The sequence below is a fragment of the Verrucomicrobiia bacterium genome (genome assembly GCA_036268055.1).
Taxonomy (GTDB): domain Bacteria; phylum Verrucomicrobiota; class Verrucomicrobiia; order Limisphaerales; family Pedosphaeraceae; genus DATAUW01.
Window position 1 is genome coordinate 1 of the sequence record DATAUW010000002.1, and the last position, 57671, is coordinate 57671.

The window sequence follows — 57671 nt, forward strand, 5'->3', positions numbered from 1 at the left end:
CCCACCGCCCGCGCTCCTTCGCCAACGCACAACCGCCCACCCACCGCACTCCGTCCCTCTCTCTCCGCGACCGCGCGGGGAGAGAGCCGGAGAGAGGGGCCGTCTTATCCGAATCATCATTGCGTCCAAATAACAACGTCCGAAGTCCCGCAGGGACGACCGTCCTTAGCCCAGCAATTTATTGCTGGGTTCCCCTCCGTCGCAATTCAAGTCCCGCACGGGACGAAAGAAATCCTCACATCAATTTTCCCCAGCTACCACACCTGCAAAGACTTCTCATTAACCCCCAACTTCAGTTGGGGGAAATCATCATCAAAACAACTCACCTCTATCTCGAGCGCAGCGAGGCGAGCCCAAGCGAGCATCATCCTATCAGGCGCGCGAGTTCACCCCGCACAAAATTTCCCCCCAGCAATTTGCCGGGATTTCAATTCGAATCCGGTAAAAACATCACCACTCACCAATCTGCGATCTTTCACCACCCACCGCACTCCGCCCCTCTCGTCCCGCGCCCGCGTGCGGAGAGCCGGAAAGAGGGGCATCTTATTGGCCCAGGATGCTGCTCGCCGCTGACGTGATCACACTGCCCTTTGACCTTGCGAAGCGGTGCGCAAAAATTTAAGTTGAGTTCACCGATGTGGGCCTTGCTCAAAGAATTTTTTAAGTTTTCCCGGCAGGAAAAAAAATGGTGGTTGATTCCGCTCGTCCTGCTGCTGCTCGCGCTCGGCGCCATCATCATCTTCACGGCCAATTCCGGCATCGCCTGGATGATGTACCCGTTTATGTGACATGGCTGCGCTGCGTCATGTCCTCGGCCTTTCAGCCTACTACCACGATTCCGCCGCCGCCATTCTTCGCGATGGCGAAATCATCGCCGCCGCGCAGGAAGAACGCTTTACCCGCAAAAAAAACGATTCCGATTTCCCGCGCCATGCCGCTGAATTCTGCCTGCGCCAAGCCGGAATCCGCCGGGAGGATTTGGATGCCGTCGTCTTCTACGACAAACCGATTCTAAAATTCGCGCGCCTCCTCGAAACATATCTCGCGGTCGCGCCCGGCGGCTGGCGCACATTTCCCACCGTCCTTTCAAATTGGCTCGGCGAAAAACTGGATTTGCGCAAAGCCATCCGCGAAGAATTACCCGGTCTCCGTGCGAACTGTGAAATTCTTTTCACCGAGCATCATCAGGCGCACGCCGCCAGCGCATTTTATCCATCGCCCTTTTCCGAGGCGGCGATCCTCACGGTGGACGGCGTCGGCGAATGGGCCACGACCACCATTGGCCGCGGTCGCGGAAGCGAACTGACTTTGCTGAAGGAATTGCGTTTTCCGCATTCGCTGGGGCTGCTCTATTCGGCGTTCACGGACTATTGCGGATTTCGCATCAACTCCGGCGAATACAAATTAATGGGCCTCGCGCCCTATGGTGAACCAAAATACGCGGACATTATTTATCGCGAGTTACTCGACTTGAAAACCGACGGCTCATTTTGGCTAAACCTCGATTACTTCAATTTTTTGCACGGAACCACCATGACGAACGAGCGGTTCTATCGTTTGTTTGGCGGGCCGCCGCGCAAACCTGAAGCACCGCTTGAAAAACGCCACATGGACCTCGCGCGTTCGGTTCAGGTCGTTACCGAAGAAATCATGCTGCGCCTGGCGCGGCACGCGAAGGAATTGACCGGCGAAAAAAACCTGTGCCTGGCGGGTGGTGTCGCGCTGAACTGCGTTGCGAATGGACATATCTTGCGCGAGAAAATTTTTGAGCGCATTTGGATTCAGCCCGCAGCGGGAGATTCCGGCGGCGCGCTCGGCGCCGCGCTCGCGGCGTGGCATTCGTCCAACGGTGCGGCTTCGACAACATCCACTGAATCAAAAAAAGATTCCATGCGCGCCGCTTTGCTCGGCCCCGAATTTTCTGATGCCGAGATTGAAACCGTTTTGAAATCGCACGGCGCGGCATATTCGCGTTTAGAAAAGGAAGCTTTGCTCGATTTCACCGTGGATTTATTGAAATCCGAAAAAGTCATCGGCTGGTTTCAAGGACGAATGGAGTTCGGGCCGCGCGCATTAGGAAACCGCTCGATCCTCGGCGACGCGCGTTCACCACGAATGCAATCAGTGATGAACCTCAAAGTCAAATTTCGCGAATCGTTCCGGCCTTTCGCCCCCATTGTGCGACGCGAGCGCGTGGCGGATTATTTTGAACTGGATGTGGAGTCGCCCTACATGCTGCTCGTCGCACCCGTGAAAACAGAATTGCGCCGTCCTTTGCCGGCAAATATCAACGGCTTCGATTTGCTCAAAGAGATTCGTTCAACGCTGCCCGCGATCACGCACGTGGATTATTCCGCGCGCATCCAAACCGTCGAGCGCGAGGAACATCCGGTGCTGTACGATCTGTTATTGCGATTCGAGCACGCGACCGGCAGTGGCGTGCTCGTGAACACTTCATTCAACGTGCGCGGCGAACCCGTCGTCTGCTCGCCCGACGATGCCTATCGCTGTTTCATCAATACCGAGATGGATTATCTCATCCTGGGAAATTTCGTCATTGATCGCCTCGCACAACCGCAACGCCGTCCCGAACAAAAATTTATTCGCCAACCCGATTGATCAAATTACCGCGCATGAAATTAAAACTTAAAGAAGATCCAAAGGAATGGCGCAAGATAACCCTGCTGAGCGCCGCCGCGCTCGCGGTAATAAGTTCCTTACTGCGCTGGCGGCATCATTTGACCACGACCGTTTGGATTTCGTTGCTAATGATTTTGGCGGTCGTGATGTCACTCGCAGTCGCGCGCCCACGGATCTTTCGCGGGTATTATCGCGTGTCGAGTCGCATCGGTTTTGCAATCAGTCAATTTCTCGGCCGCGTGGTACTGGCGATATTCTTCATTTTGATTTTGACGCCTTTGGCCTTGATTTTCCGAATGCTGGGAAAAGACCCCTTGCGATTGAAGCGCGCGCCAACCGCGACGACTTACTGGCATCAAGCAAAAACTCCCGGTCCACTCGACAAAATGTTTTAATCAACTCCCCTAAGACAACGCGAAGTAGTTTGCTCAGAGCGCCCGCATTATTATATCGCGCAACTCTTCCGGCGTAAGCGAAATGGGATTGGCCTTCATGCTGCTCGCCTTCGCCGCGCGAGTAATTAATTCTTCGGCATCCGACTCAGAAATTCCATAGGTGCGCAATGGCGGAATATTAAGCTCGGAAACCAATTCACGAACCCAGCCGACGCCCTCACGCGCGCTGGCGGCCGGATTTCCCGTGAGCAATCGCGCAACTTCTTCATATCGGCGCAAAGCTCGATTTTGCGGTTCGCGCGATTGCAAAGCCGCCAGATTTTTCTCCATCACCTGTGGCAGCAACGCGGCGCAAACCGCCCCGTGCGGCGCAGAAAACATTCCACCAATCGGGCCAGCCAAACCATGCACCGCGCCAAGCCCCGCATTCGCGAGCGCCATCCCTCCCAACACACTCGCGAGCGACATATCTTCGCGGGCGTCGGCATTGCGCCCATCAGCGAAAGCCACGCGCAATGATCTCGAGGCGCACTTGATCCCTTCCACGCACAACGCGTCAATCATCGGATTGGCGCGCGAGCATACGTAAGGCTCGATGAGTTGCGTCAGCGCATCAAGACCCGTGCTGGCGGTGATGGCCGGCGGAAGCTCATGCGTCAATTCGGGATCAACCAACGCCACGCGCGGCAGCATAAGCGGGCTGCGCAAGCTGACTTTCGCGCGATGCGCGGGCGACGCGAGGACAGCATTGCGCGTGACTTCAGAGCCCGTCCCTGCAGTCGTCGGGATGGCAATGAATGGCAACGGCGCTTTCGTGAGCGGCTGGCCGCGCCCAATGATCTCAAGATAATCGAGCAACTCGCCGCCATTGGTCGCCATCGCGGCAATCGCCTTGCCGGAATCAAGCGCACTGCCGCCACCGATGGCAATGATGACATCGCATTTATTCTCACGCGCAAGAGCTGTCCCGCGCTCAATGATTTCCAAATCCGGTTCGCCGGGAATCGCGAAAGTAATGGCGCTAATTCCGCACGCGCGCAAAAGTTGAAGCAAAGGTTCGGCGCGAGTGCTATCGCGGCCAGTGACAACGAGCGCGCATTGTCCGAATTCGCGGGCGATGTTGCCCGCCTCGCGAATAACTCCGTTGCCGAAGACGATTCGGTTGGCGGTAGCGAATTCAAATTTTTCGGCCATGGTGAAATTATTTGCGGACCTTGGAGCGAATCGCAATTAATCGTTTCATCACACCGTGCAAATTTCCGCGCCAACTTTTTGTTCCGAAGGCATCGTGGATTTCGCGATAAACTTTATAAATCTCGCGGTAAACGGCGTGGTTTTTCGCGTTCGGCTTAAACACCCGAGGCTTGAGACCAGTCATCGCTTTTTGAGCATCCGCAAAATGATCATACCCGCCGAATTTTTTTCCGGCGACGACCGCGCCCGCAATCGCAGAGCCGAGCGCGCAAGTTTGCGCCGAGCGCGAAACTTTCATCGGCCGTCCCGTGACGTCCGCATAAATCTGCATGACGAGCAAATTTTTTTCAGCGATACCGCCGCAGTTGACCACTTCTCGGACCACCACGCCGTATTCCTCGAGCCGATTGATGATCGTGAGCGCACCAAAAGCGGTCGCTTCAATCAACGCGCGATAAATTTCGGCGGGCGTCGTGTAAAGCGTTTGACCCAGCAAAAGCCCCGTAAGCCGCTGGTCAACCAGGACGGTTCGATTCCCATTATTCCAGTCGAGCGCCAGTAGGCCGGATTCGCCCGGCCGCAATTTCGCAGCCGCATCGGTCAAGGCTTCGTGCAAACCCGCCTTGCCGCCGAGCGGCTGAATATAATTGACGAACCAGTTGAAAATATCGCCCACCGCCGATTGCCCGGCTTCGAGGCCGTAATAGCCGGGAAGAATGCTGCCGTTCACGATGCCGCAGAGCCCGGGAATATCCGCGAGTTTTTTTCCCAGTGGCACGATCATCGTATCGCAAGTGCTGGTGCCGATCGCCTTGACGAGCGTGCCCGGCTTGATGCCGCAGCCGACCGCGCCGAGGTGAGCATCAAACGCGCCGATGGCCACGGGCAATCCCACCGGCAAACCGGTGCGTTGCGCCCACGACTCCGTCAACCCGCCCGCCGCCCGATCAATCGTGTGAACGCGCGAACAAAGCTGCGAGCGCAAATTCGCCATGCGCTTGTCAAGACGCCCAAGAAATTTCGCGTCCGGATAACCACCCCACGAAGTGTTATACATCGCCTTGTGCCCGGCAGCGCAAACGCCCACCTGCAAAAGATCTGGCGCTTCCGTGCCCGTGAGCATGGCGGGAATCCAGTCCGCAAGCTCGACCCACGAATGCGCAGCGGCGAAGACCTTGGGATCAGCGCGAAGGCAGTGAAGAATTTTGCTGAAGAACCACTCGCTGCTGTAAGTGCCGCCGCACTTGGCCAGATATTCGGGGCGAATTTTCGCGGCGAGCGCGGTAATCTCTGCGGCTTCGGCGACGCCCGTGTGGTCTTTCCAAAGCCACGCCATCGCCGCAGGATTTTTTTCAAAGCGTTTATTGAGCGCGAGCGGATGGCCTTCGGCATCCACAGGAATCGGCGTGCTGCCGGTGGTATCCACGCCAAGGCCGATGACTTGATCGCCAGAAAAATCGCGGACATTTTCACGCGCGAAAGCGAGCGCTTCCTTGATCGCCACTTCCGTGCCTATGACATAATCGGCGGGATGCTGCCGCGCGAGATTCGGATCAGCGGAAAGAATGACGCCCTGATCGCCATGCGCATAATTCCAAACCGACGTGGCGATTTCGTTGCCATCAGCGACGCCCACGACCAACGCGCGAACAGAATTGGTTCCGTAATCGAGACCGATGGCGTATTTGGTGCCGGAATTTTTCATTCAAAATCGCTGGCTCAGTTTGCGCAAGCTGCCTGAAATGGGACGTGCGACGTTACTTTTGTTCTACATCGTTTGCAATATTACTTCGTGGTGGCTGACGGAATGGAATTGCGCTGGAGATCTTCGGGAGTGTTGAGGTTGATAAGCTGACGCACAAGGGCGGGTGGAGGAAGAAAAGTTTTCGCGCGAATTTTTTTTGCAAGAGACTGGAGGGAAAATTCTTTTGCGGCGATTTGAGCGGAGACGATTGATTCGGCGGCTTCGCAACGCAGCAAAATGGGAAAACCGGCGCGAGCATCTTCCTGGGCGAACAGCGCGGTAGTTTTTCTGTCGAATTGACGCAGCATCGCACGGAGGAGTTGCGGAGAAATGAATGGCATGTCGCAGGCGAGGAGAAAAATGGTTTCGGCGCGGGTGCGTTTGAGCGCGGTGAAGATGCCACCGAGCGGACCGCAGCGGGCGATGGCATCGCGGCGGATGACGCGGACGGGGACACGAAGCTGGCTCGCGGCGTCACGGACATGGCGAAGCATGGAACGCCGCCCGACGCGAACACGCGCCTTGTCGCGCCCCATGCGCGTGCTGAGGCCGCCGGCGAGGATGAAAATTTCGAGTTTGCGGCCGGGCATCATTTTATCGTCCAATTACGCACCCCCTTTTTAGGGGATACTTTGGCGAAGTTTATTCTGTTAGCGTGACTCCATCAACCCGCGTGTGGCCGAAATATCAAAGGTTCGCATCGGGCATATAATAAAATGAAACGATTTTTTTTGACGGTTCTCAGTCTTTCGCTCGCTTTGGTTCCGGCGTTCGCGCAGAGCAAGCACGCTCCCACTTCGCAATTTCCAACCTACGAAGGCCGCGTGATGGCGGGCTACCAGGGATGGTTTCGCGCGGAGGGTGACGGCTCCGGCCAGGGCTGGAGCCATTACAGCGAACGTGGAACGCTCACAGCGGCAAGTTTGCATCCCGATTTTTGGCCGGACGTTTCCGAGTACGAAAAAACTTATCCGACCTCGCTGACCAACAAAGACGGAAGCACCGTTCGCGTTTTCAGTTCGGTGGACCAAAGCACGACCGACCTGCATTTTAAATGGATGCAGCAATATGGAATTGACGGTGTTTTTGTGCAGCGATTCTACAGTGGATTGCGTTCGCCGGAAGGCCGCAAGCGCAGTCGGGTGGTTCTGGAAAATGCCATCCGCTCGTCGCAGAAATATGGCCGGGCGATTTCCGTGATGTACGACTTATCGGGACTGCGGAACCGCGGCGAGGAATGCACCGCTATCATTGATGACTGGAAAGAACTGGTTGACGATCTGAAAGTGACTTCGCAGGCGACGAACAATTATCTCTACCATCGCGGAAAGCCGCTGGTGGTGATCTGGGGCCTGGGATTTCCCGATCGCGGTTATGACATCCAAAAAATCGGCATCGAAAAGGTAATCAATTTTTTGAAGACCGACCCGCAATACGGTGGTTGTTCTGTGATGCTCGGTGTGCCGACTTATTTTCGCGACCTGAATGTGGATACCAATCCCGATCCGTATTTGCATAAATTGATCGAGATGTGCGACGTGGTGATGCCGTGGATGGTGCAGCGTTTCACGCCGCTGATTCACATGTTCGACGCGGGCCGTTATGAAGAGGAAGTAAAGGCGGACCTGGCCTGGTGCAACGAGCGGCATGTGGATTATGCGCCGTGCGTCTGCCCGGGTTTCAGTTGGTCGAACATGCACAATCACGGCCGTGGCGACAATGCGATGATTTTTCCGCTGAACCAAATCCCCCGTCAAAAAGGCCGTTTCTATTGGGAACAAATCAGCGACGCCGTTGACGCGAAAGCAAAGATGATTTATGTGGCAATGTTCGACGAAATGGATGAAGGCACGGCGATTTTGAAATGCGCCAATGAGCTTCCCGTGGGCGTCAAACTGTGCGATTACGAAGGCCTGCCCACCGACCATTATTTGTGGCTGACCGGCGAGGGCGGAAAAATGTTGCGCGGAGAGATTCCATTCTCGCGGCAAATTCCCGAAAGAACTGGCCAGACCGCCGCCGCTTCCGGCGCATCGGCGCGATAATTAATATCGGCCAATTCGGCGAACGAATTTGTTCAAACCAAATTCTTCGCGCCGAAATGCGGAACGCCGCACGAGCACGTAACGCCATTCTCGACAGCGGCGCTTAAGGGCGTCGCGGATTCGTCGGGATCGTAATTTAAATTGGGAGCAAGCCAGCGTTCGGTCGTGCGCAGATCCATGTCCTTGCGCAAGTGATAATCGAGCACCTGGTCGCGGTTGATTTTGCCGACGCCAAAATATTTGGATTCGGGATGCGCAAAATAAAGTCCGCTGACCGAACTGGCGGGCCACATCGCAAAACTTTCCGTGAGCTTGATGCCTGTCTGTTTCTCGGCATCGAGCAGTTGCCAAAGGATGCCTTTCTCCGTGTGGTCGGGACACGCGGGATAACCGGCGGCGGGACGGATGCCGCGGTATTGTTCCTTGATCAATTCTTCCTTCGTGAGATTTTCCGTTTTGCCGTAACCCCAATCTTCGCGGGCGCGTTTGTGCATATATTCCGCGAACGCTTCGGCCAGGCGGTCGGCGAGCGCCTTCGTCATGATCGAATTATAATCGTCATGGTCCTTCTCGAAATGTTTCGCCAGTTCATCCGTCCCGTGGCCGCTGGTGACAGCGAATGCGCCAAGATAATCGGCCAGGCCGGTGGATTTCGGCGCGATAAAATCGGAAAGCGAATGGTTGAACTGGCCGGCGGGCTTGTCCATCTGCTGGCGGAGCATGTGGAACGTCGTGAGCACTTTCGTCCGTGAATCATCGGTATAAAGCTCGATGTCATCGCCGACACTGTTCGCCGGAAAAAAGCCGTACACCGCGCGCGTGGTGAGAAGTTTTTCTTTGACGATGCGCTGCAAAAGTTTTTGCGCGTCGTCAAAAAGTTCCTTCGCCTTCGGATCGTCGAGAATCGAGGGATAACGCCCGCGCAATTCCCACGTATGGAAAAACGGCGACCAATCAATGAACGGTATAATCTCTTCAAGCGAAACATCCGTGAGCGTGCGAACACCGGTGAACGCCGGGCGCGGAATATCCGACGCGCGCCATTCGATGGGAGTGCGCAATTCACGGGCTCGCGCGATGCTCAGCAGCGGTTTGGTATCGCGCTGGGCGGCGTGTTCGATGCGTTGGCGTTCCTGCTCCACGCGATTTTTTTCCACGAACGCGGGCTTGAGCGCAGGATTGATCAAATTGCTGACCACGCCCACGGCGCGCGAGGCGTCGAGAACGTGAACGACGGGTTGATCGTAACCCGGCGCGATTTTCACCGACGTATGCGCGCGGCTGGTCGTCGCGCCGCCGATGAGCAGGGGAATCTCAAAGCCCTGGCGTTTCATTTCCTTGGCAACATGCGCCATCTCATCGAGCGACGGCGTGATGAGTCCGCTGACGCCGATGACATCCACCTTTTGTTCGCGCGCGGTCGCAAGAATTTTTTCGCACGAAACCATCACGCCAAGATCAATGACTTCGTAATTATTGCAGCCGAGCACGACGCCGACGATATTTTTGCCGATGTCATGAACATCGCCCTTGACCGTGGCCATTAAAATCTTGCCCTGCGCCCGGCCGCCGCCCGACCGGCGCTTTTCCTCTTCCATGAACGGCAAAAGATAGGCGACGGCTTTTTTCATCACGCGCGCGCTCTTGACGACCTGCGGCAAAAACATTTTACCCGCGCCAAATAAATCACCGACGACATTCATTCCGGCCATCAATGGCCCTTCGATGACCAGCAGCGGCTTGTCATATTTTTGGCGCGCTTCTTCGGTGTCCACGTCAATGAAATCCACGATGCCCTTCACGAGCGCGTGACTGAGGCGTTCTTCGACCGTGCCGTTGCGCCATTCGTCGGCCACGACTTCAGTCTTGCCCTTTTGTTTGACGGAATCGGCGAACTTGATGAGCCGCTCGGTGGCATCGGCGCGGCGATTGAGCAGAACGTCCTCGACAAGTTCGAGCAAGTCCTTGGGAATTTCCTCGTACACTTCCAGCATGCCCGCATTGACGATGCCCATGTCGAGCCCCGCCTTGATCGCATGATAAAGAAACGCCGAGTGCATCGCCTCGCGCACCACATTGTTGCCGCGAAACGAAAAAGAAATATTGCTGACGCCGCCGCTCACTTTGCAATGCGGCAGCGTCGCCTTGATGCGGCGCGTGGCTTCGATGAAATTGACCGCGTAATTATTATGCTCATCCATGCCCGTCGCGACGGTCAGGATGTTCGGATCAAAAATAATGTCCTGCGGCGGAATGCCCACTTGCTCCGTCAAAATCTTGTACGAACGCGTGCAGATTTCGAGTTTGCGTTCAATGGTGTCGGCCTGGCCCGATTCGTCAAAGGCCATCACCACGACCGCCGCGCCGTAGCGCTTGACGAGTCGCGCCTGGCTAATAAATTTTTCTTCGCCTTCTTTAAGACTGATCGAGTTCACGACCCCTTTGCCCTGAATGCACTTCACGCCAGCCTCGATCACCGACCATTTTGAACTATCCACCATGATCGGCACGCGCGCGATGTCCGGCTCCGAGGCGATGAGATTCAAAAAATGCGTCATCGCTTTTTCGGAATCGAGCATGCCCTCGTCCATGTTGATATCAATGATCTGCGCGCCGTTCTCGACCTGCTGCTTGGCCACGGCGATGGCTTCCTCAAACTGCCCCGCGAGAATGAGCTTTGAAAACTTGGGCGAGCCGGTGACGTTCGTGCGCTCGCCGATGTTGACGAAATTCGCGTCGGGCCGAAGCGTCAACGCTTCAAGGCCGCTAAGGCGCGTATAAGGTTCGACCTTCGGTACTTTGCGGCGGGGAATGCCCTTGACGGCTTCGGCTATTTTTTTGATGTGCGGCGGCGTAGTTCCGCAGCAGCCGCCGACGATATTCAGCCACCCGTTCTCACACCATTCGCGCAACTGCGGAGCGAGCGTTTCCGGCGTCTCGGGAAAGCCGGTGGGCAAAAGTGGATTCGGCAATCCCGCGTTCGGATAACAACTCACGTTGATAGGCGCAATCTTTGAAAGCTCCTCAATCAGCGGACGCATTTCCTCAGGACCGAGCGCGCAATTCATCCCGACACTCAAAAGCGGAACGTGCGAAATCGAATTGAAAAACGCCTCGACAGTTTGGCCAGTGACGCCGCGATTGCTGCCTTTTTGAATGAACGTAACCGAGGCGAGGATCGGGATTAGCGATTTACGATCGGACGGAGAATCGGCTGACTCGTCGGGTTGATAGGGCAGGGGAGCAAGGCCACGATCGTCCAATAACTTTTCAATGGCGAAGAACGCGGCCTTGGCGTTAAGCGTGTCGAAGATGGTTTCGACGAGCAGCAAGTCGGCGCCACCGTCGAGCAAACCTTTGGCATGTTCGTAATAAGCGGAAACCAGTTCGTCGTAAGTCGTGCCGCGCGCGGCGGAATTATTGACGTCAGTGGAAATGGAGGACGTGCGCGTCGTCGGCCCAATGGCGCCCGCGACAAAACAAATACGGCCCGGTTGCGCAGCCATGACTTTATCCGCGGCGCGGCGGGCGCATTGAGCCCCGGCTTTGGAAAGCTCGTACGCGAGCGGTTCCATTTTGTAATCCGCGAGCGAAATGGCTTGCGAATTGAAAGTGTTCGTCTCGATGATGTCTGCGCCCGCTTCGAGATACTGGCGGTGAATCGCCTCGATGATCTCCGGGCGCGTGATATTAAGGACGTCGTTATTGCCCTTGAGGTCTTTGTGCCAATCCTTGAAACGCTCGCCGCGAAACGCCGCTTCATCGAGCTTGTAAGTCTGGATCATCGTGCCCATCGCCCCGTCAATGATGACGATGCGCTCGCGCAAAAGGCGGTCAAGTTGCTCCGCTCGTGAAGATGATTGGCTATTTTGATTCACCAGGGGAGCATAACTTGTTCAGGACGTGTTGCAAGTGAAAAAATCAATATATCCTGATGCGTAGATATGTATTTAACATAGAATTGGAAAAGGTTGAGTGAGAGCTTTAATAAATTTTGCTGTGTATTGAAATAAATAAAAACGCCGCCGGCCTTGGGGGTTGGCCGACGGCGTCGTGGGGTGGGACAAGTTAGTTGTTGTTCTGGCCGGCGGGAGGCGGCGGGCGATGGCCGTCGCCGTCGGGACCGTCGTCAGGACCACCTTGTGGACGCGGTGGGCGAAGTTCGTCCATCGTCAATTTGCCGTCGCCATTCTTATCGAGCTTCAACAACGAAGTTGCGGCATTGGCAATTTCGTCAGCCGAGATGATGCCATCGCCATTCGTATCCAGCGCGGCAACGATGGGCGGAAGCGGGCGTTTGTGGTTATCGTCGCCGGGAGGAGGAACATCGGGGCCGCCGTTTCGATTGGGACGCTGAGGCATGTATTCGTCCTTCGTGAGTTGGCCGTCGCCATTTTTGTCGAGCGTCTTCAAGGCGGCGGGAGCGTTGGCAATTTCATCGGCTGAAATCACGCCGTCGTGATTGACATCAAGCGCCATGATGATCGGCATCGGCGGCGGGCGATGATGGCGTCCACCAGGACCGCCTTGTCCCGGACCGCCAGCCGGTGGAGGATTATCCGGGCCGCCGGAAGGTGGGCCGTCCTGGGCGAGGAGGGTGGATGCGGGCAGGCTCAAAGCCAGCGCGAAGATAATAAGTCGTTTTGCGTTCATGCTTGTTCTTTTGGTTATGTGGTTCCCGCCGTCGCAGTAATTTGTCCCGGTCGTAAACCAACTGTTACGTAATAATAGACGATAGGGATGTTAAGCTTATATGAGCACCGAACGGAAAATTGTAAAGCTAGTGTAAAAGTGGCGGCATATTTCCGAAGATTTGAATAGAGTGTGGGCGTCAGGCAGAATTTCCAGCGCACATATATATATGGCAACGCCAAATCAGGATCGCAATTCAACCGGCAACGCGGCCGACCGCACGCGCGTGCTGATCATTGATGACGATCGCAAATTATGCCGTCTCATCCGCGATTATCTTGAGCCGATGGGCTATGACATCGAGATGGCGCACACTGGGCCGGAAGGTTTGGAGAAAGCGCTGCGCGATTCTTTCAATGCGGTGATTCTTGATCTGATGTTGCCGGGCATGGATGGCTTTGAGGTGTTGAAAAAATTGCGGCACACATCGGACGTGCCCGTGCTCATGCTGACCGGGCGCGGCGAAGAGCCGGATCGCATCGTCGGATTGGAAATCGGCGCGGACGATTATTTGCCGAAAACTTTTTCCACGCGCGAATTGCTCGCACGACTGCGCGCCGTGACGCGTCGCGCCGGCCGGAAGGCTGCGGACAAATCAGACCCGGCACAGGAGATTGTGGTTGGACCGTTGCGAGTGCGCCCGGAGTCGCGCGTGGCTTTGCTGGATAATCAGTCGCTCGTGCTGACGCCCGTGGAATTTGATTTGCTCGCGTGCCTCGCACAAGCGAAAGGCCGCGTGAAAACGCGCGAGCAACTCCTCGATTCCATCAGCGACCGCAACTACGACGTGTTTGATCGCTCGATTGACGTGCATATTTCCGCGTTGCGCAAAAAACTCGGCGACGATCCAAAAAATCCACGCTTCATCCGCACGTTGCGCGTCGCGGGTTATCTGATGATTGACCCGGAAAACGATGTTTAACCGCGCGCTATGAAACTTAGATTTCCATTGTATGCGAAAATCCTCTGCTGGTTTTTCCTGAACGTCGTTTTTCTTTGCGCGGTATTTCTTGCCGTCGGGCGCGGGCAATTTCATTTTGGCCTCGATGCGCTCATCTCCGGCCCGGCGGGCGAGCGTTTTCAAAAAGTGACGCAACTGCTCACGGCGGAATTGCGCGACCGTCCGCAAACAAATTGGACCGGCGTGCTCAAGCAATTCAGCGATACCTACAACGTGCAATTTTATTTGTTCCGCAACGGCGAACAACTCGCGGGCGAAACGGTGAAGTTGCCGGACGAAGTGCGCGAGCGGGTAAATGAGCGCCGGGGGTTTGGGCCGCCCTCTCGGCATCAGCCCGGCCCACCCGACGAAGCTGACCGTCCGCCCAACGAGGATCGGCGGCCACCGGATGAATTCGCGCCGCCACCGCCACACGATCTTTCGCGTGATTCGACACCATCCGGTCCGTTGGAAAATCATCGGTTCATGATACATACAGCATCGCCAAGCCGTTACTGGGTGGTGACGCATTTCGTTATTCCCGACGCGGCGCGGCGGGCGCGACCGGAACCGATGGCGCTCGTGGCGGCATCGGAAAGCATGAGCGGCGGCGGTTTATTTTTCGATCTGACTTCGTGGATCATGGCGGGCGTGGCGGTGGTGGTGATTTCAGTCTTATTCTGGTTTCCGCTCGTGCGCGGAATTACACGTTCAATTTCGCGAATGACCGATGCGACTGAAAAAATCGCCGAGGGACATTTTGAAGTCCGCGCGCAAGTGCAGCGCAATGACGAACTGGGCTTGCTCAGTGACGCGATCAACCGCATGGCGATGCGCCTCTCGGGTTTTGTGGCCGGGCAGAAAAGATTTCTCGGCGATATTGCCCACGAGCTTTGTTCGCCGATTGCGCGCATCCAGGTGGCGCTCGCCATTTTAGAACAGCGCGCGGATGAAAAGCAAAAAAGCCAGCTTCAGGACTTGCGCGAGGAAGTCGAACAGATGTCGAATTTGGTGAATGAATTATTATCGTTCACCAAGGCGTCCATGGGCGGGGCGACTGTGAAGCTGCAAACTGTTTCAGTGAAAACGATTCTTGAAAAAGCCGTCGCCCGCGAATGCGCGCTGGGCGGCGGGACCGAAGTGAAGCTCGAGGTCGCGGAGGATTTGCAGATTAAAGGGGATGCGGATTTATTGCTGCGCGCGTTTGGAAATATTTTACGCAACGCGATTCATTACGCCGGCCAGGCCGGGCCGATCACGATCACAGCGTTGCGGGAAGAGACGCAAGTGCGGGTGAACGTCGAGGATTGCGGGCCGGGAATTCCCGAGGCCGCGATTGCACAGGTGTTCGATCCGTTTTATCGCGTGGATGTTTCACGGGCGCGGGAAACGGGTGGCGTGGGATTGGGATTGGCCATCGTCAAGACCTGCGTGGAATCGTGCGGCGGCACGGTGCGCTGTGAGAATCGCGCGGAAGGCGGACTACGCGTGGTGACGCAGTTCATCGCGGCGGAATAATATAATCAGGGCGATTTGCTCACGCAATTTACGGTTGCCATGAAAACGAATTGCAACGGCAGGCGCAAAAACAGGACAACTGCTATGATCGAAAATGTTTGCGTGCGCAAATTTTGAATGAGCATTTGCGCGTTGGCGGGAAGGACGGCGAGCAATAGTAGCATCAGGCCGATTCCCGAAAAACGCCGGGTGACGGCTGGCAGCAAACCTATGCCTCCAAGAATTTCAAATGCGCCACTGATATAAACCAACGCGAGCGGTTGCGGCAAATAAGGCGGCATGATGGTCAGATAAAATGCGGGCCTGACGAAATGCATCGCACCGGCGAAGACAAAAAGAATCGCGACCGCGACACGCGAAAAAAACTTGAGACGAGGGTAGCGTGGCGCGATTTCGGACATGGCGTCCGACGGTAACATCACCGGCGAGTGTGCGCCAGTTTATCGAAGTTCCGAACGCGTCGCGGATGAGAGCGGCAAAACAAGCGGTTCTTCGCACGCAGCTTCCGATGGGCAATTCGCGGGATGACGTCAAAATCCAGCGTAGTCCAGATTCCGACCTGGATCGTCGTGGATTTCGTTGTGGTTTTCCCGTTCATATTATCGTGACCCGGCGCGAGCCGGATGGTTACGAATCTTTTCGGCCTTCAATCATAAGAGGCGCGGAGAGGGAATATATTCCTGCCGGGTTTGCACTCGCATTTTGCGGACACTTGCGGCACACTGGTGAGTCATGGCTGGCAATGTGACAACAACAAATCTTTTCCACGCATGATTGAGGTGCGTCATGGATAGTTTTGAGGCGCGCGAAATTCTTGCGCTATATCGCCCGGGCGATACCAATCGCCTTGACCCGCGCATGGCCGAGGCGCTCGAACTTGCGCGCCACGATCCGCAGCTCGCGATCTGGTTCGGTCAGCATTGCGCTGCGCATGTGAAGCTTCCCATGGACGCCGCCGCCACGATTCCCTCGGCAACTGCTCCGGCAAAAACGGGACAGCCGTCCGATGCCGACGAGCACATCATTCCGCTCAACAAACCGGCGTTGTTCATGATCGGCGCGGCGATCCTGCTTTTGCTCGCGGCGTTTCTCTGGAAATCCTTTTCCAATCCGCCGCGAGATCCGTTCACGAGTTATCGCGATCGAATGGCCCGCCTTGTTCAACGCTCATTTCCCGTAAAAGTGGCGCTGACTGATCAGTCCCTGATCCGGCAATATTTTCGGAGCAACGGCGGCCCTTATGATTTTGTGATTCCGCGAAGCTTGGAAAAATTTCCCGGCGCCGGCGCCGCCGTGATGACGTGGCATGCGCAACCCGTTTCGATGTTCGGCCTGAATTTCGGCGTCAACACGAATCTCTATTTTTTCGTGATCAATAAATCCACCTTCACCGACCAGCCGTTTCCAATCACCAACCAGTTCAGTCGCGTGGGCCGCTTGATGACCGCGAGTTGGAGCGGCAGCAATTACGTCTATCTGCTCACCGGGCCAAACGACACCACCACCCTGCAAAATCTTCTCGCGCAGCAGCCGTAAACATTTCCACGCTTGAAGGGCTGTGGTGTTTCGGCAATTCTCGGCGGACATGAATTCCAAACCAACGGCCGCATCGGGCGGCCATTATCGCTGGGTCATCTGCGGCCTGCTGCTCTTTTCCACGACGGTTAATTACATGGATCGGCAGGTCATCGGTTACCTCAAGGAATTCTTTTGCCTGCCGGCCAATCAAGGCGGCTTCGGTTGGAGCAATACGGATTATGCCAATATCATCGCGGCGTTCACGGCGTTTTACGCGGGCATCACCGTGATCATGGGCTGGGTGATTGACAAGATCGGCACGAAGCTCGGCCTCGCCCTGTGTCTCATCATCTGGTCGGTGTTTGGAATTGCAAACGCTTTCGTGGGGCGAATGGTCCTGGCGCATGCGCTGGTGAGAAGCGCGTTCGGAATCGGCGAAGCTGGAAATTTCCCGGCATCCATCAAGACGGTGGCCGAATGGTTTCCGAAACGCGAACGCGCCTTGGCGACGGGCGTGTTCAACAGCGGTTCAAACATCGGCGCGATGATCAGTGCGTTGTTCGTTCCGGGATGCCTCGCCTTTTTCGGTTATCAGACTGGCTGGAAAGCGGCTTATATCATCACGGGAACGGTGGGATTCATTTGGCTGATATTCTGGTTCTGGCTTTATGATATTCCATCGCGGCAACGGCGATTGTCCAAGGCGGAATTCGATTACATTCATAGCGACGATGCGATTGAGCCATTGAAAAGCGACACCGGGCCGACGCCGAAAGTTTCGTGGCTGCTGCTGTTCAGCCACCGGCAGACGTGGGCATTTTTCTTCGGCAAATTTTTTACCGACGGCGTATGGTGGTTCTATCTTTTCTGGCTGCCGGATTATTTGCACAAGCAATTTAATATGACTAAAGGGCAGGTGATGTTGCCGACATTCGTTGTATATGGAGTGGCAATCTTTGGGAGCATCTATGGCGGCAGCTTGCCCATGACGCTGATGAAACGGGGCATGGAACTTTACAAGGCGCGCATGACGGCGATGCTGATCATTGCGTTATTCCCGCTGGCGGTGTTATTCACGCAATTTTTCGGAAACGTGGATCGCTTCGGCAACACGCTTGCAGCCCTATTGGCGGTAGGAACGATTTGCATTGCGGCGGCGGCACATCAGGCGTGGTCGGCAAATTTGTTCACGACGGTCTCGGACATGTTTCCAAAAAAGGCGGTCGGCTCCGTCACCGGCATCGGCGCGATGGCGGGCGGATTGGGCGGGGTGCTGGTGCAGAAAATCGCAGGGGCGTTGACGGATGCTTTCAAAGCGACACCGCAAACGGCTTACTTGATTATGTTCATCACGTGTGCGCTGAGCTACTTGCTGGCGTGGGGAATTATGAAAGCGCTTGTGCCAAGGTTTGAGTTGGTGAAATTGGGGCAAAGGTGACCGATTTGAGATTTCGCTACAATTATTGCGGATGACCGCCAGCCCGGCGGCTTATTGATTAAGCAGCGACATCTTATGATTTGTGCTCCATTTTTTGAGGAGGTATAAAGCATTCTACAAGCTCTCGTGGAAAATTACGATCCTGAAGCCAAGTCCCGGTATCTTTCGATGCTTTTTTAAAAAGAGCCTGCATACGCCGCTTTTGAAAAATAAGTGCAGGATGAGAATAGCCCAGTTCATTACCGAAATAGGTCCAGCTAATACAGGCTAAAACCCCATGCTCCTTCCAAGCCACAAATGGGGCAGCTATTCCGCAGGTTCTTTTTCCACCTGCACTTCCGGCGGGTTCTTCCCAAAAAAAATAGTCCCCATTTATAACAGAATCGTGCATAGATTTGTCTAAAGTCTCCAACATTTGGAGGGCGTTCTTGCACATGGCTATAAACTCTGCGCTTCCATAAAAAGAAGTCCGCTCAAGGTGAAGACAATGATATTTCGCAATTTTGCAACGAACCGTCCAGAAGACTCTGTCCAATGGAAACACGACCTGAGCGAATAGCATTTTGAAACTGAACATATACCACTTCCTGATAGCTTGTTGTGTGGCTAAACTATCGTTCGCGCCGCCAATTTATTCAAGTTTTGCGATACGAAGATTATAAAAATTTGACAGGCATGGGTGATGCGCCTTCAAATTTGCAGGAACACGTTATGATGATGACGCGTATACCAGTTATAACGGATGCAGGCCAATGGTACCTTTGAGTTGCGTGAGATATTCGGGAGATTTGACCGAATGATAAGTATCCCACGCGGATTCGAGGCGTGTTTCGATATTCAGACGTTCAGCTTCCTCCGTATAATTCTTCTTCTTCAAGAAATTCTGGAGGTAGGTGGCGTGGTTGTGCCACAGGCGGACATCGGATTGTTGTTTCGCATTCAGGCGTTTCGCGTACCAATCGCTGCCGAGGACATTTTCGCGGGAAAAAAGCGCACGGAAGTCGGGATGATTAATGTCGCGCCCTTCATACTGGCCGTGGACCATGATGTGCAGAAGAGCCTTGAGCGGCGGACACGCCATTTCGATGCTGCCATCATTGAAATAACTTTGTGCCGTGCGTTTGTGCGTGCCAACGATGTTGTCCACGCCATCCGTGAAGGCGGCGAGGTCCTGCTTTTCCGGACGCAACATTTCCTCAGTGAACACGGCGTGCGGATAATTGAAGACGCGCCCAAAAAATGTCCGCACAAAACTCGCCGTCATTCGATAACCGAGGCGGCTGGCGAGAATTTTTTGGCCGTTCACTTCCATGTCTTCGCATTTCTCGAAAAAGCCGTTGTGAATCAAAAACTCGGGATGCCGCTCGTCGGCATCCATGCGGCACCAGACTTCGGGAATCAAAAGGCTGATGTCATGATCCACGCGCACATTCGGACCGACACACGCCGCCGAGGAAATGAAAGCGTCATAACCGGTGAGCGCGTAGGAAACGAGCGCGGCATTCAAATCGAGAATGGGCGGCAGCGCATTAAACGGGCCTTTGGTCATCGCGCCTTCCGAACCGGCGCCGGTCGTGGACGGAGATTTGCCGGTCATGCTGGAAATAAATTCCATGAACAACTCGGGCAGCGGTAAATAATGGATGGGATTGAAGACTGCGAGCGAACGGATTTGTGCGGCGGCGTCGGGCGGATTATTGCGCCGGCCAGGCATGACGGCATTGACCGGCGTGTACACCGGTGAATCAAGCGAAATGCGGCGCTGCAAGCGCGTGGCCATTTGCGCGAGATAAGCATCGCGCGGATTCACGAGGTCGGGACGCCGCTGGAGATAGCGTGGATTTTTTGAAGGAGAACCATCCACCAAACGCGGATGCGCCGACGAGACGAAATAATCCGGCCCGGCGGCTTTCAGCATCCCGAGAATCAGCGTCTGCATCGGCTCGGTAAATCTCACGAAGCCAATGGAGTCCTCAACCAATGAACGCGCGCCTTCGGCATTGAGCGGCTCGAAGTTGGAAAGAAAATTTCCCGGCTGCGCGAGGTCGTGCTCGGTCTGTTTGTCATAGCCGCGAACGATGGCGTCGTCGGGCCGCTGGAATAGCCGTTGTTCGCAATTCTTCACGAATTTGACCGAAGGATTGTGGTAATCGATGTTCAGATTTTTTAATGCTTCAGCCGGAACCACCACCGACGCGGTGATGTCGTCCTCCATCTGCAATTTCGTGGCTGGATGAAAATCCTTGCGCAACCCAAACACGCGCCACGCGCCGTCCGAGTCGTAGCCGACGCGCAGAAAATTGGAAATGAGCTTGCGACCGTCGCATTTCAATTCGTTGCCGGGCGTGCCGTTGATGATGTCCACGCTGAAATGCTCGCGCCACTTTTCGCCCCACGCGGGTTTGTAAAAGCGCTTCACCACAAAGATCAGTTCGAGAATGTATTGCGAAATCGAACTGAGAAAGTCGTTGAACTCGTCGGAATAATCTTTGAGGGACGGCGTGAATAATTTGATGACCGAACCGAGCGAGCGTTCCGGGCTGAGCAGTTCGCGGCGGTCAGCGCCATTCTTCGCGGGATCGCGAAAGCGATCGGAATAATCGCGGCGCAATAATTTCGCGACCGCGTTGAAATCCTTTTTGAAATCCGCGACAAAGACCGGGCCCTGGATGATAGCATCGCTGATGGGCTTGGAGATTTCCGATTTGCCACCGCCGGAGACGGTGCACGGTTTGTGGCACAGTGTGGGTTCGGCCTGAGTGCCGACGAGACGCCAGGCGCGTCCCGGAGGCTTTTCCATTTGGACTTTGTAACCGGACGGGCGCATGTAAATTTTATCCGCCAGCAATTTGATCGAATGCTCGCCGTTTGGCCCGGGCCAGGTGACTTTTTGTTTTTGAAGATCAAAGCGCACGCCGCGCGGAACATAAATGATCTCGGGAAATTTTTTATCAATCGCGTAACCCTCCGGCTGCAAATCCATCGCCTCGCCGGATAGGGCGATCACTTCCTCGAAGGAATGGCCGCGATAATGAACATGCTTGTCGGAATCAAATTCCTCGCCGAGATCGTAACTCGCATACACCAGCGCACCGCCCGCGTGTTCCTCTTCGCAAAGGCCAAAAAGATTCGCGGCGTAACCGATCTGCGTCTTCACTTCTTTTTTGCAATAGCCGTAATAATTGTCGGCAATGACCGTGACAATGACGCCGCGTTCGTCGCGCGCCGTGAGCTTGAAAGCCGAACCGCGATTATACAGTTCATTTTCATCCTTCCAGCACATGCCGTCGCGACGCTGGCGTTCAGTGGCGTTTTCCCATGTGGGCAAACCGAGAAACTTTTTGGTGACCTTCGTGAGGTGCGGCGCGAGGACGATGCAACCCGTATGGCCGGTCCAATGCTGGACATCAAGGCCCGCGTCGTTCTCGGGCAGAAACGGATCGCCCGCGTTGCCGAAAATACTTTCGACGAAATCGAGATTGCTGACGAGATTGCCGGGCGCAAAGAAACGAATTTCCATCGTCTTCTCCTCGGTGAAACCTTCGACCGCCGGACAGACAATAGGCCGCAGCAAAAGCGAAACGAAACATTCCGCTTGTTCACGTTGGGTCGAAGTGAAAGGCAGCCGCAACAATTCACGCGGTGGCTGGAAAGCGATTTGCAACAACTTCGCGAAAGCGGTTTTCGGCACGGCGAGCTTGTCGTCGGGAATCGGCAGGCCGCCTTCAGCTACATGGAAAACTCCCTGGGTCGTGCGGCGGTCCTTGGCGGGATTGTGCAGCACGCCCTGGCGCAAACGATAGGAACTGGTGATGTCCGAAACGAATTCATCGCAATCAGGTGGCAGCGAGAGTTCGCGCGCGAGGCCGGGGCTATCGAGAACAAACGTGCGCGCCGGCCATTTGAGTTCGAGGCCGGTGTCGTAGAGATAATCGCGCAAAAAATGGTCAATGCGCCAATCCGCCGGGCAGAGATAATCCGCCAGCAGGCGCATGGTTTCTTTTTGGCGCGAGAACATCGGTCCGGCGAGACCGGGCAAACCGGAGGCGCTGCTGCCGCCAAAAGTCGGGCAGCCGGTCATCGCGAGACGGAGATTGATGCCTTCGATCAAGGCGGCGTCGGGACGGCCGACGCGATGTGAGAGAGCGGGAGAATTTTCGTTGCTATTGGTCTTCATAAGGGAAGCCGGGGTTCATTCAATGGGATGACATCCACTGCCACTTTGAGCGTGTGTTCTCCGCTGCCGAGAAGCACGCCGCGAATCGGACTGACGTCGCTGAAGTCACGGCCCCAGGCGATCGTCACGTGGCGGTTGGAAGGCAAAAGGTTGTTGGTCGGGTCCACATCTACCCAGCCCGTGCCGGGACAGAAAAATGAGATCCACGCATGCGAGGCATCAGCTCCGGCAAGGCGCGGTTTGCCGGGCGGCGGATCGGTTTCCAGATAACCGCTGACATAGCGCGCGGGAATTCCCATCGAGCGCAAACAGGCAATTTCCAAATGCGCAAAATCCTGGCAAACGCCACGGCGATTTTTTAAAACTTCATCCAGCGGCGTCGCGATGGTCGTGGCCTTGGAATCGAATTTGAATTCGCGATGAATGCGCGCCGTAAGATCCAGCACGGCTTCGAGAATGGGACATTCCTCAGTAAATGACGGTTCGGCATACGCCGCGAATTCAGGCTGGCGTTTGATGTGCGGCGAAGGATAGGTGAACTCCGCTGATTGGACCGCATCCACGCCGTTGAGGTCGCGAACTTTTTCCCAGGCTGGCGTCAGATCAGGTTCGGGCGGCGCAACCGTCGTGACATTGACGCGGCTGCGCGAAGTGATGACGAGATGGCGATGAGAACCTTCGACCGTGACGAACGCCATTTGATTGCCGAAATAATCGGCGTGGGTTTTGATCGCGGCGGGTTGCGGCTGAATAACCAGTTCGGTGGAGAGGCATTGCTGGCGCGGCAATTCGCGCGGCTGAAGGCGCAGCGTGTGGTGCGAAAGCGAAACCGAATTATTATATTCGTAAGTTGTAGTATGGGCGAGATCGTAAATCATATCGTCAACTCACACTCGCAATGGTGTGACTGAAATAATGGTGGGTGAGTTGAGAGGAGACGACGCCAAGTTCGACCTGGAAATCGGCGAGGAGCGTGTCGAGCTTTTCGGTCGCGCCGGGTTTGGCGGATTGCGCGAGGCCGGTGATGTCGGCGTCGCGCAAGAGCGCAGAAAGATTGGCGATGCGTTTTTGCTCGTTGGTTTCGTGGACGGCATTGGCCTCGCGCGGAAGCTGGGCGGCGTGTTCGCGCAGAGCCTTTAATTGAAACGCGAGCGAGCGCGGATTGCCTTCGTCCAGCAGGAGAAGTTCGAGCACCGAACTGAGTTGCACGCCAGAAAAATAGCGGCGGCGGTAGGTCATAAGGCTGTCGGAGATTTCCAAAATGGGTTCGAGCACGGCGGCGGGTTTCGCTTCGCTACCGAGCGCGGCGCGAAAAAGCTGGACGATATGCGTGGCGCGTTCGAGACGCCGGCCGAAATCGAGGAAGCGCCAGCCAAGACCGCGCGTCATATTTTCCATCTCCATGCCGCTGAAAGCGGACAGATCAACGATGATGGTGTTGAGGAGGCCGTGGGCATCCGCAAGCGGGATGCGGCGCGGGCGGGCGCGGGCATCAATGTTCAACTTGTTCAGGATGGACCAGGTATCCGAAGAAAACCGGTCGCGCACCACGGACGCAAGACTGCGAACCCGGCTGAGCGTTTGCCGCGCGCTGCCGATGCGATCCTGTTTGTAAATGAGTAACAGAATTTCGTGCTCCAGTTCCTTGAGTGCGATGCGTTCGATGAAACGGCGCGGGAGCAAATCGAGCCGCACGAGAACTTGCGCGAGTGCGTTGAGTTCGAGCGAGCCCTCGGTGCCGGATTCGTCCACCATGCGAACGAGGACGCTGCGCAACAGGCGAAGCGTGTCTTCCAGGCGTTCGGTGTAACGGCCAAGCCAATATAAATTGTCGGCCACGCGGCTGGGCAATTCAGCCGACGACGGTCCGGAGCGCACGAGTTGCCCGGAACGCGTGAGCAGTGAAACCATGTTGACGGGCCCATCGGAAATGACCCAGGTGTCTTTGCTGCCGCCGCCGCTTTGCATGCTGACGATGGGATCTTCAGCCGCGGTCGAAACACGGCTGAGTCCGCCCGGCATGACGGCGAACGAATCAGCCGTGGCCGTGACGTAAGCGCGAAGCACCAGCGGGCGCGGTTCGAGTTTGTCCTGCAACCAAACCGGCGCGGTGGAAAGCACCGCGTGTTCCTGCCCGACGAATTCGGTCGGGCGCGCGCGAATCGCGGCGATAAGTTCATCGCGTTCTTTGGAAGCCAGCTTGCCACCGAAATACGGTTCGCGCGCGAGCGAGCCGAACGCGGGTTTCACGACGATTTGATCGAGATGCTCGATGACATAATCAAGTTCCTTTTTCTGGCCGCACCACCACGTGGCGAGCGAAGGCATCAATAATTTCTCGCCGAGCAAAAGTTCGCAAAGGCCGGGCAGAAATGCCATGAACGCCGGGCTCTCGATCAGGCCGGAGCCAAGGGCGTTGGCAATGGCGACGTTGCCCGCGCGCGCCGCTTCGACGAGTCCAGCGACGCCGAGAAATGAATCGCCGCGCAGTTCGAGCGGGTCGCAAAAGGAATCGTCCACGCGGCGGAGGATGACATCCACCGGGCGCAAGCCTTCGAGCGTCTTGATGAAGACCTTGCGCTCGCGCACGGTGAGGTCGCCGCCTTCGATAAGCGTGAAGCCGAGATAACGCGCCAGGTAATCGTGCTCGAAATAAGTTTCGTTGTACGGGCCGGGTGTGAGCAGGACGACGCTGGGATTATCGCGATTGTTAGGGGCGAGGCTGCGCAAGGTATCGCGGTGGATGCGGAAAAACGAGGCGAGCCGCTGGACCTGGCAATCGCGAAATTCATCCGGCAGACTGCGCGAAAGCACGATGCGATTTTCTAGGGCGTAACCCGCGCCTGAGGGCGCTTGCGTGCGGTCGGAGATGACCCACCATTGGCCGTCGGGCGAGCGCGTCAAATCCGTGGCGTGAAGATGCAGATAACTTTGGCGCGGAATCGGTAAGCCGTGGCAGGGGCGGAGAAAATTTGGATTCGCGTAAACGAGCGCGGGCGGCAAATGGCCTTCGTGCAAAAGGCGCTGCGGGCCGTAAAGGTCGGCGAGGATGAGATTAAAAAGTTGCGAGCGCTGGATCAGGCCGGCTTCGATCTTGCTCCATTCGGCGGGCGGAATGAGCAGGGGAACCATGTCGAGTTCCCACGGGCGATCCATGCCCTGCGGATCGCCATAAACATTATAGGTGACGCCGTGCTCGCGGATGATCCGACGGGCGCTTTCCCAGCGGGCGTCGAGTTCAGCGCGGCCCAGCCGGTCGAGGGACGCGGCGAAGGTTTTCCAATGCGGGCGCAACTCGCCATTGCCGAGCGACATCTCGTCGTAAATGCCCGGCAACGCGGGATAACCCGCGAACATGCTCGGTGGCCGCTCGAGTTTTTCGCTCGGCGGCGTCTGCGACTGAGATTGAGATTGCGTTTGGGCACTCATTCGATGCGCGACTAAACGGCGCTATTGTTTGCGAGCGGGCGATGAGGTGCAACGTAAATCCAATGTGAAAGGGAACTCCGCGTTGGGCGTGGCGGCGGGAATTTTCAATTTCCCCGGCGTATGGCCGAACTTCAAAAAGCGCGCAAGCCGGCGGCTTTCAGCTTCGTAGGAATTCACCGGCAGCTTGCTATGACTGAGACCGCCGGAATGGCTGACGTGATACGTGCAACCACCGATGGAGCGTTCGTTCCAATTATCCACCAGATCAAAGGTCACTGGGGCATGGACGCCAATGGTCGGGTGGAGGCATTCGGGTGGCTGCCACGCGCGAAAGCGGACACCGGCGACATACTCGCCTTCGGTTCCCGTCGGATGCAGCGGAACGGGACGGCCATTGCAGGCCAGGCGATGGCGCGAATCAATCATGCCCTCAACCTTCACTTGCAGGCGTTCGAGCGAGGAATCCACGTAACGAACCGCGCCGCCCGCTGCGCCTTCTTCGCCAAGAACGTGCCACGGTTCGAGTGCCTGGCGGACTTCGAGATTGACGCCCTGTTGCGTGATGTCGCCATAGACGGGAAAACGAAATTCAAGATGCGGCGCGAACCATTCGGGCTTGATCGGATAGCCATTGCCTTGCAGGTCTTCAACCACGTCGCGAAAATCCTGCTCGATGAAGTGCGGCAACATAAAACGATCATGAAGTTCCGTGCCCCAGCGAACAAGGTCTTGCTCATAAGGCTTGCTCCAAAAACGCGAGATGAGAGCGCGCAATAAAAGTTGCTGCGTGAGGCTCATGCGTTCGTGCGGCGGCATTTCAAACGCGCGCAATTCGACCAGGCCCAGGCGGCCGGTGCTGGAATCGGGCGAATAAAGTTTATCTATGCAGAACTCGGCGCGATGAGTGTTGCCAGTCGGATCAACCAGCAGATGGCGGAACAGCCGGTCCACCAGCCACGGCGGACAATTCGCGGCGGCCTTGGGCAGTTGCTTGAACGCAAGTTCGAGTTCGTAAAGCGAATCGTTGCGGGCCTCGTCAATGCGCGGATGCTGACTGGTCGGGCCGATGAACAGGCCGCTAAAGAGAAACGAGAGCGACGGATGATTCTGCCAAAAACGCACGAGGCTAGCCAGGACATCGGGACGGCGCAGAATCGGACTGTCGGGCGCAGTCGGTCCGCCGATGACAATATGATTGCCGCCGCCGGTGCCGACGTGGCGGCCATCAATGAGAAATTTTTCCGTGCCGAGCCGCGACAGACGCGCTTCGTCGTAAAGCGTGGTGGTGTTGGTGACAAGTTCATCCCAGCTTGCGGCGGGATGAAGATTGACTTCGATAACGCCGGGGTCGGGCGTGACCTTGATGTTATTCAGGCGATGATCGTGCGGTGGCGCGCTGCCTTCGATGATGATGGGCAGTTTGAGTTCAGTCGCGGTTTCTTCCAGAGCGCTGATGAGGTCGAGATAATCTTCCGTGGTGCGCACCGGCGGCATGAAGATGTGCAGGCGGCCTTCGCGCGGCTCGACGCAAAGCGCGGTGCGCACGACGCCGGCGGCGGATTCCTGCGGGGTAGGCGGGCGTTCGGAGTGACTACTGGCGTCGGATATTTGGCCTCGCGTGGACGCTCGCTCTCCCACACTGGTAATGAACTGCTGAGTTACCGCCGCGCGCGTGGTTTCGCCGCGACGAGTCTGGCCGGGCACGGGTAATGGCGGAAGCTTATCGAGCGGGTCGGGCGGATGGATGTAGGGATAATCCGAGCGCGAAACCCACGGCATGGAATCGAGCGGGAGCCGCAGACCGATGGGCGAATCGCCGGGGAGCAAAAAGAGATGCTCGGGGCGCAGGAATAACGTGCCACTTTTCCAACGTGGGCGGTCGGTGAATTCGCGCGCGAGCGGGAGAATGTAGCCGGCGACTTTGTTCAGGCCTTGATTAAAAACTTTTGCGAGCCGGGCGCGTTCTTCCTTGTCGTCGAGACGTGACTTCAGCGGGTCCACGTTCGTGGGCAAACGGCGTTCGCGCCACATATAATACCAGGCATCTTCGTAGGCGGGGATGGCGTGGCGCGGCTTGATTTCGAGGACGCGCGCGAGCTGGTGGATAAAGCGCTGGGCGTCGGCCTCGGTGTGGCCGTATTTTTCGGTTTCGTTGGCGAAGAGTGAATCGTCGTGCCAGATTTTTTGGCCGTCCTTGCGCCAGTAACAACCCAGCGCCCAGCGCGGAAGCGATTCGCCGGGATACCATTTGCCCTGGCCGTAGTGTAGTAAACCGCCGGGAGCAAATTTGGTTTTGAGCCGCCGGATGAGTTCGCCGGAAAGACGGCGTTTGTTCGGGCCGACGGCGGTGAAGTTCCATTCCTCGCCGTCCATGTCATCAATGGAAATGAACGTCGGCTCGCCGCCCATCGTCAAGCGCACATCATTCTTTTTCAGGTCGGCGTCAATCTTGTGCCCAAGCGATTCGATCTCAATCCATTGTTCCTCGGTATAAGGCTTCGTGACGCGCGGCGATTCGTAGATGCGCCGCACGGACATCTCGTGGGAAAATTTGGTTTTGCATTTGTCTATCGCGCCGCTCACGGGCGCCGCGCCAGTGGGCTTGGGCGAACAGGCGAGGGGAATGTGCCCTTCCCCGGCGAAGAGTCCCGACGTGGGATCAAGACCGATCCAGCCGGCGCCAGGAAGATAAACTTCCGTCCACGCGTGCAGGTCAGTGAAATCAATTTCCGAACCGGATGGGCCGTCGAGCGATTTGACGTCGGGCTTGAGTTGAATCAGGTAGCCGGAAACGAAACGCGCAGCGAGGCCGAGTTGGCGAAGGATGTGGACGAATAGCCACGCGGAATCGCGGCAGGAACCCGAGCGGAGTTGCAAAGTCGTCTCGGGCTTTTGCACGCCCGATTCCATGCGGATGAGATACTTGATGTCGCGCCAGAGCTTTTGGTTGATCTTGACCAGGAAATCAATCGTGCGCGCTTCCGACACATCCACGGTCTGAAGATATTCCGCGAGAAAGGGCCCGGGCGTCCGCTTTTTGATGAACGGGCCGAGTTCCTTTTTTAGGGCGGGCTCATATTGAAACGGATATTTTTCAGCAGACGGTTCGAGGAAAAAATCGAACGGATTGTAAACCGCCATCTCGGCGATGAGATCAATTTCAACGAGGAATTCCGTGGCTTTATCAGGAATGGTGAGGCGCGCGAGGTAATTGCTGAAGGGGTCCTGCTGCCAGTTGAGAAAATGTTTCTCGGGAAGAATTTTTTGCGAGTAACTGAGAATGGGCGTGCGGCAATGCGGCGCGGGTCGTAGGCGGATGACGTGCGGCGAATGCGCGACCGGGCGGTCGTACAAATAATGGGTGCGATGATTAAGCGCGACGTGTATGGGCATGAGTCGGTGGCGAGATGGTTTTTGTGCGCCGTGGTATGGGACGTTGATTTTGACGCAGAGGCGCAGAGGCGCAGAGGCGCAGAGGAGGAAAGAATGGCGAGATAATGAAAGAAATGAGTTTTTCTTCATCCCATTTCTGTCCTCGCTTAATTACGAAATGAGATTTCACGAGCGCCAACAGCTTGTGATTTATACGTCTAAGCCACCTGCTGGAGTCTTCTCCCTCTCCGCCGCTTGCGGGGGAGAGGGTTGGGGAGAGGTGGTCCCGTTCACCCCATTTATGGATAAGGAGAAGATTGAGGGTTCGATTGTTTTGGGAGATTCGTGTGCATTGAGAGTTAGCAAGGTCTTCGCGCTCGGGGGCAGGGATGCTCGCGCGATTTGAGTTCATTGCACACGCTCTTTGACGGGAGTTTTGGCTTCGGGCATGCGCTTGGCGAGGAAGCGCTCGTAGATGCCGGTACTCGCGAGGTTCATGTTGGTTTGCAGCGCGTCGAGATATTCGTGGAGACCGCTGTTCATGATTTCGTCCATGTTCGCGTAGGCAAGGTCGGAGCAAATCTGGCCAAGCAATTTTTCAGCAGGCTTGCGGTACGTGCCGATGGGTGTGCCGGAAATGGCGTGGAGCGAATCGCGGGCGGTGCTGAGGCAAAAGCGAATCGCGCGCGGGAACTCGGGGTTGAGCAAAAGAAATTCGGCAATCGCCTGCGGCGAGATGCGACCGTGGCATTTGCGATACATCTCAAACGCGCTGGCCGAACGCAACACGGCGATCCATTGCACCTCGTCCAGCGGCGTGCCGACGTCCTGCACGGAGCGAAGCAGAATAAAATATTTTACGTCGAGAATGCGGGAAGTTTTATCGGCGCGCTCAAGCAGTCGCCCAAGCCGGCCAAAGTGCCAGCCTTCGCCGTGAGTCATGGTGGCATCGGTGATGCCGCTGAAAAGATGGCTCGCGAGTTTGACCTCGGAAAAAAATTCGTTGGGCGAATAAAACCCCTTGCCGCTGGTGGCGGCGGAATTAACCATCAAAAAAAATGTGTTCAGTTGCAGCCACATTTCCGACGAGATGATTTCTCGGACGGAATGCGCATTTTCCCGCGCAGCGCGAAGGCAGGAAATGATCGAATTGGGATTATCACGATCGAAAGTCAAAAACTGGATGACGTTTTCCTGCGTGGCCGCGCCTTTGTAACGCTCACCGAAAGATTCATGATCGCCGGTGATATTGACGAGCGGTTCCCATTGCTGATCCGCATTGCCGGAGTCCAGCATGAGATTCAAATTGACGTCCACAAAGCGCGCGACATTTTCCGCGCGCTCGACATAGCGGCTCATCCAGTAAATTGAATCGGCGACGCGGCTGAGCATCAGGCATTCGCTCCTGCCACCTGGGATTGGCTTTGGGTTTGAGGCTGGGGCTGAGTGTCTTTATGAGTATCGGTCTCGTGGGATATGGGACTGTCGGCCAGCACCCAGGTATCTTTGCTGCCGCCGCCCTGGGAGGAATTCACAACCAGCGAACCTTTCTTGAGCGCGACGCGAGTAAGGCCGCCCGGCAGTACGAAAATATCTTTGCCATATAATATATATGGCCGGAGATCCACATGACGGCCAGCGAGGCTGCCGTCCACCAGCGTGGGGACGCGCGAAAGCGCCAGCGTCGGCTGGGCGATGTAGTTGCGCGGATTGGCCACAATTCGCTTGGCGAATTCCGCGTGATCTTCCTTCGTTGCGTGCGGACCGATGAGCATGCCGTAACCGCCGGATTCGTTGGCGGCTTTAACGACCAGTTCGGGCAGATGTTCGAGCACGTATTTCAAATCTTTTTCCTCGGCGCAAATATAGGTGGGCACATTGGGAAGAATAATATCTTCGCCCAGATAATATTTGATGATGCGCGGGACGTAAGCGTAAACGACTTTGTCATCGGCGACGCCGGTGCCGGGGGCATTGGCGAGAGCGACGTTGCCGGATTTGTAAACACTCATCAGGCCCGGCACGCCAAGCATGGAATCCGCGCGGAACGCCTCAGGGTCAAGAAAGTCATCATCCACTCGGCGGTAGATGACATCCACGCGCTCGAAGCCGTTCGTCGTGCGCATCCAGACGTAACCTTCCGACACGACGAGGTCGCTGCCTTCGACGAGTTCCACGCCCATTTGTTGCGCGAGAAACGAATGCTCAAAGTAAGCGGAATTGAAAACGCCCGGCGTCAGCACAACCACGCGCGGAGAACTCGAGGCGTCAGGCGCGAGATATTCGAGCATGTCCCGCAGTCGAATGGGATAATTCGAGACGGGCCGAATGTGCGACGCGGCGAAGACTTGCGGAAAAAGACTTTTCATCAACCGCCGATTTTCCAATACGTAGGAAACGCCGGATGGACAGCGAAGATTGTCTTCGAGAACGTAAATATTGCCGTCGCTGTGACGAACAAGGTCCGTGCCGGTGATGTGACACCAGATGTCGCGCGGCGGATTAATGCCGACGCATTGTTCGCGAAAACCTTTGGACGACGAGATGATGTCCATGGGAACCGCGCCGTCCTTGATGATCTTGCGGTCGTGATAAAGATCGTCAATGAACAGGTTCAGCGCGCGGATGCGCTGGGTGAGGCCGCGTTCAATACGCTGCCATTCGGTGGCATCCACGATTCGCGGGACCAGGTCGAAGGGCAAAGTCTTTTCCACGCCGGCGCTTTCGCCGTAAACATTAAAAGTGATGCCGGCCTGAATCAACGCACGGTCGGCGGCAAGCTGGCGGTTGAGCAATTCGCCGGGAGGAAGTGATTCGATGTTGCGAGCAAGAGGCTTTGCGGCGGCGCGTGGTTGGCCATTCTTGCAGAACATTTCATCAAAAAAACCGCCGCAATCGTATTCGTGAAAATAATTCATCGGTGGAGGCGGGTCGCCAGAGTTTGGACACGACTCGCCCGCATCGAAGGAGAAGCGGCAAGGCGCTCAAAAAAACGCCGACACGATGTGGATTCAGCCAGGTTTAACGCTTCCGTCATAAGAGTTTCGCGAGCCAGGAACTCAAGGCCATTGAGCATTTCAAGTGCCACGGCCCGACTGACGCGATGAACATTGCCGCAAACCATCCCAGGCATGCAGTGGCGGGCATTTTCCATACCCGGGAGCATAGTCATTTCTGAAAGCGACAGCAAATAAATTGCCGGAAAGATGGTCATAAATTTGCGCCATGTTCAAAAGAAAACAGGGACAGTGCGGAATGCGGAGTGTGGAGTGCGGAATTGTCGCACTAAAATCCAGTTTGATCGTTTGGGTGCACGAAGGAGGACAGAAAATCGCGATTTTGTGCGCGATTTGCGAACCGAAAGGCAAATTGCTTTATGGAATTTTGCGAGCCGTTTTGTTTAAGCAGAGGCGTAATGGTTTAAAGATTTTGGAAATGAGGGGGTTAAAATTTTGAGTCCGCGCGACAATCTGTCGCCATCAAAATGTTTTTTGCGGGCATGGGCGTTGCTAAATAAAGCTGGCCCATTAACAAAAACCAAAAAAATATGACGACCCCAAATCAAACCGATACATCCACGGATACGGCGTCGCGTTTTCAAAACGCAACGGCGTCCACCAACAATAAAAGCAAAATCACCAGCGCGAAGTCTGCGACCGGGTCGAAAGCGGCGTCCAGCAAAGCGAAAAATTCTTCGAGCCAAACGAAGCACACGGGTTCCAAGGCAAGTGCGAAAGGTTCGAGCGCAAAATTTTCCAAAGGAGCATCCCGTTCGGGCGCTTCCAGGGGAAAGAAAAACCAGAAAGCACAAACAGAAAGATCAAATATGTCGAATCAACAGCAGCGAGGCCGAAATGGAAATCGCGGAAGCGATTACAATGACCGCTTTGAAAATCAAGACAACCGCCGGCGCGAAAGCCAATCCTCGAACTGGGGACAAAGTTCGGATGATTGGTCTGAACGCTACGGCAACGGCGGGCGTCTCTCGAATCAGGAGCGTGATGAACGCAGCCGTTATGAAGAGACGGGCAGTCGGCAGGGCAACAACCGCCGGCAAGGGCGCGCGGGCAACGGGGGTTCGCAATCCTCTTCGCAATATCGCGGACAGGATTATTATGACCGGCAGGATCGCGAGAACTCCGGCACTTCTTCCTATGGATCGCAAAATGAAAATTGGGATGACCAGCGCAATTACGGCCAGAGCAGCCAGCGCGGAGGAAGTTACGGACGCGGAAGTAATTTCAATCGTGAAGGCCGCGGACATTCGCAGAATTCCCAGGGCTCGCAGAATTGGCGGAACACCGGTCAAAACGACGAGTATGATTCGGGAAATTCGCGTTCACAAAACCGTGAGCGCAATCAGGGCTCACAGAGTCGCGGATATAACGAGGAATCGGATTGGGGCCCAGGCTTCAACCAGGGTTCTCAAAGTTCCAACCGGAATCAACAATCTGGTCAAAATTCGCAACCGCGCAATCGTCGCTCGGAATCGCAGAACCGCGATTGGGATGACGCCGCCGGACGCTACGATCAACCAAACGATTATCAATCCTCATCGCGTTCGGGCAGCGGGCGCGATTGGAATGAAACTCATGCAGATCAGCAAGGCAGTCGCCGTCGCTCGCGCAATCAGACTCAGGAACAATACGACCAGGATCGCTTCCAGAATTCCGATTACGCGCGCGCTTACTCCGGTTCGAGCGACTGGGATGATTCCCAGGAATATGACCGTCCCGGCAACGTGAGTTCTTCCGGACGACCCGACCGCGAACGCGAAGAGTGGGATCGTTTTGAAAACGAAAGCACCGAGCAGCCCGGCCGTGAATATCAAAGCTACGATCAGCGTCAACGCGGATCGTCGCGCGGAAATTCGCGTCGGCAATCACGCGATTATTCTCGCTCGAATTAATCGGCTAATTCAGTCCGTAGTGTGAACACGCGGGCAGGACGTTCGTTCTGCCCGCGATTTTTTTGACCACAGATTGAACACGAATAAACCCGAAATCGAACGTAAAACAGACTTTGACGCGTATTGCTAAAAGCTAATGCAAAGTTTTCGAGCCAATCGTTTCAAGCATTCGATTCAGCCTAACGCCTTTTTCCTTTTGAACTGAAAACTGAAAACTTGAAACTGAAAACTCTCTGCCGCGTTTACTCTGTGGCTGAAAAAAGAGCATTGAGTAACACTTGCCAGTCTGGGCGGAGACGCATTAGGGTGGGGAGAATTTGATTTTGGAAATTTTATATTCAATATGAAAGTACGGGTAAGATTTGCTCCGAGTCCGACGGGTTTTTTGCACATCGGCGGCGCGCGAACGGCGTTGTTCAACTGGCTGTATGCGCGGCATACGGGCGGGACATTTGTATTGCGCGTCGAAGACACTGACGCGGCGCGCAACTCACAGGAGGCGGTGGATGTCATCCTGAACGGCTTGCGCTGGCTGGGACTCGATTGGGACGAAGGCCCGATCAGCGGCGACGTGACCGGGCCGAGCAAGGGGGATCGCGGGCCGTATTTTCAGAGCCAGCGAAGCGAGAATTATAAATTGCGTGTGGAGGCATTGTTGTCGCACGGACTCGCGTACGAGCACGAAGGCGCGGTGAAATTCAGGATGCAGCGCGAACCGGTCGTCATCCCGGATTTGGTCGTGGGAAATGTGACGCGTGAATTGACCGACCGTGAAAAACTCGACCCGGATTTTGTGATCGTGCGCTCGGATGGTCAGCCGGTGTTTCATCTCGTGAACGTCATTGATGATTTGGAAATGGGCATCACGCACGTAATCCGCGGCGAAGATCATTTGAGCAACACCGCGAAGCACATTGCGTTGTTCCGTGCGTTCGGCATCGAGCCGCCGAAGTATGCGCACATTCCGCTTATTTTGAATATTGACGGGTCGAAGATGAGCAAGCGCGATAAGGGCGCTTCACTGATGACGTATCTGGACGAAGGTTACGCGCCCGAAGCGGTGGTGAATTATTTGTCGCTGCTGGGGTGGTCACCCAAGGGCAATCGCGAGAAAGTGCCGATCAAGGAAGTCGTCGAGCTTTTTGATCTACCACAAATTTTGCGTCACAATTCCCGATTCGATCTGAATAAATTGCACTGGCTCAACGGCGAATACATTCGTGAGATGACGCTGGACCGGTTTCACGAATTGGCGGTGCACGCGCTGGGGCGCCTCGGAATTGATACGAACAAGTATCCGCTGGATTATGTGAAGGCAGCGCTCGATACGTGCAAGGCGAAGGTGAAATTATTTTCCGAAGTGCCCACGTTTGCGGATTTTTATTTCAAGGACGTGATTGAATTGGACGCGGAAATGTTGAAAAAAGATTTCCCCGCCGAATTGAAACCGAAGCTGAAACATTTGCGCGATGCGCTCTCCATGTTGCTGAAGTTTGACTCGGACACATTGAACCGGACGACGAAGGAAGTGGCGGGCCAACTCGGAGTGGGCATCGGCGTGCTGGTGCATCCAACGCGACTGGCATGCACCGGGCGAACGGTCGGACCGAGCTTGTATCACTTGATGGAGGTACTGGGAAAAGAGCGGGTGGTGGCGCGGTTTGATTGGGTATTGGGGATGATGGGGTAAGTCCATGCGAGACTGCGGTGGTGGAGCGGCAGCATCGCGCCACCACGTCACAGTTGAAATAGCCCACCGACTCAATGCGCGGCTTGAAAACATTTGCCTTTCTTCCGACGTTGCTTCTGAATCTACACCGACAATCAAAAAGTCATGGCCGTGGTTCCCGAACTCTATCACATTTTCAAATTAGGCCCGCCCAAGGCCGATGCCCACGAGTGTATGGTATTCCGGGTCGGATGATGCGCGCCGCAGAAAATTTGTGAACTGATCTCTATGGCCAAGCGCTCCCACTCGAAGCCGCAAAAAGAGCCCAAGGCTGTCCCGTCTCAAAAGCGCGAACCGGCCCAAACGGATCCCGCAAATAACTTGGGACCGCTCGTCGCGGCTTTTCTGCTGACGTTCCTGATCACCAGAATCCCCCGCGAAGTGGTAAATGCCGGCCTGGATGCCGCCTGGGGTTACGTGCTGAATTTTGCGCATCAAAAGAACCTGCAGTTCGGAACGGACATCGTCTATACCTACGGTCCGCTGGGTTTTCTCGAGCAGGAATGGTTCGCGGGACCGGGTGAGGGACTGCGAATATTTTTCGCCTTCCTGCGCGGTTTCGGAATCGCCTACGGCGTTTGTCTCGTTGCCTGGCGAATGAGACTTGCGTGGAGATGTATTTTCCTCGGAGTCTTCATTCTGCTGCCCGCAACCGTTCACGCCAACCGAATCGAGCCTTTATTGGAAGTGGGCTTATTTTGCTGGGCCATGCTGAACCTGGTTGAACCAGACCAAAACAAAGGCGTATTTGCCATCGGTCTCATCGCCATCGCAACCATTGGCTCGCTGGGAAAGTTCACGTTCTTCTTGCTCGCGACTATGACCGTCGCGGTCGTCGCTTGGCATCTTGCGTTGCGCGGACGGCGAAAGTGGGGAATTGGCATCGTGGTTGGTTACGTTTTGTCCTCGTTCCTTGGATGGATTTTGTTGCGTCAAAGCCCGCTGATATTGGGCGCTTATTTCAAAAACTCGCTGGCACTCTCGTTTGGTTATGAGGAAACCATGGGATGGAAAACGCCTTCCGAAATCTGGACCCCCGGCATTATCATGATGACGCTCGCGCTGGCGACTGCGCTCATCTATTCCATCGCCGCTTATGACAAAACCGTTCGCCGGCCCGGATTACGCCCGACGCTGCTTTTCGGCTGGGTGGCTTGTTTCACGTTTCTGTTTTGGAAACACGGTTTCATCCGTCACAAAATGGATCTGTTCGCAACGTCCGTGCCAGTGACCGTGCTCGCATTGGACATCCTCCCAAGCCCATTCAAGGCAGCCCGGCTTTGGGCACGCGGTTGCGCCCTGGTTTGTTGCCTCGCCGCCGGTATTTTAATGACCACGCTGACGCCAGGATATTTTGGAGATTTCGTTTCCACCGATTTTCATCTTCTCTCCGACAACATCAAGACACTGTTGAATCCCTCCGCCTACCTCGCCCGCATGAACCAGTCGCTCGACGCAGAACGCAATGGCGCGCAGTTGCCGCGCATCCGCCAAATCGTCGGTCAGGCTACGGTGGATGTGTTCGGCGAATATCAATCCTACGCGCTCTTCAATGGCCTAAATTACCGCCCGCGCCCCGATTTCCAAAGCTACTCGACTTATAATTCATCCCTGATGAAGGTGAACGAAAATCTATACAATTCCCCGGCGGCGCCGGAATTTGTATTATTTAATCTTGAAGCGATTGATGCCCGTTTTCCTCCGTTGGAAGACGCGTATGTCCTGCGCGATTTGCTCATCAACTACGCGCCGATCGAATGCGAAGGCCGCTTCCTGCTGCTCAAGCGCAGCCAATCCAACACTCCTGAAATGTCGTTGCTCAAGGAAGGCACCGGCCACATCGGCGAAGCCATTAGTCTGAGCGAGTACAGCAACACCGATCTCTGGATGGAGATCTCGATGCAGCCAACCTTGCGCGGCCGTCTGCGGAAACTCTTCTTTAAACCGTCGGAAATTTATTTGAGCGTCTGGGGAAGTCAGCCCGCGTCGCAACCAGCCACATTTCGCGCGCCCGCGCCCATGCTTGCCGCCGGCTTCCTCGCAAGTCCATTTTTGCTCCGCGATTCCGACGTGGTGGATTTATACACGGGTGAAAACATTCACCGTCCCGGAGCCTTCGCGATCGAGGTGGAAAGGCGCGCCGAAAATTTCTGGCGCGAAGATTTCGATTATAAAATTTATCAAATCAAATCCAAACTCGGGCGCAGCGTTCCGGCAGAAATGGCCCGGTTGAAATTGCCGGGCTTTCAAATGATGCCGCAAATTGTATCTCCCGCCGGTCCGCCTGGCATCGCCGCCGTCGGCGGCAGCCCTGCGCTTTTGCTGCGCCCCGGTGGCTACATGGTTTTTAAGGTTCCCCAGGACGCACGAACTATTACGGGAAATTTCGGATTTGCCGAGCCTGCCTACGTGCAAGGCTCGACCGAGGGTGCCGAGTTTCGGGTTGAAGAAGTTACTAGGGATGGCGCCTCCCATCTACTCTATAGTCAATTCCTTTCACCACGAATCCGCGCGGAAGACCGCGGCCTGAAACATTTCTCTGTTCCTCTCCCGGCTCAGAACGATGAAACAATTGTGTTCCGTTCCATTTCTGCTACCAATTCCAATCCCCAATGGGACCTGACCTGCTGGTCAGAAATCAGATTCGAAACGAACCAGCCTCCGACCGGAACCCAACCATGACCTTTCGCCCTTCACTCAGGCCGCACCGCGCCAAACTAAACGATAATGTTTCATACGGTTCTTAGCGCGTAGTGAAGCGGAACTTGGATTGGGGGCGAAGTGATCCGAGAATATGAGCGCTCGCGGAACGCTCATCTTCCCAATGAGAAGTTCATTTTAAATTTTTGTTTTTGGCGCGGGATTCACGGGCCATGCGGGATTTGAATTTTAAGATGGCGGATTGAAGTTTGAGGTCGGAGGTGGCGAGTATTTTCACCGCGAGAAGACCGGCGTTGCGGCCGTTGCCGATGGCAACGGTGGCGACGGGAACTCCGGCAGGCATTTGCACAATGGAGAGAAGTGAGTCGAGACCTTTTAATGCCTTGCTTTCGATGGGCACGCCGATGACGGGCAGGGGGGTGTGACTCGCGACCATTCCTGGCAGATGCGCTGCACCACCGGCTCCGGCGATGATGACCCGCAGGCCGCGCTTGTGCGCGGTGCGGGCATAGCGGGCCATGTCGTCGGGCGTGCGATGGGCGGAGACGACGCGGGTTTCGTGGGGCACGCCGAATTCGGCGCAGGCATCGGCGGCGGCCTTGAGCGTGGGCCAATCGGAATCGCTGCCCATGATGATGCCGACGAGTGGTGCGGATTTTTTCAAGAATTGTCTCCGAAGCGGATGAAACCCGCGGCGCGTTGAGCGGTGGCGAGGGCTTCATCCATGGTTTGGCCGAGCGCGGTTAAATGCCCCATCTTGCGGCCGGGTGCGCTAAGCGATTTGCCGTAAATGTGCGGATGCGCGCCAGGCACGGCGAGCGCGTCAGCCAAGCCGTGCGGCGCACCAGAGCCTTTCGATGCGCCAAGAAGATTGACCATCACGGCAGCGGGCGCGCGCATGGCGGTCGAGCCCAGCGGCCAGCCGAGCACGGCGCGAATGTGATTTTCAAACTGCGAACAAACGCACGCCTCAATGGTGTAATGGCCGGAGTTATGAACGCGCGGCGCGAGTTCGTTGATCAAAATTTCGCCGGACATCTTGAAAAACATTTCGACGCCCATCGTTCCCACTGTGCCGACGGCTTCGACCGCGCGGCGCGCGAGGTTACCGGCGCGCGTGACGAGTTCAGCGGGAATTTGCGCAGGGGCTTTGACGACGTGGCAGATATGATTGCGCTGGATGGTCTCGACCACCGGGTAGCAGGCGATTTCTCCGTTGCGGCCGCGCGTTATCATCTGGGCAAGCTCGCGCTCAAACGGACAAAACTGTTCGACGAAAAGGGCGTTCTTATCTCCGCCGAGTTGTGACCAGGCGGAATCAAGATCGGCGGGCGAATGCAGCGTGAAATTTCCTTTGCCATCGTAACCGTTGCGGCGTTTTTTCAGAAGCAACGGCCAGCCTAATTTTTGCGCGGCAGCGAGCACGGCGGCTTTGTCATCGGCGGGGAGAAATGCGGGGACCGGCAAACCGGCATCGGCGAGGGCTTGTTTTTGCAGGAGCTTGTCCTGCACGAGCCGGATGGTGCGCGACGTGGGATAAAGCGGATGACCAAACTGTTCGAGGGCCGCTAGGCTATCAGCATCCACGAATTCATTTTCGAGCGTGACGACATCCACGAGCGAGCCAAGGACGAGCAGAGAATCGGGATTGTCCCAATCGCCGATGACCGTCTCGGCAGCGAGATTTGCGGCGGGGCTATGATCGTTGCGTTCGAGGATGACGATGTCGCAGCCGAATTGCGTGGCGGATTGCGCCAGCATCTTCGCGAGTTGGCCGCCGCCGATGATGCCAAGCGTGGACGCGGCTTTGGGTCGCCGCGCCGGGAGGCGGTCAAGGACAGGTTGAGGCATTGCAATCTCGCGCATGTGATTCAGCAAAAATATTCCGCGTCAGGCGGACGAAGATTTGCGGGAAAAGGCGGAAGTTTCAAGGTTTGAGTTCGTCGGGAGAAAACTTTCAGCCACGGATTGAACACGGAAAAAACACCGATTGGAAATTAAACAGGATCGCTCCAATAGTTTTGCGGGTGAGGAGAAGATTTGACAATCGGCGCGACGGGTCAAGACTAGCTGAGACATGACGACGGCGAATAAAGTCACGATCGTGCGGATTCTGCTGGTGCCCGTGTTTATCGTGCAGGTGCTCTATTATTTTAAAAATGGCGATGAGGTGCATCGCTTTGCCGGGCTATTGTGCTTTGCGATTGCGGCGGTCCTTGACGGGGTGGATGGCTATATCGCGCGGCGCTACAATCAACGAAGTGAGTTGGGCGCGATCCTCGATCCGCTGGGCGACAAATTGCTTTTGGTATCGGGGGTGGTGTTGCTGAGTTTGCGGAGTTGCACCCTGACGCGGGTTCCGCTTTGGGTCACGGGAACGATCATCAGCCGCGATGTGGTGCTGGTGGCGGGAATGGTGTTGATCCAGATGATTTGCGGGAAGGTGATTGTGCGCCCGCGAATGGTGGGCAAGATCGCGACGGTCTTGCAAATGGTGATGGTGTTATGGCGGCTGTTGAAATGGAATGATCGCTGGTCGGAATATTTGGCGGCCGCGGCGGCGATTCTGACGGGCGTATCGGGATTATTATATGTGTGGGACGGAATGCGGCAGTTGAGCGCGAGTCCGAGAAGTCTGCCATCGCCGGAGCAGGGCAAGAAATAATTTTCAGCCACGGATGAAACACGGATTAAACACGAATGGGAAAAGATTGATGTTAAGGAGTTGATGGAACAAAATAATTTATATGGCAAATGAACCGGTTTTGAAATTGAAAGAAGGGGACAAAGCTCCGGCGTTTTCGGCGGCGACGAATGGCGGCGGAAAAATTTCGCTGGCGGATTTTAAAGGGCAGAACGTCATTTTATACTTCTACCCCAAGGACGATACGCCCGGTTGCACAAAGGAAGCCTGCGCGTTTCGAGATAACTGGGATGATTTCAAGAAGAAGGGCGCGGTGGTTTTCGGCGTGAGCACGGACCCGGTGAAGTCGCACGATAAATTTGTGAAGAAGTTTGAATTGCCCTTCACGCTGGTATCCGACGAGGACAAGAAAATCGTGGATGCCTATGGCGTGTGGGGGCCGAAGACTTTCATGGGCAGGAAATATAACGGGACGTATCGTGTCACATTTTTGATCGGGCCGGATGGAAAAATAAAAAAAATTTGGCCCGCGGTGAAACCGACGGAGCATGTGGCGGAAGTGTTGGCGGAGCTTTGATCAAAGAATTTCAAGTTTGGAGTTTGAAAATGCGGCGTGTGAACGCGGTTGGTGAAGCGATTTCCGCTACTCGCGGTTTGACACTCCTTTGCCTGGCAATTATAACTGCGGCTCGAAGTGGTCAAGTTAACCAAATAACAAAATAATATTATGGCATTATCTGTGGGGACAAAGGCTCCCGATTTTTCTTTGAAATCCAAGACAGCGACCGGGCTGGTGGATGTGAAACTCTCGAACAATTTTGGCACCAAAAACACGGTGTTGCTGTTTTTCCCGGCGGCGTTCACGGGTGTTTGCACGACAGAGTTGTGCGACATCACCGCGGGTCTGAGTCAATACACGGGGCTGAACGCAAACGTCATCGGCATCAGTGTGGATACTCCGTTTGCGCAGGAAGCGTGGGCGCAGAAGGAAAAAATCGGCATCACCCTGGTGAGCGATCTAAACAAATCCGTGACGAAAGAATATGATGTGCTGTTCCCGATGCTCGCGGGCGTGGGTGATACAGCAGCGCGCGCGGCGTTCGTGATTGATAAAAACGGCGTCATCCAATACAGCGAAAAAACCGCGACGCCAAAAGATTTGCCAAATTTCAATGCGGTGAAGGAAACATTGGCGAAGTTGAATTAACGCGGTTAGGTTTTTCAGAAGCGGACGGAGGGCGACTTCCGTCCGCTTTTTCGTAATCAGGGAAGGTTTTGTACGCGCGGGCGCATCGCCTTGCTTGACAGGGGGGCGGGCAAACCGCATTTTTCTTGGCGACAATTCGCAGGCCCTGACATGGACCGGATAATTATATGACTAAATTGCATAATTTGTTTAATTCGTTGCAACAATTTGATTTGGGCAATGGGCAGCAGGGATTTTTTTACTCGCTCCCGGCGCTGGAAAAAGCGGGCGTGGGCGCGATTTCCAAATTGCCGGTGTCCATCCGCATCGTGCTCGAAGCGGTGTTGCGAAATTGCGATGGCAAAAAAGTCGCCGAGAAAAATATTAAGGAACTGGCGCAATGGCAGGCCAAAGGCGCGCGCACTGAGGAAATTCCGTTCATCGTGGCGCGAATTGTTTTGCAGGACTTTACGGGCGTGCCGCTCTTGGTGGATCTCGCGGCGATGCGTTCGGCGGTGGAGCGCATGGGCAAAAATCCAAAAATCATCGAGCCGCTGGTGCCCGTGGATTTGGTCGTGGATCATTCGGTGCAGGTGGATTTCGCGGGCACGGCGGATTCCTTGCAACGGAATTTGGACATCGAGTTTCAACGCAACCGCGAGCGTTATCAATTTTTGAAATGGGGCATGCAGGCGTTTGAGACGTTCAAGGTGGTGCCGCCGGGAATCGGCATTGTGCATCAAGTGAACCTCGAATATCTCGCGCAGGGAGTATTGTCGTCGAAGGATCGCGTTTATTATCCCGACACGCTCGTCGGCACGGATTCGCACACGACGATGATCAATGGCATCGGCATCGTTGGTTGGGGCGTGGGCGGCATCGAAGCGGAAGCGGGCATGCTGGGGCAGCCGGTTTATTTTCTGACGCCGGATGTGGTGGGCGTGCATCTGACCGGGGCGTTGCGTGATGGCGTGACGGCGACCGACCTCGCGCTGACGGTGACGCAACTTTTGCGCAAGGCAAAAGTCGTCGGAAAATTTGTGGAATTTTATGGTCCCGGCGCGGCAGCATTGCCAGTAGTGGATCGCGCGACGATTGCGAACATGGCGCCGGAGTATGGCGCGACGATGGGCTTTTTCCCGATTGACGGCGAGTGCGTGAATTATTTGCGCGCGACCGGCCGCACGGAACTCCAGTGCAAGATGTACGAAAATTATTATCGCGCGCAGGGATTGTTCGGCATCCCGAAAAAGGGCGACATCGAATATTCGACGGACGTGGAACTTGATCTTTCGGCCGTCGTGCCAAGCGTCGCGGGGCCGAAGCGTCCGCAAGACCGCATCGAATTGCCGAAGATGAAGCAGGAATTTCTCGGCGCGTTTTCCAAGCCGGTCGCGGAAAATGGATTTGGAAAAAAGCCGGATGATTTGAAGTTGCGCGTGACGGTGGATACCGGCGCACCCATCGGCGAGAAAATTGATCACACCTACGGATTGGATACGGCGCAACTTTCCAAGAGCGAATCGGAGATGCGCGACCAGCATCCCGCGCCGGACCCGGCGGAGAGCTTGCCGGCATCGGCCTTTCCGAAAGTGGAGGCGCATATCGGGCACGGCAGCGTATTGATCGCGGCGATCACGAGTTGCACAAATACGTCGAATCCAAGCGTGATGCTCGCAGCGGGTTTGCTCGCGAAGAAGGCGGTCGAGCGCGGGTTGCAACCGAACCCGGCGGTGAAGTCCTCGCTCGCGCCGGGCTCGCGCGTGGTGACGGATTATTTGAACAAGACCGGCTTGCAACCGTATCTCGACCAGCTCGGATTTAATCTGGTTGGTTATGGCTGCACGACGTGTATTGGAAATTCCGGACCCCTGGCTGCGCCGATTGAAGAAGCAATTATCAAAAATGATTTGGTGGCGGCTTCCGTGCTTTCCGGCAATCGCAATTTTGAGGCGCGCGTGCATCAAAACATCAAGGCAAACTTTTTGATGTCGCCGCCGCTGGTGGTGGCGTTCGCCTTGGCGGGCCGTGTGGACATTGACTTGAATAGCGAGCCGATTGGCAAAGGCAAAGATGGAAAGGAAGTTTTTCTCAAGGACATCTGGCCGTCGCTGAAGGAAATTCGCGATGAAATGCAGGCGGCGTTGAAGCCGGAAGTATTCCAGAAATTGTATCGCGATTTCGCGGGACAAAATCCCAAGTGGAACGAGATTCCGTCAAGCACGGGAAATGTTTACGAGTGGGACACCAAGAGCACTTACATCCAGGAGCCGCCGTTTTTCACGAACTTCAGTTTGCAGCCCGGCGAGATTCACGAGATCAAGGGCGCTAAGGCATTGGGAATTTTTGGCGACAGCGTGACGACGGATCACATTTCGCCAGCCGGCAGCATCAAAAAAACTTCGCCCGCTGGAAAGTATTTGCTGGAGAACGGCGTGGATTACGCGGACTTCAACAGCTACGGATCGCGCCGCGGCAATGACCGCGTCATGACTCGCGGGACGTTCGCGAATGTGCGAATTAAAAACCTCATGGTGCCGGGCGTGGAAGGCGGCGTGACCAAGGCGCCGGCGACGGGCGAGGTCATCAGCATTTTTGACGCGGCGATGAAATACGCGGCGAACCATGTGCCGTTGATCGTGCTGGCCGGGCAGGAATACGGCACAGGCAGTTCGCGCGATTGGGCGGCGAAGGGGACGAATCTGCTCGGCGTGAAAGTGGTCATCGCGCAGAGCTTCGAGCGCATCCATCGGTCGAACCTCGTGGGCATGGGGGTATTGCCATTGCAATTCAAGGAAGGCACGACCGCGCAGACATTGAAGCTGGACGGCACGGAAACTTACGACGTGCTCGGGCTCGACGCGCATTTGAAGCCGCAACAGGACCTCACTGTGCGCATCACGCGCGCGGATGGTAAAGTGGAAAATATCGTGGCGCGCTGCCGGATTGATACGCCGATTGAGATTGATTACTACCAGCACGGTGGAATTTTGCCCTATGTGCTGAGGCAGTTGGTGGCCTAGTAATTTTCGATTTTCGATTTCGACTCGCGCGCAGTTTTGATGCGCGGGATGACTTGAAAATATATGAGCCAAGCCATCCAAATTGCGGAGCGGGTCATTGCGAAGTCGAATCGAGAGCGTCCGGCGGATGGAGTGTTGCGCACGGAGTTAAAAAGCGCGCGAGGGATTTCGCGAAATGACGGTGCAGCGGCGAGTGAGGCGGTGTTTGCGTATTATCGCTGGCTTGGCTGGCTCAATCCGAACGCCAAGGTGTCGGAACAAATTGTGGAGGCGGTCGAACGCGACCGCGATTTTCAAAAAAAGTCTGATGAGATTTCCGCGCCCGAATTGCAACGCGCGATTCCCGGTTGGGTGAAGGCCGAGGTAAAATATTCCCCGGAATGGCTGCGCGCTTTGCAGTTGCATCCGAAACTTTGGCTGCGCGCGAAATTAGGAACCGGCCGCGCGCTCGCAGAAAAATTGGGCGAATGCTGGATCGGCGGCGAGAGATTTCCAACCGACGCGATCAGTTACGAGGGCAGGGAGGACTTGTTTCGCACGGCGGAATTTTATGCAGGCGAATTCGAATTGCAGGACATCAGTTCGCAAGCCGTCGGGCTTGTGTGCAATCCGCAGCCAAACGAAACATGGTGGGACGCCTGCGCGGGCGAGGGCGGCAAAGCGCTGCATCTTTGTGATTTAATGCGGGGCAAGGGACTGCTTTGGGCAAGCGATCGCGCGGACTGGCGCTTGAAGAAATTGAAACGCCGCGCGGCGCGGGCGAAGGCTTTTAATTATCGAGCGGCGTTGTGGGACGGCGGCGCAAAACTGCCGACGAAAACGAAATTCGACGGAATTTTGGTGGACGCACCGTGCAGCGGACTGGGAACGTGGCAGCGAAATCCACAAGCGCGCTGGACGACGACACTCAAGGACGTGCACGAGTTGAGTGCATTGCAGGAACAGTTGGTGGCTAACGCGATCGCAGCGTTGAAGCCAGGCGGACGTTTGATTTATTCCGTCTGCACGCTGACGGAATCGGAGACTACGCGCGTGGCAGATGCGATCATGAAACGCTTTGCGGAATTGAAACCGTTAAATTTTTTAAATCCACTCACGCCTGACGAACCAGCGGCGGAGCGTTTATGGCTTTGGCCGCAGACCATCCAGGGCAACGGCATGTTTATTTGCGGCTGGGAAAAGACGCGTGTCTAATTTGAACGATAGTAATCGTCTGGATTTAGGACAGTGCTGTCGTCGAAGCGTTTGTTCGGGCCGGCGGACCGGACGAGGATGCCTTCACCGGCAAAATAGATGCGCAACGGCGTGCCCCACGGGTCAACGAACTGGCCCTTGGAATCGAGATCCTGCTTGCGGCCAACGAGGATGATCAGGTTTTTGGAGTTGTTGCCCATGAGCGCCTTGGCGACCTCGGCGTTGTTGCCGACGGGATAGGAACCGACGCGTTCCTTGTATTGTTGCAAGGCGAAAAAGAGGTTGTCCACGTCTTCGTTAAACTGCGCGGTCCGGGCGTTCACGCGCCAGGTGCTCCAGGACTGAAAGGCCCAGCCGCCCCCGGCTAAAATGCAAAGAATGGCGACTACTGCGATTGCTTTTTTCATACGGAAACAAAATCAGCATGCGTGATGCCAAGAATCACTGGCTCCGCTGTGCGCCGTTTACGTAAGTCGTCCAGGCATTCGTTTCAACGTATAGCTCGAAAAAAGTTTGCGGCCGTAATTCAAAAAGGCCGGCCATGATATGCGTTTTTTTCTGGTCGAGATTGGCTTGAAAAGCCGTGGAGACGATCATGGCATCGGAATAGGGATCAGCGGGAACGCGCGGCCAGAAACCGACTTGCTTGAATTGCCGCAAATACCAGGGGAGGGGCCAGTATTCGCTGTCGGGCGCCATGACTTTGATCACAAAGGAATTTTTTTGCGCATCGGTCGGTGCCAGTTTATCAAGCCGCTCGACAAGGTTGAGAATGTCGTCCGAAGTTTGCGCGTAGATATAAGGATTATGGATGTTCGACGCGTAGGGCACGCTCACTTGCCACGCTTGATACGCGAGTTGCACGGTCAACGCGAGCAGGACGCAACTCACGGGAATTTTCCAAATGAATTGTGAGCCGAGATTGATCAGCGCCATCGCGCCAACGCCCGCGAGCAGAATCATCCCCTGCCAAAAACTGAGCAGACACCACGGCGTCTTGTAGCTGATGGCACTGTAAATCGCCGTGAGGATAATAGTGTAAAGCGCGATGAAGCGAATGAACTTGCGATTGCCTTCGAGACGGCTTTTGGGATTGAAAGCCGCGATGATGCCGACGATGGCCAAAATCAAAACGAGCGCTTCACTCCAAACCGGACCTCTGCCCGAATGAAAATAAATGAGCCGCGACAAATAATAATCCCACGGATGAAGATGCGGCGACGCGCCTTCGACGCGATGCAGCCAGGGAAAATAAGTGAGCACGGCATCAAGCGGGCCACGAGCGTTGGTGAAGAAAGAAGTAAATAGAACAATCACCGTGATGAACCACGCGGCAATGGCGGCGATAAGGTGCTGGCGATTGAGTGAAAACACATTTGCAGTTTCGTTGGGGTCGCGATTGCAAAGTTTATTTAGAAAAATGGCGGCGACCGCGGCGGCGATTGAGAGCACAAAAGTTTCCTTGGTCGCTTGCATTAAGCCGATTGACACACCGGCAAGCACGGCCCAACCGGGTTTTCGATTGCGCGTATAACGCCATCCCGCCGCGATGGTGAGAAATGTAAAAGCCACCAGCAACATTTCGTGGATAAAATAGCGGCTGTAGAAAACCATCGCGGGCGATACCGCAATCAATATTGCCGCGCAGACGATCGCGCCGCGGCCTAGCGCATCGGATATAAGAGGCAGAAACAAGATTAATCCCACGCCGAAAATAACTGTGATAAGGCGCAGTTGAATCTCGTCGAAGTGAGCGAATTGCACGGGCCCGATGAGTTTCATCCACGCGAACGTAAGATAGATCAGCGTGGGGCCGTGATATTCCTGCGGGTCGTATTTATAAGAGCCTTGTTCCCAGAGCGTGCGAAGTTTGATGGCATTGACCGCCTCGTCGTTGTGCATCGGGCGGATGTCGAGCTGGGGACATCGCAACGCAAGCGCAGCCGCGAGGGCGAGCAGCAGGCCAAAAATCAGCGCCCGGCTCATTTCATCGGCCGCCCGTAAATTTCCACTTCGGTGTATTCGTTGAAGGAGCCGTCCGTGCTGCCCTTGGTATAGAGGCGGACATAACGCGCATTCTCACCTTTTGCGTTAATGGTTTTGCCTTCAAACGATTCAAAATATTCGTGGTCCGTGCCCGCGCCGCGACCATCGGCGTTGGCCGCGTCATTGTTGAATATCGTGCGGACATTTTTGGTGAAGCCGGCATCGTCCGCGAGTTGCACCACCACGCCGTGATAAACTTTCGGTGTGTCATACGCGTGCCAGATGACCAGCGCGAAAATCTGTTGCGGGCTGCCAAAATCAAATTGGATATATTGCACTCCTTTGCGCAACAGGACGAGATTGGCGTCGTCGGCTTCCTTGATGCCATCGGTGATTTTGCGCAACGCATCCGGTTTGGCGTTGGCATCGCTCGTCGTGATTTGCGCGGACGGCGCAATGTTTACAGCGTCTTTCGGAATCCTCAGCGGCGGCTTGGATTTATCCACCGAGGGTTCAATGATCGAACCAGGGGGTATATCCTTGGGGGTGCCGACGAAGGCCGCGGCGGGCAATTTGGGCTTGAGCGGCACGAGTTCATTCGAATCATCGGCCAATAAATTCACTGCTCCAAGCAAACTAGCAACGAACAAAATGGCAGCCGTAAATGCGGCGCGGCCTCTGCTTCGATGGCAAATTTCAGAGAAACTTTTGGTCATTGATTAATCATTAACGCAACCTCGCGCGGTGACAAGCCGTCTTTGCTACCGCGAAAATGATTGTTTGTTGGAATCAAAACCACCCGTTATGTAATGGGCATGGAACTGCCGCCCTTGATGCCCGGAACGCTTTACCTGGTCGCGACGCCGATTGGGAATCTCGAAGACATGACGTTGCGCGCGCTGCGGACGTTGAAGGAGTGCGATGTCATCGCGGCGGAGGACACGCGCCGCACCGGGCAACTGCTCAAACACTTCGGCATCACCAAGCCGATGATCAGTTATTTTCAATTCAACGAAGCGCGGCGCAGCGAGGAAATTTTGGAGCGATTGCAGCGGGGCGAAAAAGTTGCGTTGGTGACCGATGCCGGCAGCCCAGGCATCAGCGATCCCGGCGAACGCGTCGTGCGCGCGGCGCGGGCGGCGGGCTTGCGCGTGGAATCGGTGCCGGGACCCTGCGCGCTGGTGGCGGCGTTGACTGCGAGCGGATTGGCGACCGACGAATTTCATTTCATCGGTTTTCTGCCGCACAAGTCCGGCCAGCGGCGAAAGCAGCTTGAGGCGTTGAAGGCGTTCGCCGGCACGTTGATCTTGTATGAGTCGCCTTATCGGATTGAAAAATTGCTCGGCGAGTTACTCGAAGTCCTGCCGGAGCGGCGGGTTGTGCTGGCCCGGGAGCTTACAAAAAAATTCGAGGAGTATCTCAGCGGCACACCCACGGAACTGGCCGAGGTGCTCAAAAAACGGTCTTTAAAGGGCGAGTTTGTAGTATTAATCAGTGGCGAAACGGATTACGCCGATAAGCCAAATACTGATGTCACCTAAAACCATCGCATTTTTTACTTGTGTCCAGCGAAAAAATGTCATTACTTTAGTGGCCGTCCGAGAGCAGTGGCTTAGTGATCCGGAAATTGTCAGATGAAAGCTTAGCGCTATGACGATTTGAGACCTAACAACGGGAACGTTCACCAATGCACGACTTCGCGGATAAACAACGAAAGTATCAAGCTAATGGCGACCAAATTATTCGTCGGGAACCTTCCCTTCAGTGTCACCGAAAATGATCTGCAAGATTATTTTGCGACGGCCGGCACAGTTATCGCAGTAAACATCATGCAAGATCGCGCCACCGGACGTTCGCGCGGCTTTGCCTTTGTCGAGATGGGGTCTCAAGCGGAAGCCGATTCGGCTATCCAGCAGTTTCATCAAAAGGAATTTCAAGGTCGTCCCTTGACCGTCAACGAGGCGCGTCCTCGTGAAGAACGTCCTCCCGGCGGCGGTGGCGGCGGATACGGTGGCGGCCGTGGCGGTGGCGGCGGCGGTGGAGATCGCCGTGGCGGCGGTGGTGGCGGTGGCGGCTATCGCGATCGTCGCTAAGTTCACCTGAACTTTTCAAAAAACCATCGTTCGAAGGAACGGTGGTTTTTTTATTTTTAGAGTCTGCCGAAAAAAAGGCTCTACTCGACGAATTTGCCAGGATTCAAAATTCCGTGCGGGTCGAGCGCGCGCTTGACGTCGCGATGAAGTTTCCGCACTTCGGGCGAGACAGCCAGCGACCACCACGGTTTTTTCGCGAGGCCGATTCCGTGTTCGCCGGTGATGACGCCGTTCCACGCGAGCACCTGTTTAAAGAGATCGTCCAACGCCGCTTGCGAACGCTCGAAGGCATTCGGCTGCGTCATGTCCACCATCACGTTCGTATGGATATTGCCATCGCCGGCATGCCCGAAACAGGCGAGCCGCAAACCGTGTTTCTTTTGCAGGCGAATCGCGAAACGAAACAAATCTTCGAGACGGCTGCGCGGGACGACGATATCCTGGTTTAATTTCGTGAGGCCAGTATCGCGCAGGGCATAGGAAAATTCACGGCGCAATTTCCAGATCGCCTCGCATTCGACCTCGCCAAAACCCGTCTCGATGAAAAGAGGATTTTGCGCGCGCACGATTTTTTGGACGGATTTAAGTTCATTGCGCACGGAAAATTCCTGGCCGTCGAGTTCAACGATAAGATGGGCATTGCAACCGCTGAGGCGTTTGCTTTTGGTGCGCTCGCGGGCGGCGGCGAGAGTGAAGGCGTCCGCAACTTCCAGCGCGCAGGGCAAAAATCCGGCGGCAAGAATCGCGCGCAACGTGCCGATGGCTTCCTTCATCGCGGCGAATCCGACGGCGAGACACGCGCGATAAGGCGGCAGAGGCAAAAGCTTCAAGGTCGCTTCGGTCACGACGCCGAGCATGCCTTCGGAGCCGACGAACATTCTGGTGAGGTCGAAACCCGTTTTGTTTTTGTGCGTGCGCCCACCGACTTTGGCAATCGCGCCGTCGGCAGTAACCACTTCCAGGCCGAGAACATAATCGCGCGTGACTCCGTATTTCAAACAGCGCGGTCCGCCGGCATTGGTGGCGATGTTTCCGCCAATGGAACAATCCGCGCGGCTCGCGGGATCGGGTGGATAAAATAATCCCTGCCGTTCGACGCTCTCCTGAAGTTGCTGCGTGATTACGCCGGGTTGCACCACGGCGACGAAATCATGCGCGTTGATTTCCTTGATGCGATTCATGCGCATCAGCGAAAGCGAGATGCCGCCCTCGACCGGGACGCAGCCACCGACGTAACCAAAACCCGCGCCGCGCGGAGTCACGGGGATGCGATGCTCATTGGCGAAGCGCAATATTCTGGCAACCGATTCAGTGTTGCGTGGCAGCGCGACGGCATCCGGCACATTCGCGGCGAACCATTTGTCACCGGCGGATTTTTCGCGGGCGGATTTTTCCAAACTGACTTCGCCGGGGAGAAGCCGTTTTAGTTTGGCGAGAGCTTTCAGGCTGCGCGCGTTCATTCTGATGGCGCGGGGCCGGGATCGGCAAGAAATTCGCGGGCAGCCTTGGCCTCGTCTTCGGGCACTTGCACCAAAATGCCGCCCACGCTGACGGAATAACCCATGGTGCTGAGCGCGCTTAATCCATTGGTGATGACGGGATGAAATTCAGCCGCGTCGAGCCGTGAATTAACCAGATCGGCATCTATCGGACTAAAAGCAGTAAAGACCGTAACCAGTTGCATGGCTCAACATCGCCTGACTAGCCAAGGACTTCAAGCCGTAACCGGTGGCGTCGCCGGTTTGGCTTCCGCAAATACAATCACGCCCGCGCCGGTTTGCAAAAGGCTTTGCACCTGCACGTGGACTTCCTGGCCGATCAGACTCTGGCCCTGGTTGACCACCACCATCGTTCCGTCGTTCAAGTAACCGACGCCCTGGCCTTTGTCTTTGCCTTCGCGCACCAGTTTGATGTGCAACATTTCGCCGGGGATGAGAACTGTTTTGAAAGACTTGGCGACTTCGTGGATGTTGACGTGCTTGACGGATTGCAACTCGGCGATCTTGCCGAGGTTGTAATCGTTGGTGAATAATTTCGCGTTCAGATTGCGCGCGAGTCGGACCAGCTTGGCGTCCACTTCCTTTTCCTCGGGAAAATCGCCGTCGTGAATTTTCACTTCCGCGACGGTATTGCGTTGAAGACGATTGAGCATGTCGAGACCGCGGCGGCCGCGGGCGCGGCGGATGGGATCGCTCGAATCGCCAATCTGTTGAAGCTCCTTCAACACAAAACGCGGCACGACTACGAGCCCTTCGATCAATTTCGCCTCGATGAGATCGGCGATGCGACCGTCAATGATCACGCTGGTGTCCAGCAATAGGAGATTGTCGGGCTTATTTTGCGGCGCGAAGCGGACGTAAGGAATGATGAGCGAAAAATCCTCCTTGTTGCTGCGCATGGCGAGCACGATGCCAATGTAGCCAAAACCGAGAAACAACGAAAGGCGGATCAGCCAGCGGGTTTTGTCATCCACGTTTTCGAAGAGCGCGGAATGGTCTATGAGAAATGCGACGATGCTGCCCAGAAACAAACCGAAACTCGTCGCGGAAAATGCGCGCAGGGAAAATCCCTTGAGCATTTCGTCAATCGCGATCAACAGGCCGCCGAAACCGAATCCAAAAAGAAAACCAAAAAATTCTCCACCATGCCCGATGGTTTCGGGGCGGACCTGGCTGATGGCCATGCCGCCAAAGGAACAAAGGGTAAGGAAAAAAATCCGAATGTACCACAGCGACATAGTTTATTTATGGTTGCCGCGGCGGTGCCGGAGCAAACTTCAGTTGCTTGTCCTCATCGGCGGCCTTCGGATGATACCAGATGAAGTGCCATAATCCAAGACGATTCAGGTTGCCGGTGGTGACCGCGAGATTGCTGACGATAGACGACACATTATCCGCGACCTCCTGATTTTTTAATACCGTGCCGGCCAGCCCCTGGCCAGCCTGGACGCTGCCCAGAATGTTGGTCAACATATCCGTGGAAGTATTGATATTGCTCAGGGCCTGCGAGATTTGCGCCCGGTTCGTGTCCACGATACCGTGGATTTGGAGTGCCACATCGTTCAGGTGGTGGGAAAAAAGCACCAGATTGCTTACGGCCAGGTTGACCGGCTGGCCGTTGGTGCGGATGAGCTGGTTGATGTTGTCCACAGTGGTGAGGGCATCCACCGAAACCTGTTTCAATGTGCCGACAGTGAAGGAAAGGTTGGTCAGCGTGGTTTCATTGAGCACGAGACGGCGCACGTCGCTGATGGCGCCGTCCAATTTTTTCGCGGTTTCGTCCATGCGTTTGATGAAACCATTCGCGGACTTGGCGGCTTCCTGGAGGTTGAACGGCGCTTCGACGTAAACGGTGGAACCATTGGTCAGCGGTTTGCCCTGGCTCAACTCGGGATACACTGCGACATATTGATCGCCCAAAAATCCGGCCGACTCGACGGCGAAACGGGCGTCGTCGCGAATGATATATTGGCCGTAAATCTTTACGTGAATGAGCACGTTCGTGCCCTGCGGCGAAAGCTCAGTCTTCATCACCGTGCCGACTTTCACGCCGGACATCAACACGGCGGCATCGGCGCGCAAGCCCGCGACATTTTCGGCGTCGAGCGTGATTTGGTAGGTCTTGCGGAAAAGGGTGTTGCCCTTGCTGAATTGCAGCAGCAAAGCCGCCAGCAAAACAAGGCACATCACGACGAAGGCCCCGACTTTTAACTCCAGACGCGATTGGCTCATAAATGATGCTCCTGAGGTTTGGAAATGCCGTTGACGAAATTATAAATGACCGGATCGGTCGAGCTGAATACTTGTTCTGGCGTTCCGCTGAAATAAATTTTTTTGTTGTAGAGCATGATGATTCTTTGGCCGACGCGCCGCGCGCTACGCATGTCGTGGGTTACGACCAGGCTGGTGATTTTCAATTGGTCGCGCACGCGCATGATCAAGTGATCAATGCTGTCGGACACGACCGGGTCAAGGCCCGTGGTCGGTTCGTCGTACAGAACGATTTGCGGTTCGTAAACGATCGCGCGGGCGAGGCCGACGCGCTTGCGCATGCCGCCGGACAATTCGGAAGGATTTTTGGTTTCCGTGCCGGAAAGTTCAACCATGTCGAGCGCCTCAGCGACTTTATTATTGATTTCGGCTTCGGTAAATTTTCGCTGGCGGCGCAACGCGAAGGCGACATTCTCCGCCACGGTCATCGAATCGAACAATGCCGCGCCTTGGAACAACATGCCGAATTTTTGGCGCACCCGGATGAGTTCGCGCTCGTTCATGCCGCGCATGTTTTCGTTGTCAATGAGCACATCGCCTTCGTCCGGCAGCAACAAGCCGACGATGTGTTTGAGCAAAACGCTTTTGCCGCCGCCGCTGCGTCCGATAATGACGACGGATTCGCCGCGCTCGACGCGCAAGCTGACGTCATCGAGAATCAGGTTTTTCCCGAAGCTTTTCCGCAGATGACGGACCTCAATCATAGAGATGGAACAACTGGTTCAGGGTCAGCGTCAGGAAAAAATTGGAGATGAGAATGGTGATGGACGCGTAAACGACGGCTTCGGTCGTGGCGCGACCTACGCCCTCGGCGCCTTCGCCACAGGACATGCCTTTGTAACAACCGATGATCGAGAGGATGCCACCGAAGATGAATGCCTTGATCACGCCGACGAGCACGTCAATCGCGCCGGTATATTTTACCATGTTGTTAAACAGAAATGCGGGGTCAATGCCGAGCAACACGACGCCCACGATGTAGCCGGACAGAATTCCCATCGCAATGGATTCCACGGTGAGCAGGGGCAGGGTGCTCAGCGAGGCGAGCAGGCGCGGCACGACGAGATAATCCACCGGATGCGTGGCGAGCGTGCGGAGGGCGTCAATTTGCTCGGTGACTTTCATCGTGCCAAGTTCGGCGGCCATCGAAGCGCCGACGCGCCCGGCGACCATCAACGCCGTCAGCACCGGACCGAGTTCGCTGCACATGGACACACTGACCACCGCGAGCGTGGCATTGTCCATCTTGACCTTGTGAAATTGGAAATAGGTTTGCGCGCAGAGAACCATGCCGGTGAACGCGCCGGTGACCAGCACGACCGATTGCGATTTCACGCCGATGAAGTAAAGTTGGTAGATGTAATCGCGCCACGACAGCTTGAACGTGAAGAGCGATTGCAATGATTCCTTGGCCAGCAGCGTGATCTTTCCCAGACCCTGCACCCATTCTGTCAGGACGGACTTGGCTAAAAAATTCATCACTGATGATTTAACAAATGGACATTCGAGTTGCTAGTACAATGAATATGTTGCGCTGCCTACAATACCCGGGCTTTTTCCGCGACGGCAGCGCGTCCCGGGAAATATCATGTCACCAAAACTTTGCGTCCGCAAATGTTGTCTTTATGTAAAAAAATATCGTCTTGCGACCTATTGAAATACTGCCTTTGAGGTTTTAGTTTGCATTGTGAATGCAAATTATCTTCTGCGGATTCGCGTTGCCTTGACGATATTTATTTTCGGGTTGCTGCTCAGCGGCGCAACGGCGTTTCCATTGGAAACGGAAGTGACCTGGCTGGCAAAACAAACGGCGGCTTATCCAGACTCCGCGCTCAACCATTGGTTCGTCACGGTGCGGGACGCGCTCGTGACTACAAACGGACATTACTCGTTTCTTGCGTATGGAACCGATTGGCTGGGATTCGCGCACATCGTTTTAGCGATTGCGTTCCTTGGGCCGTGGCGTGATCCAATTAAAAATATTTGGATGATCGAATTTGGAATGGTGGCGTGTGTGTTGGTGCTGCCGTTTGCGTTCATCGCAGGAGGCGTTCGCGGGATTCCGCTCGGTTGGCGGTTGGTGGATTGTTCGTTTGGGATTTTGGGGATTATTCCGCTGCTTTATTGCTGGTCGCAGATTAAGCGGATGAAACAATAAATAGACTTGCGGGAACGCTCGCCCTTCTTGAGCGGAAATGAAAAACGCCAACCGCGTTTGCGATTGGCGTTTAGCAACCTTCAACCAATATGGTTTAGCTCGAGAGCGCGCCGTGCGCGGACGTGTTCTGGATGAACACAAGTTTGTCGTTTTCCAAGGTGACCTGGATGGGATCGTTTTCGTGGAGATTGCCCTTGAGCAATTCCTCCGCCAGCGGATCTTCGAGGAAACGCTCGACCGCGCGGCGCATCGGACGCGCGCCATAATTCGGGTCGTAGCCCTTCTGCACGAGGAAGTCCATCGCCTTTTCATCCAGCGTGAGATGAATATTCTTGTGCTTCAGGCGCGTCGTGACCTTGCTGATCTCGAGGTCGAGAATCTGGATCAAGTCCGGTTTCGTAAGCGAGCGGAAGACAATAACATCATCCAAACGATTCAGGAATTCCGGCTTAAACGTGCGCTTGGCTTCATCCATGATTTTCTCGCGCATGCCTTCGTAGGTATGCTGATCGGAGATCGGCGAAAAGCCCATCGTGGATTGTTTCTTGATGGTTTCTGAACCGACGTTCGAAGTCATCAATATGATCGTGTTGCGGAAATTCACCACGCGGCCCACGCTGTCGGTCAACTTGCCTTCCTCCAAAATTTGGAGAAGCATGTTCCAGACGTCCGGATGCGCTTTTTCAATTTCGTCGAATAGCACAACCGAATAAGGCTTGCGGCGCACTTGTTCCGTCAACTGGCCGCCTTCTTCATAACCCACATATCCGGGCGGCGAACCGACGAGGCGCGACACATTGAATTTTTCCATGTATTCGCTCATGTCGAGTTGAATGAGCGATTTGGTATCGCCGAACATCTGTTCCGCGAGAGTTTTCGCGAGCAAGGTTTTGCCAACGCCGGTCGGCCCAAGCAACGCGAACGTGCCGATCGGGCGCTTCGGATCTTTCAAGTCCGCGCGAGCGCGGCGCAAGGCCTTGCACATCGCCACCACGGCTTCGTGCTGGCCGACGACGACCTTGGACATTTCCTGCTCGACCGCGAGCAACCGCTGGGCTTCGCCTTGTTCCATGCGCTTGAGCGGAATGCCGGTCCACTTGGCGACCACATGCAGAATATCTTCCTCGTCCACGCGAACACGTTTTTCTTCGCGGTTCGTGCGCCATGCGGTGAGGATGGCGTCGAGTTTTTCCTTCGCCTGCTTTTCTTTATCGCG

The 57671-nt window shown here is 55.5% G+C and carries 46 protein-coding genes (1 of these 46 running past the window's edge); 19 read left to right on the top strand and 27 right to left on the bottom strand.

Annotation, left to right across the window (positions count from 1 at the left end):
• The first annotated feature begins 623 nt into the window (after nt 1–623).
• Genes VH413_00945 through VH413_00955 form a run of 3 tightly spaced genes read left to right on the top strand, consistent with a single transcriptional unit; the run spans nt 624 to nt 3035 of the window.
• On the top strand, nt 624–788 hold the full coding sequence (locus VH413_00945) for a DUF5989 family protein (GenBank protein ID HEX3797237.1): 165 nt from the start codon (nt 624–626) through the stop codon (nt 786–788).
• A gap of 10 nt (nt 789–798) precedes the next feature.
• Complete coding sequence (locus VH413_00950; protein ID HEX3797238.1) at nt 799–2619, top strand: carbamoyltransferase; 1821 nt, start codon at nt 799–801, stop codon at nt 2617–2619.
• A 14-nt stretch (nt 2620–2633) separates the two neighbouring features.
• Complete coding sequence (locus VH413_00955; protein HEX3797239.1) at nt 2634–3035, top strand: SxtJ family membrane protein; 402 nt, start codon at nt 2634–2636, stop codon at nt 3033–3035.
• A 33-nt stretch (nt 3036–3068) separates the two neighbouring features.
• On the opposite strand, the gene VH413_00960 is transcribed toward VH413_00955, so the two are convergent.
• The 3 genes from VH413_00960 to VH413_00970 form a co-directional block, all read right to left on the bottom strand.
• Nucleotides 3069–4229: an iron-containing alcohol dehydrogenase gene (locus VH413_00960; GenBank protein HEX3797240.1), complete on the bottom strand. Its 1161-nt coding sequence runs from the start codon at nt 4227–4229 to the stop codon at nt 3069–3071.
• Between the two features lie 7 nt (nt 4230–4236).
• Nucleotides 4237–5934 (bottom strand): ribulokinase, encoded by a 1698-nt coding sequence (locus tag VH413_00965; protein ID HEX3797241.1) that lies wholly within the window; start codon nt 5932–5934, stop codon nt 4237–4239.
• A gap of 80 nt (nt 5935–6014) precedes the next feature.
• Nucleotides 6015–6566 carry a molybdenum cofactor guanylyltransferase gene (locus VH413_00970; protein HEX3797242.1) on the bottom strand — a complete coding sequence of 184 codons (552 nt, stop codon included), beginning with the start codon at nt 6564–6566 and terminating at the stop codon, nt 6015–6017.
• A 123-nt stretch (nt 6567–6689) separates the two neighbouring features.
• Here VH413_00970 and VH413_00975 point away from each other — a divergent pair, with 123 nt between their 5' ends.
• The gene (locus tag VH413_00975; protein HEX3797243.1) at nt 6690–8018 is read left to right on the top strand and encodes a glycoside hydrolase family 71/99-like protein; all 1329 of its coding nucleotides are present in this window, start codon (nt 6690–6692) and stop codon (nt 8016–8018) included.
• Nucleotides 8019–8050: 32 nt separating this feature from the next.
• Here VH413_00975 and metH read toward each other — a convergent pair whose 3' ends face one another.
• Both metH and VH413_00985 read right to left on the bottom strand, forming a co-directional pair.
• Nucleotides 8051–11896: a methionine synthase gene (metH, locus tag VH413_00980; GenBank protein HEX3797244.1), complete on the bottom strand. Its 3846-nt coding sequence runs from the start codon at nt 11894–11896 to the stop codon at nt 8051–8053.
• Nucleotides 11897–12086: 190 nt separating this feature from the next.
• Complete coding sequence (locus VH413_00985; GenBank protein ID HEX3797245.1) at nt 12087–12671, bottom strand: EF-hand domain-containing protein; 585 nt, start codon at nt 12669–12671, stop codon at nt 12087–12089.
• A gap of 208 nt (nt 12672–12879) precedes the next feature.
• Between VH413_00985 and VH413_00990 the strand changes: the two genes are divergently transcribed.
• A complete protein-coding gene (locus VH413_00990; protein HEX3797246.1) occupies nt 12880–13632 on the top strand; it encodes a response regulator transcription factor in 753 nt (250 codons plus the stop codon).
• A 9-nt stretch (nt 13633–13641) separates the two neighbouring features.
• The gene (locus tag VH413_00995; GenBank protein ID HEX3797247.1) at nt 13642–15168 is read left to right on the top strand and encodes a HAMP domain-containing sensor histidine kinase; all 1527 of its coding nucleotides are present in this window, start codon (nt 13642–13644) and stop codon (nt 15166–15168) included.
• Nucleotides 15169–15173: 5 nt separating this feature from the next.
• Here the strand turns inward: VH413_00995 and VH413_01000 are convergent, their stop codons facing one another.
• Nucleotides 15174–15569, bottom strand: a complete 396-nt coding sequence (locus tag VH413_01000) for a DoxX family membrane protein (protein HEX3797248.1) — start codon at nt 15567–15569, stop codon at nt 15174–15176.
• A gap of 385 nt (nt 15570–15954) precedes the next feature.
• On the opposite strand from VH413_01000, the gene VH413_01005 reads away from it, so the two are divergent.
• Together VH413_01005 and VH413_01010 are read left to right on the top strand one after the other, a co-directional pair.
• Nucleotides 15955–16704, top strand: a complete 750-nt coding sequence (locus tag VH413_01005; GenBank protein ID HEX3797249.1) for a hypothetical protein — start codon at nt 15955–15957, stop codon at nt 16702–16704.
• Nucleotides 16705–16753: 49 nt separating this feature from the next.
• The gene (locus VH413_01010) at nt 16754–18124 is read left to right on the top strand and encodes an MFS transporter (protein ID HEX3797250.1); all 1371 of its coding nucleotides are present in this window, start codon (nt 16754–16756) and stop codon (nt 18122–18124) included.
• Nucleotides 18125–18197: 73 nt separating this feature from the next.
• On the opposite strand, the gene VH413_01015 is transcribed toward VH413_01010, so the two are convergent.
• The 9 genes from VH413_01015 to VH413_01055 form a co-directional block, all read right to left on the bottom strand.
• On the bottom strand, nt 18198–18515 hold the full coding sequence (locus VH413_01015; protein ID HEX3797251.1) for a hypothetical protein: 318 nt from the start codon (nt 18513–18515) through the stop codon (nt 18198–18200).
• Nucleotides 18516–18857: 342 nt separating this feature from the next.
• Complete coding sequence (locus VH413_01020) at nt 18858–22301, bottom strand: hypothetical protein (GenBank protein HEX3797252.1); 3444 nt, start codon at nt 22299–22301, stop codon at nt 18858–18860.
• Nucleotides 22298–23179 carry a transglutaminase family protein gene (locus tag VH413_01025; protein HEX3797253.1) on the bottom strand — a complete coding sequence of 294 codons (882 nt, stop codon included), beginning with the start codon at nt 23177–23179 and terminating at the stop codon, nt 22298–22300. The genes VH413_01020 and VH413_01025 overlap by 4 nt, the downstream gene beginning before the upstream one ends.
• A 4-nt stretch (nt 23180–23183) precedes the next feature.
• On the bottom strand, nt 23184–25730 hold the full coding sequence (locus tag VH413_01030) for a circularly permuted type 2 ATP-grasp protein (GenBank protein ID HEX3797254.1): 2547 nt from the start codon (nt 25728–25730) through the stop codon (nt 23184–23186).
• 21 nt (nt 25731–25751) lie between these two features.
• Complete coding sequence (locus VH413_01035; protein HEX3797255.1) at nt 25752–29123, bottom strand: transglutaminase family protein; 3372 nt, start codon at nt 29121–29123, stop codon at nt 25752–25754.
• A 387-nt stretch (nt 29124–29510) separates the two neighbouring features.
• A complete protein-coding gene (locus VH413_01040) occupies nt 29511–30494 on the bottom strand; it encodes an alpha-E domain-containing protein (GenBank protein ID HEX3797256.1) in 984 nt (327 codons plus the stop codon).
• The gene (locus tag VH413_01045) at nt 30494–31975 is read right to left on the bottom strand and encodes a circularly permuted type 2 ATP-grasp protein (GenBank protein ID HEX3797257.1); all 1482 of its coding nucleotides are present in this window, start codon (nt 31973–31975) and stop codon (nt 30494–30496) included. The genes VH413_01040 and VH413_01045 overlap by 1 nt, the downstream gene beginning before the upstream one ends.
• A gap of 41 nt (nt 31976–32016) precedes the next feature.
• Nucleotides 32017–32316, bottom strand: a complete 300-nt coding sequence (locus VH413_01050) for a hypothetical protein (GenBank protein ID HEX3797258.1) — start codon at nt 32314–32316, stop codon at nt 32017–32019.
• A 383-nt stretch (nt 32317–32699) separates the two neighbouring features.
• Entirely contained in the window at nt 32700–32861 is a 162-nt protein-coding gene (locus VH413_01055) for a hypothetical protein (protein HEX3797259.1), read from the bottom strand.
• A 67-nt stretch (nt 32862–32928) separates the two neighbouring features.
• Here VH413_01055 and VH413_01060 point away from each other — a divergent pair, with 67 nt between their 5' ends.
• The 3 genes from VH413_01060 to VH413_01070 all read left to right on the top strand — a co-directional run bounded on the left by VH413_01060 (nt 32929) and on the right by VH413_01070 (nt 38422).
• Nucleotides 32929–34011, top strand: a complete 1083-nt coding sequence (locus tag VH413_01060; protein ID HEX3797260.1) for a hypothetical protein — start codon at nt 32929–32931, stop codon at nt 34009–34011.
• A 343-nt stretch (nt 34012–34354) separates the two neighbouring features.
• A complete protein-coding gene (locus tag VH413_01065; protein HEX3797261.1) occupies nt 34355–35701 on the top strand; it encodes a glutamate--tRNA ligase family protein in 1347 nt (448 codons plus the stop codon).
• Nucleotides 35702–35968: 267 nt separating this feature from the next.
• A complete protein-coding gene (locus tag VH413_01070; protein HEX3797262.1) occupies nt 35969–38422 on the top strand; it encodes a hypothetical protein in 2454 nt (817 codons plus the stop codon).
• Nucleotides 38423–38573: 151 nt separating this feature from the next.
• Here the strand turns inward: VH413_01070 and purE are convergent, their stop codons facing one another.
• A complete protein-coding gene (gene purE, locus VH413_01075; protein ID HEX3797263.1) occupies nt 38574–39032 on the bottom strand; it encodes a 5-(carboxyamino)imidazole ribonucleotide mutase in 459 nt (152 codons plus the stop codon).
• Between the two features lie 29 nt (nt 39033–39061).
• A complete protein-coding gene (locus tag VH413_01080) occupies nt 39062–40252 on the bottom strand; it encodes a 5-(carboxyamino)imidazole ribonucleotide synthase (protein ID HEX3797264.1) in 1191 nt (396 codons plus the stop codon).
• Between the two features lie 226 nt (nt 40253–40478).
• On the opposite strand from VH413_01080, the gene pgsA reads away from it, so the two are divergent.
• From pgsA to VH413_01105, 5 genes are all read left to right on the top strand, one after another.
• Complete coding sequence (gene pgsA / locus VH413_01085) at nt 40479–41066, top strand: CDP-diacylglycerol--glycerol-3-phosphate 3-phosphatidyltransferase (GenBank protein ID HEX3797265.1); 588 nt, start codon at nt 40479–40481, stop codon at nt 41064–41066.
• A gap of 82 nt (nt 41067–41148) precedes the next feature.
• Nucleotides 41149–41622 carry a thioredoxin-dependent thiol peroxidase gene (gene bcp / locus VH413_01090; GenBank protein ID HEX3797266.1) on the top strand — a complete coding sequence of 158 codons (474 nt, stop codon included), beginning with the start codon at nt 41149–41151 and terminating at the stop codon, nt 41620–41622.
• Between the two features lie 150 nt (nt 41623–41772).
• Nucleotides 41773–42252: a redoxin domain-containing protein gene (locus VH413_01095; GenBank protein HEX3797267.1), complete on the top strand. Its 480-nt coding sequence runs from the start codon at nt 41773–41775 to the stop codon at nt 42250–42252.
• A gap of 167 nt (nt 42253–42419) precedes the next feature.
• Nucleotides 42420–45254 carry an aconitate hydratase gene (locus VH413_01100; GenBank protein ID HEX3797268.1) on the top strand — a complete coding sequence of 945 codons (2835 nt, stop codon included), beginning with the start codon at nt 42420–42422 and terminating at the stop codon, nt 45252–45254.
• Nucleotides 45255–45317: 63 nt separating this feature from the next.
• Complete coding sequence (locus tag VH413_01105) at nt 45318–46448, top strand: RsmB/NOP family class I SAM-dependent RNA methyltransferase (GenBank protein ID HEX3797269.1); 1131 nt, start codon at nt 45318–45320, stop codon at nt 46446–46448.
• Here the strand turns inward: VH413_01105 and VH413_01110 are convergent.
• Genes VH413_01110 through VH413_01120 form a run of 3 tightly spaced genes read right to left on the bottom strand, consistent with a single transcriptional unit; the run spans nt 46445 to nt 49057 of the window.
• Nucleotides 46445–46855 (bottom strand): hypothetical protein, encoded by a 411-nt coding sequence (locus tag VH413_01110; protein ID HEX3797270.1) that lies wholly within the window; start codon nt 46853–46855, stop codon nt 46445–46447. The two genes, VH413_01105 and VH413_01110, sit on opposite strands and share 4 nt — an antisense overlap.
• A gap of 34 nt (nt 46856–46889) precedes the next feature.
• On the bottom strand, nt 46890–48434 hold the full coding sequence (locus VH413_01115; GenBank protein ID HEX3797271.1) for a flippase activity-associated protein Agl23: 1545 nt from the start codon (nt 48432–48434) through the stop codon (nt 46890–46892).
• Nucleotides 48431–49057, bottom strand: coding sequence for a hypothetical protein (locus tag VH413_01120; protein HEX3797272.1), 627 nt, complete (start codon nt 49055–49057; stop codon nt 48431–48433). Before VH413_01120 ends, VH413_01115 begins: the two co-directional genes overlap by 4 nt.
• Before the next feature lie 192 nt (nt 49058–49249).
• On the opposite strand from VH413_01120, the gene rsmI reads away from it, so the two are divergent.
• Both rsmI and VH413_01130 read left to right on the top strand, forming a co-directional pair.
• Nucleotides 49250–49975, top strand: a complete 726-nt coding sequence (gene rsmI / locus VH413_01125) for a 16S rRNA (cytidine(1402)-2'-O)-methyltransferase (protein HEX3797273.1) — start codon at nt 49250–49252, stop codon at nt 49973–49975.
• Between the two features lie 186 nt (nt 49976–50161).
• The gene (locus tag VH413_01130; protein ID HEX3797274.1) at nt 50162–50527 is read left to right on the top strand and encodes an RNA-binding protein; all 366 of its coding nucleotides are present in this window, start codon (nt 50162–50164) and stop codon (nt 50525–50527) included.
• Between the two features lie 80 nt (nt 50528–50607).
• On the opposite strand, the gene VH413_01135 is transcribed toward VH413_01130, so the two are convergent.
• The 6 genes from VH413_01135 to VH413_01160 are packed head-to-tail and all read right to left on the bottom strand — an operon-like array spanning nt 50608 to nt 55776.
• A complete protein-coding gene (locus tag VH413_01135; GenBank protein ID HEX3797275.1) occupies nt 50608–51987 on the bottom strand; it encodes an FAD-linked oxidase C-terminal domain-containing protein in 1380 nt (459 codons plus the stop codon).
• A complete protein-coding gene (locus VH413_01140) occupies nt 51984–52211 on the bottom strand; it encodes a DUF2007 domain-containing protein (GenBank protein ID HEX3797276.1) in 228 nt (75 codons plus the stop codon). The genes VH413_01135 and VH413_01140 overlap by 4 nt, the downstream gene beginning before the upstream one ends.
• Nucleotides 52212–52241: 30 nt before the next feature.
• A complete protein-coding gene (locus tag VH413_01145; GenBank protein HEX3797277.1) occupies nt 52242–53264 on the bottom strand; it encodes a PIN domain-containing protein in 1023 nt (340 codons plus the stop codon).
• A gap of 7 nt (nt 53265–53271) precedes the next feature.
• Nucleotides 53272–54258 carry an MlaD family protein gene (locus VH413_01150; protein ID HEX3797278.1) on the bottom strand — a complete coding sequence of 329 codons (987 nt, stop codon included), beginning with the start codon at nt 54256–54258 and terminating at the stop codon, nt 53272–53274.
• Nucleotides 54255–55001: an ABC transporter ATP-binding protein gene (locus tag VH413_01155; protein ID HEX3797279.1), complete on the bottom strand. Its 747-nt coding sequence runs from the start codon at nt 54999–55001 to the stop codon at nt 54255–54257. Before VH413_01155 ends, VH413_01150 begins: the two co-directional genes overlap by 4 nt.
• Nucleotides 54994–55776 (bottom strand): ABC transporter permease, encoded by a 783-nt coding sequence (locus VH413_01160; GenBank protein ID HEX3797280.1) that lies wholly within the window; start codon nt 55774–55776, stop codon nt 54994–54996. The genes VH413_01155 and VH413_01160 overlap by 8 nt, the downstream gene beginning before the upstream one ends.
• A 208-nt stretch (nt 55777–55984) precedes the next feature.
• On the opposite strand from VH413_01160, the gene VH413_01165 reads away from it, so the two are divergent.
• Nucleotides 55985–56455, top strand: a complete 471-nt coding sequence (locus VH413_01165; protein ID HEX3797281.1) for a hypothetical protein — start codon at nt 55985–55987, stop codon at nt 56453–56455.
• 94 nt (nt 56456–56549) lie between these two features.
• On the opposite strand, the gene VH413_01170 is transcribed toward VH413_01165, so the two are convergent.
• On the bottom strand, nt 56550–57671 hold the end of the coding sequence (locus VH413_01170) for an ATP-dependent Clp protease ATP-binding subunit (protein ID HEX3797282.1). 1386 nt of this gene lie beyond the right edge of the window; the window shows 1122 of its 2508 coding nt (coding positions 1387–2508); its start codon lies off the right edge, out of view; its stop codon occupies nt 56550–56552.

Excerpts from the sequence above, each read along its gene's own strand:
- VH413_00970 (HEX3797242.1), bottom strand. The coding sequence starts at position 6,566 with ATGATGCCCGGCCGCAAACTCGAAATTTTCATCCTCGCCGGCGGCCTC.
- VH413_01065 (HEX3797261.1), top strand. The coding sequence starts at position 34,355 with ATGAAAGTACGGGTAAGATTTGCTCCGAGTCCGACGGGTTTTTTGCAC.
- purE (HEX3797263.1), bottom strand. The coding sequence starts at position 39,032 with ATGGGCAGCGATTCCGATTGGCCCACGCTCAAGGCCGCCGCCGATGCC.
- VH413_00960 (HEX3797240.1), bottom strand. The coding sequence starts at position 4,229 with ATGGCCGAAAAATTTGAATTCGCTACCGCCAACCGAATCGTCTTCGGC.
- VH413_01115 (HEX3797271.1), bottom strand. The coding sequence starts at position 48,434 with ATGAGCCGGGCGCTGATTTTTGGCCTGCTGCTCGCCCTCGCGGCTGCG.
- VH413_01000 (HEX3797248.1), bottom strand. The coding sequence starts at position 15,569 with ATGTCCGAAATCGCGCCACGCTACCCTCGTCTCAAGTTTTTTTCGCGT.
- VH413_00995 (HEX3797247.1), top strand. The coding sequence starts at position 13,642 with ATGAAACTTAGATTTCCATTGTATGCGAAAATCCTCTGCTGGTTTTTC.
- bcp (HEX3797266.1), top strand. The coding sequence starts at position 41,149 with ATGGCAAATGAACCGGTTTTGAAATTGAAAGAAGGGGACAAAGCTCCG.
- VH413_01035 (HEX3797255.1), bottom strand. The coding sequence starts at position 29,123 with ATGCCCATACACGTCGCGCTTAATCATCGCACCCATTATTTGTACGAC.
- VH413_01145 (HEX3797277.1), bottom strand. The coding sequence starts at position 53,264 with ATGTCGCTGTGGTACATTCGGATTTTTTTCCTTACCCTTTGTTCCTTT.
- VH413_00990 (HEX3797246.1), top strand. The coding sequence starts at position 12,880 with ATGGCAACGCCAAATCAGGATCGCAATTCAACCGGCAACGCGGCCGAC.
- VH413_00965 (HEX3797241.1), bottom strand. The coding sequence starts at position 5,934 with ATGAAAAATTCCGGCACCAAATACGCCATCGGTCTCGATTACGGAACC.
- VH413_01005 (HEX3797249.1), top strand. The coding sequence starts at position 15,955 with ATGGATAGTTTTGAGGCGCGCGAAATTCTTGCGCTATATCGCCCGGGC.
- VH413_01105 (HEX3797269.1), top strand. The coding sequence starts at position 45,318 with ATGAGCCAAGCCATCCAAATTGCGGAGCGGGTCATTGCGAAGTCGAAT.
- VH413_01040 (HEX3797256.1), bottom strand. The coding sequence starts at position 30,494 with ATGCTCAGCCGCGTCGCCGATTCAATTTACTGGATGAGCCGCTATGTC.
- VH413_01010 (HEX3797250.1), top strand. The coding sequence starts at position 16,754 with ATGAATTCCAAACCAACGGCCGCATCGGGCGGCCATTATCGCTGGGTC.
- VH413_01130 (HEX3797274.1), top strand. The coding sequence starts at position 50,162 with ATGGCGACCAAATTATTCGTCGGGAACCTTCCCTTCAGTGTCACCGAA.
- VH413_00955 (HEX3797239.1), top strand. The coding sequence starts at position 2,634 with ATGAAATTAAAACTTAAAGAAGATCCAAAGGAATGGCGCAAGATAACC.
- VH413_01135 (HEX3797275.1), bottom strand. The coding sequence starts at position 51,987 with ATGAACGCGCGCAGCCTGAAAGCTCTCGCCAAACTAAAACGGCTTCTC.
- VH413_01045 (HEX3797257.1), bottom strand. The coding sequence starts at position 31,975 with ATGTTCTGCAAGAATGGCCAACCACGCGCCGCCGCAAAGCCTCTTGCT.
- VH413_01110 (HEX3797270.1), bottom strand. The coding sequence starts at position 46,855 with ATGAAAAAAGCAATCGCAGTAGTCGCCATTCTTTGCATTTTAGCCGGG.
- VH413_01140 (HEX3797276.1), bottom strand. The coding sequence starts at position 52,211 with ATGCAACTGGTTACGGTCTTTACTGCTTTTAGTCCGATAGATGCCGAT.
- VH413_01015 (HEX3797251.1), bottom strand. The coding sequence starts at position 18,515 with ATGCACGATTCTGTTATAAATGGGGACTATTTTTTTTGGGAAGAACCC.
- VH413_01030 (HEX3797254.1), bottom strand. The coding sequence starts at position 25,730 with ATGAGTGCCCAAACGCAATCTCAATCTCAGTCGCAGACGCCGCCGAGC.
- VH413_01025 (HEX3797253.1), bottom strand. The coding sequence starts at position 23,179 with ATGATTTACGATCTCGCCCATACTACAACTTACGAATATAATAATTCG.
- VH413_01080 (HEX3797264.1), bottom strand. The coding sequence starts at position 40,252 with ATGCCTCAACCTGTCCTTGACCGCCTCCCGGCGCGGCGACCCAAAGCC.
- pgsA (HEX3797265.1), top strand. The coding sequence starts at position 40,479 with ATGACGACGGCGAATAAAGTCACGATCGTGCGGATTCTGCTGGTGCCC.
- VH413_01155 (HEX3797279.1), bottom strand. The coding sequence starts at position 55,001 with ATGATTGAGGTCCGTCATCTGCGGAAAAGCTTCGGGAAAAACCTGATT.
- VH413_00975 (HEX3797243.1), top strand. The coding sequence starts at position 6,690 with ATGAAACGATTTTTTTTGACGGTTCTCAGTCTTTCGCTCGCTTTGGTT.
- VH413_01020 (HEX3797252.1), bottom strand. The coding sequence starts at position 22,301 with ATGAAGACCAATAGCAACGAAAATTCTCCCGCTCTCTCACATCGCGTC.
- VH413_01100 (HEX3797268.1), top strand. The coding sequence starts at position 42,420 with ATGACTAAATTGCATAATTTGTTTAATTCGTTGCAACAATTTGATTTG.
- VH413_01070 (HEX3797262.1), top strand. The coding sequence starts at position 35,969 with ATGGCCAAGCGCTCCCACTCGAAGCCGCAAAAAGAGCCCAAGGCTGTC.
- VH413_01060 (HEX3797260.1), top strand. The coding sequence starts at position 32,929 with ATGTCGAATCAACAGCAGCGAGGCCGAAATGGAAATCGCGGAAGCGAT.
- VH413_01050 (HEX3797258.1), bottom strand. The coding sequence starts at position 32,316 with ATGACCATCTTTCCGGCAATTTATTTGCTGTCGCTTTCAGAAATGACT.
- VH413_01095 (HEX3797267.1), top strand. The coding sequence starts at position 41,773 with ATGGCATTATCTGTGGGGACAAAGGCTCCCGATTTTTCTTTGAAATCC.
- VH413_00985 (HEX3797245.1), bottom strand. The coding sequence starts at position 12,671 with ATGAACGCAAAACGACTTATTATCTTCGCGCTGGCTTTGAGCCTGCCC.
- VH413_01150 (HEX3797278.1), bottom strand. The coding sequence starts at position 54,258 with ATGAGCCAATCGCGTCTGGAGTTAAAAGTCGGGGCCTTCGTCGTGATG.
- VH413_01160 (HEX3797280.1), bottom strand. The coding sequence starts at position 55,776 with ATGAATTTTTTAGCCAAGTCCGTCCTGACAGAATGGGTGCAGGGTCTG.
- rsmI (HEX3797273.1), top strand. The coding sequence starts at position 49,250 with ATGGAACTGCCGCCCTTGATGCCCGGAACGCTTTACCTGGTCGCGACG.